The 57,671-nt window shown below is 50.4% G+C and carries 46 protein-coding genes, 1 riboswitch and 1 other annotated feature (1 of these 48 running past the window's edge); of the genes, 36 read left to right on the forward strand and 10 right to left on the reverse strand.

Features of this window, described 5'->3' with window-relative positions; genetic code table 11:
- Nucleotides 1-299: 299 nt before the first annotated feature.
- From cobT to QZT18_RS08515, 9 genes are all read left to right on the forward strand, one after another.
- Nucleotides 300-1,472, forward strand: a complete 1,173-nt coding sequence (gene cobT / locus QZT18_RS08475; protein ID WP_294146741.1) for a nicotinate-nucleotide--dimethylbenzimidazole phosphoribosyltransferase — start codon at nucleotides 300-302, stop codon at nucleotides 1,470-1,472.
- Nucleotides 1,473-1,571: 99 nt separating this feature from the next.
- Nucleotides 1,572-2,147 carry a bifunctional adenosylcobinamide kinase/adenosylcobinamide-phosphate guanylyltransferase gene (locus tag QZT18_RS08480; protein WP_294146598.1) on the forward strand — a complete coding sequence of 192 codons (576 nt, stop codon included), beginning with the start codon at nucleotides 1,572-1,574 and terminating at the stop codon, nucleotides 2,145-2,147.
- A gap of 29 nt (nucleotides 2,148-2,176) precedes the next feature.
- Complete coding sequence (locus tag QZT18_RS08485; RefSeq protein ID WP_294146600.1) at nucleotides 2,177-2,947, forward strand: adenosylcobinamide-GDP ribazoletransferase; 771 nt, start codon at nucleotides 2,177-2,179, stop codon at nucleotides 2,945-2,947.
- A 22-nt stretch (nucleotides 2,948-2,969) separates the two neighbouring features.
- A complete protein-coding gene (locus QZT18_RS08490; RefSeq protein WP_294146602.1) occupies nucleotides 2,970-3,353 on the forward strand; it encodes a VOC family protein in 384 nt (127 codons plus the stop codon).
- 30 nt (nucleotides 3,354-3,383) lie between these two features.
- On the forward strand, nucleotides 3,384-3,833 hold the full coding sequence (locus QZT18_RS08495) for a bifunctional adenosylcobinamide kinase/adenosylcobinamide-phosphate guanylyltransferase (protein WP_294146604.1): 450 nt from the start codon (nucleotides 3,384-3,386) through the stop codon (nucleotides 3,831-3,833).
- A 53-nt stretch (nucleotides 3,834-3,886) separates the two neighbouring features.
- The gene (gene cbiB / locus QZT18_RS08500; protein ID WP_294146606.1) at nucleotides 3,887-4,861 is read left to right on the forward strand and encodes an adenosylcobinamide-phosphate synthase CbiB; all 975 of its coding nucleotides are present in this window, start codon (nucleotides 3,887-3,889) and stop codon (nucleotides 4,859-4,861) included.
- Between the two features lie 46 nt (nucleotides 4,862-4,907).
- Nucleotides 4,908-6,038 carry a histidinol-phosphate transaminase gene (locus QZT18_RS08505; protein WP_294146608.1) on the forward strand — a complete coding sequence of 377 codons (1,131 nt, stop codon included), beginning with the start codon at nucleotides 4,908-4,910 and terminating at the stop codon, nucleotides 6,036-6,038.
- Nucleotides 6,020-7,561, forward strand: a complete 1,542-nt coding sequence (locus QZT18_RS08510) for a cobyric acid synthase (protein ID WP_294146610.1) — start codon at nucleotides 6,020-6,022, stop codon at nucleotides 7,559-7,561. Before QZT18_RS08505 ends, QZT18_RS08510 begins: the two co-directional genes overlap by 19 nt.
- Nucleotides 7,558-8,199 (forward strand): precorrin-8X methylmutase, encoded by a 642-nt coding sequence (locus tag QZT18_RS08515; RefSeq protein ID WP_227032219.1) that lies wholly within the window; start codon nucleotides 7,558-7,560, stop codon nucleotides 8,197-8,199. Before QZT18_RS08510 ends, QZT18_RS08515 begins: the two co-directional genes overlap by 4 nt.
- A gap of 244 nt (nucleotides 8,200-8,443) precedes the next feature.
- On the opposite strand, the gene QZT18_RS08520 is transcribed toward QZT18_RS08515, so the two are convergent.
- Nucleotides 8,444-8,728: a hypothetical protein gene (locus QZT18_RS08520; RefSeq protein WP_294146620.1), complete on the reverse strand. Its 285-nt coding sequence runs from the start codon at nucleotides 8,726-8,728 to the stop codon at nucleotides 8,444-8,446.
- A gap of 163 nt (nucleotides 8,729-8,891) precedes the next feature.
- On the opposite strand from QZT18_RS08520, the gene QZT18_RS08525 reads away from it, so the two are divergent.
- From QZT18_RS08525 to QZT18_RS08535, 3 genes are all read left to right on the forward strand, one after another.
- A complete protein-coding gene (locus QZT18_RS08525; protein WP_294146622.1) occupies nucleotides 8,892-10,046 on the forward strand; it encodes an alanyl-tRNA editing protein in 1,155 nt (384 codons plus the stop codon).
- Between the two features lie 12 nt (nucleotides 10,047-10,058).
- On the forward strand, nucleotides 10,059-11,180 hold the full coding sequence (locus tag QZT18_RS08530) for an AI-2E family transporter (RefSeq protein ID WP_294146624.1): 1,122 nt from the start codon (nucleotides 10,059-10,061) through the stop codon (nucleotides 11,178-11,180).
- A 270-nt stretch (nucleotides 11,181-11,450) separates the two neighbouring features.
- Entirely contained in the window at nucleotides 11,451-12,809 is a 1,359-nt protein-coding gene (locus tag QZT18_RS08535) for a sensor domain-containing diguanylate cyclase (RefSeq protein WP_294146626.1), read from the forward strand.
- A 22-nt stretch (nucleotides 12,810-12,831) separates the two neighbouring features.
- Here QZT18_RS08535 and QZT18_RS08540 read toward each other — a convergent pair whose 3' ends face one another.
- Together QZT18_RS08540 and QZT18_RS08545 are read right to left on the reverse strand one after the other, a co-directional pair.
- On the reverse strand, nucleotides 12,832-13,068 hold the full coding sequence (locus tag QZT18_RS08540) for a polya polymerase (protein ID WP_125140211.1): 237 nt from the start codon (nucleotides 13,066-13,068) through the stop codon (nucleotides 12,832-12,834).
- 212 nt (nucleotides 13,069-13,280) lie between these two features.
- Complete coding sequence (locus QZT18_RS08545) at nucleotides 13,281-13,538, reverse strand: hypothetical protein (RefSeq protein WP_227032230.1); 258 nt, start codon at nucleotides 13,536-13,538, stop codon at nucleotides 13,281-13,283.
- A 389-nt stretch (nucleotides 13,539-13,927) separates the two neighbouring features.
- Here QZT18_RS08545 and QZT18_RS08550 point away from each other — a divergent pair, with 389 nt between their 5' ends.
- From QZT18_RS08550 to cobA, 3 genes are read left to right on the forward strand one after another with little or no spacing between them, the layout of a single operon-like run.
- On the forward strand, nucleotides 13,928-14,449 hold the full coding sequence (locus QZT18_RS08550) for a bifunctional precorrin-2 dehydrogenase/sirohydrochlorin ferrochelatase (RefSeq protein WP_294146641.1): 522 nt from the start codon (nucleotides 13,928-13,930) through the stop codon (nucleotides 14,447-14,449).
- A complete protein-coding gene (hemC, locus tag QZT18_RS08555) occupies nucleotides 14,449-15,354 on the forward strand; it encodes a hydroxymethylbilane synthase (protein ID WP_294146643.1) in 906 nt (301 codons plus the stop codon). The genes QZT18_RS08550 and hemC overlap by 1 nt, the downstream gene beginning before the upstream one ends.
- 52 nt (nucleotides 15,355-15,406) lie before the next feature.
- Nucleotides 15,407-16,945: a uroporphyrinogen-III C-methyltransferase gene (gene cobA / locus QZT18_RS08560; RefSeq protein WP_294146645.1), complete on the forward strand. Its 1,539-nt coding sequence runs from the start codon at nucleotides 15,407-15,409 to the stop codon at nucleotides 16,943-16,945.
- A gap of 86 nt (nucleotides 16,946-17,031) precedes the next feature.
- Here cobA and QZT18_RS08565 read toward each other — a convergent pair whose 3' ends face one another.
- Complete coding sequence (locus QZT18_RS08565) at nucleotides 17,032-17,874, reverse strand: PHP domain-containing protein (RefSeq protein ID WP_294146648.1); 843 nt, start codon at nucleotides 17,872-17,874, stop codon at nucleotides 17,032-17,034.
- Between the two features lie 204 nt (nucleotides 17,875-18,078).
- Here QZT18_RS08565 and QZT18_RS08570 point away from each other — a divergent pair, with 204 nt between their 5' ends.
- The 9 genes from QZT18_RS08570 to codY all read left to right on the forward strand — a co-directional run bounded on the left by QZT18_RS08570 (nucleotide 18,079) and on the right by codY (nucleotide 33,584).
- On the forward strand, nucleotides 18,079-19,875 hold the full coding sequence (locus tag QZT18_RS08570; protein WP_294146649.1) for a VanW family protein: 1,797 nt from the start codon (nucleotides 18,079-18,081) through the stop codon (nucleotides 19,873-19,875).
- A 315-nt stretch (nucleotides 19,876-20,190) separates the two neighbouring features.
- The gene (gene nifJ, locus QZT18_RS08575) at nucleotides 20,191-23,724 is read left to right on the forward strand and encodes a pyruvate:ferredoxin (flavodoxin) oxidoreductase (RefSeq protein ID WP_294146651.1); all 3,534 of its coding nucleotides are present in this window, start codon (nucleotides 20,191-20,193) and stop codon (nucleotides 23,722-23,724) included.
- Nucleotides 23,725-23,847: 123 nt separating this feature from the next.
- Nucleotides 23,848-25,140: a Wadjet anti-phage system protein JetD domain-containing protein gene (locus QZT18_RS08580; RefSeq protein WP_294146653.1), complete on the forward strand. Its 1,293-nt coding sequence runs from the start codon at nucleotides 23,848-23,850 to the stop codon at nucleotides 25,138-25,140.
- Between the two features lie 32 nt (nucleotides 25,141-25,172).
- Entirely contained in the window at nucleotides 25,173-26,507 is a 1,335-nt protein-coding gene (locus tag QZT18_RS08585; RefSeq protein WP_294146655.1) for an MATE family efflux transporter, read from the forward strand.
- A 79-nt stretch (nucleotides 26,508-26,586) separates the two neighbouring features.
- Nucleotides 26,587-27,513 (forward strand): alpha/beta fold hydrolase, encoded by a 927-nt coding sequence (locus tag QZT18_RS08590; protein WP_294146656.1) that lies wholly within the window; start codon nucleotides 26,587-26,589, stop codon nucleotides 27,511-27,513.
- A 347-nt stretch (nucleotides 27,514-27,860) separates the two neighbouring features.
- Nucleotides 27,861-29,402, forward strand: a complete 1,542-nt coding sequence (locus QZT18_RS08595; RefSeq protein WP_294146658.1) for a YifB family Mg chelatase-like AAA ATPase — start codon at nucleotides 27,861-27,863, stop codon at nucleotides 29,400-29,402.
- 90 nt (nucleotides 29,403-29,492) lie between these two features.
- Complete coding sequence (dprA, locus tag QZT18_RS08600) at nucleotides 29,493-30,590, forward strand: DNA-processing protein DprA (protein WP_294146660.1); 1,098 nt, start codon at nucleotides 29,493-29,495, stop codon at nucleotides 30,588-30,590.
- A gap of 10 nt (nucleotides 30,591-30,600) precedes the next feature.
- On the forward strand, nucleotides 30,601-32,682 hold the full coding sequence (gene topA, locus QZT18_RS08605) for a type I DNA topoisomerase (RefSeq protein ID WP_294146662.1): 2,082 nt from the start codon (nucleotides 30,601-30,603) through the stop codon (nucleotides 32,680-32,682).
- A gap of 122 nt (nucleotides 32,683-32,804) precedes the next feature.
- Nucleotides 32,805-33,584 carry a GTP-sensing pleiotropic transcriptional regulator CodY gene (gene codY / locus QZT18_RS08610; protein WP_125140227.1) on the forward strand — a complete coding sequence of 260 codons (780 nt, stop codon included), beginning with the start codon at nucleotides 32,805-32,807 and terminating at the stop codon, nucleotides 33,582-33,584.
- 196 nt (nucleotides 33,585-33,780) lie between these two features.
- Here the strand turns inward: codY and purF are convergent, their stop codons facing one another.
- The 3 genes from purF to glmS form a co-directional block, all read right to left on the reverse strand.
- Nucleotides 33,781-35,202: an amidophosphoribosyltransferase gene (purF, locus tag QZT18_RS08615; RefSeq protein WP_294146663.1), complete on the reverse strand. Its 1,422-nt coding sequence runs from the start codon at nucleotides 35,200-35,202 to the stop codon at nucleotides 33,781-33,783.
- Nucleotides 35,203-35,231: 29 nt separating this feature from the next.
- Nucleotides 35,232-37,331 carry a glutamine synthetase III gene (locus QZT18_RS08620; RefSeq protein ID WP_294146665.1) on the reverse strand — a complete coding sequence of 700 codons (2,100 nt, stop codon included), beginning with the start codon at nucleotides 37,329-37,331 and terminating at the stop codon, nucleotides 35,232-35,234.
- A gap of 209 nt (nucleotides 37,332-37,540) precedes the next feature.
- Nucleotides 37,541-39,373, reverse strand: coding sequence for a glutamine--fructose-6-phosphate transaminase (isomerizing) (glmS, locus tag QZT18_RS08625; protein WP_294146666.1), 1,833 nt, complete (start codon nucleotides 39,371-39,373; stop codon nucleotides 37,541-37,543).
- Nucleotides 39,374-39,985: 612 nt separating this feature from the next.
- Between glmS and aspS the strand changes: the two genes are divergently transcribed.
- The 5 genes from aspS (at nucleotide 39,986) to rbr (ending at nucleotide 45,433) form a co-directional block, all read left to right on the forward strand.
- Entirely contained in the window at nucleotides 39,986-41,317 is a 1,332-nt protein-coding gene (gene aspS / locus QZT18_RS08630; RefSeq protein ID WP_294146668.1) for an aspartate--tRNA(Asn) ligase, read from the forward strand.
- 45 nt (nucleotides 41,318-41,362) lie between these two features.
- On the forward strand, nucleotides 41,363-41,656 hold the full coding sequence (gatC, locus tag QZT18_RS08635; protein WP_294146670.1) for an Asp-tRNA(Asn)/Glu-tRNA(Gln) amidotransferase subunit GatC: 294 nt from the start codon (nucleotides 41,363-41,365) through the stop codon (nucleotides 41,654-41,656).
- A gap of 45 nt (nucleotides 41,657-41,701) precedes the next feature.
- Nucleotides 41,702-43,189, forward strand: a complete 1,488-nt coding sequence (gatA, locus tag QZT18_RS08640; protein WP_294146743.1) for an Asp-tRNA(Asn)/Glu-tRNA(Gln) amidotransferase subunit GatA — start codon at nucleotides 41,702-41,704, stop codon at nucleotides 43,187-43,189.
- The gene (gene gatB, locus QZT18_RS08645) at nucleotides 43,186-44,622 is read left to right on the forward strand and encodes an Asp-tRNA(Asn)/Glu-tRNA(Gln) amidotransferase subunit GatB (protein WP_294146672.1); all 1,437 of its coding nucleotides are present in this window, start codon (nucleotides 43,186-43,188) and stop codon (nucleotides 44,620-44,622) included. Before gatA ends, gatB begins: the two co-directional genes overlap by 4 nt.
- 277 nt (nucleotides 44,623-44,899) lie before the next feature.
- Nucleotides 44,900-45,433, forward strand: a complete 534-nt coding sequence (rbr, locus tag QZT18_RS08650; RefSeq protein WP_125140235.1) for a rubrerythrin — start codon at nucleotides 44,900-44,902, stop codon at nucleotides 45,431-45,433.
- A gap of 229 nt (nucleotides 45,434-45,662) precedes the next feature.
- Here rbr and QZT18_RS08655 read toward each other — a convergent pair whose 3' ends face one another.
- Complete coding sequence (locus tag QZT18_RS08655) at nucleotides 45,663-47,003, reverse strand: replication-associated recombination protein A (RefSeq protein ID WP_366925829.1); 1,341 nt, start codon at nucleotides 47,001-47,003, stop codon at nucleotides 45,663-45,665.
- A 462-nt stretch (nucleotides 47,004-47,465) separates the two neighbouring features.
- Between QZT18_RS08655 and QZT18_RS08660 the strand changes: the two genes are divergently transcribed.
- From QZT18_RS08660 to QZT18_RS08690, 7 genes are all read left to right on the forward strand, one after another.
- A complete protein-coding gene (locus QZT18_RS08660; RefSeq protein WP_294146674.1) occupies nucleotides 47,466-48,314 on the forward strand; it encodes a Fic family protein in 849 nt (282 codons plus the stop codon).
- Between the two features lie 124 nt (nucleotides 48,315-48,438).
- Nucleotides 48,439-48,713 (forward strand) — a binding site (T-box leader).
- Between the two features lie 90 nt (nucleotides 48,714-48,803).
- Nucleotides 48,804-49,823, forward strand: a complete 1,020-nt coding sequence (locus QZT18_RS08665) for a methionine ABC transporter ATP-binding protein (protein WP_294146676.1) — start codon at nucleotides 48,804-48,806, stop codon at nucleotides 49,821-49,823.
- Complete coding sequence (locus tag QZT18_RS08670) at nucleotides 49,820-50,497, forward strand: methionine ABC transporter permease (RefSeq protein WP_125140238.1); 678 nt, start codon at nucleotides 49,820-49,822, stop codon at nucleotides 50,495-50,497. Before QZT18_RS08665 ends, QZT18_RS08670 begins: the two co-directional genes overlap by 4 nt.
- 115 nt (nucleotides 50,498-50,612) lie before the next feature.
- Nucleotides 50,613-51,545, forward strand: a complete 933-nt coding sequence (locus QZT18_RS08675; RefSeq protein WP_294146679.1) for a MetQ/NlpA family ABC transporter substrate-binding protein — start codon at nucleotides 50,613-50,615, stop codon at nucleotides 51,543-51,545.
- 45 nt (nucleotides 51,546-51,590) lie between these two features.
- On the forward strand, nucleotides 51,591-52,766 hold the full coding sequence (locus QZT18_RS08680; RefSeq protein ID WP_294146681.1) for an amidohydrolase: 1,176 nt from the start codon (nucleotides 51,591-51,593) through the stop codon (nucleotides 52,764-52,766).
- Between the two features lie 205 nt (nucleotides 52,767-52,971).
- On the forward strand, nucleotides 52,972-55,317 hold the full coding sequence (locus tag QZT18_RS08685; protein WP_294146683.1) for a hypothetical protein: 2,346 nt from the start codon (nucleotides 52,972-52,974) through the stop codon (nucleotides 55,315-55,317).
- A 144-nt stretch (nucleotides 55,318-55,461) separates the two neighbouring features.
- Nucleotides 55,462-55,544: riboswitch (cyclic di-GMP riboswitch) on the forward strand.
- Nucleotides 55,545-55,796: 252 nt separating this feature from the next.
- The gene (locus QZT18_RS08690; protein ID WP_294146686.1) at nucleotides 55,797-56,744 is read left to right on the forward strand and encodes a hypothetical protein; all 948 of its coding nucleotides are present in this window, start codon (nucleotides 55,797-55,799) and stop codon (nucleotides 56,742-56,744) included.
- Here the strand turns inward: QZT18_RS08690 and QZT18_RS23515 are convergent.
- Complete coding sequence (locus tag QZT18_RS23515) at nucleotides 56,674-56,907, reverse strand: DUF6783 domain-containing protein (protein ID WP_366925832.1); 234 nt, start codon at nucleotides 56,905-56,907, stop codon at nucleotides 56,674-56,676. The two genes, QZT18_RS08690 and QZT18_RS23515, sit on opposite strands and share 71 nt — an antisense overlap.
- 30 nt (nucleotides 56,908-56,937) lie before the next feature.
- A protein-coding gene (locus QZT18_RS08695; protein ID WP_366925830.1) for a PfkB family carbohydrate kinase crosses the window boundary here: on the reverse strand, nucleotides 56,938-57,671 show its 3' portion. Its footprint extends 238 nt past the window's final position; the window shows 734 of its 972 coding nt (coding positions 239-972); its start codon lies beyond the right edge, outside the window; the stop codon is at nucleotides 56,938-56,940.

The raw sequence follows: 57,671 nt of genomic DNA on the forward strand, positions 1-57,671 counted from the left end.
CTTAGCATCCGCTGTGCGCTTCACAAGCGGGAGCGAGTCCCCGCAGGAATTTTTTCTCCTTCCTTCCCCCTCACCACACCCTGAAAGCCGGGACTGAAGACTCATCCACACCCTCCCACTCCCCCGTCCGCCATCTTCCAGAGGCGTCCTCACATCTCAACTAATTCCCTGAAGAATGATTGCAGTATGGTAAAAAAGCAGATCTTTTGTTATAATAAATCTGTTTTACGGATAACGGCGTGACGATTGACGAAAGATGACGGCCGACAGGCGGCAGAGCGGAACAGAGAGTGAATAAAATGACAACGGTTAAGGAAACAGTGAAAAATTTAAATATAGAACCGGCGAAACAGGTAGAAACAGGCTGGGAAATGTTCAGGGAGTGGCCGGAAGACAGGCTGGCGGCCCTGTTTGAGGAAAGATGCAGGGAGATTATCCCAACGGATCGGATCGCGGCGGAAAAGGCGGCGTTTCGGTGGAGCAAGGTGGCCAAGCCGCTGGGGAGTCTGGGAGTACTGGAGGATGATATTACCCGGATAGCCGGAATGACCGGTTCTCCGGCGATTCGGATTGATAAGAAGGCCCTGGTGATTTTCTGCTCCGATAACGGCGTGGTGGAGGAGGGGGTCACCCAGGCGGGACAGGATGTGACGGCGGCTGTCACGGCCAATTTTACCCGGGGAGACAGTTGTGCCTGCCTGATGGCGGAAAAGGCCGGAGCGGACGTATTTCCCGTGGATATCGGCGTTGCCTGCGAAATTGGCGAAACGGGAGAGGCCCATCCCCTGACCGACCGCAAGATCAGGAGGGGAACATCAAATTTTGTTAAGGAACCTGCTATGACGGGAAGGGAGGTTCTCCTGGCTGTTCTTGCGGGGATTGAAATGGTAAGGGAATTAAAAGACAAAGGTTATCAGATTATTGCAACGGGCGAGATGGGGATCGGAAACACGACGACGAGCAGCGCGGTGGCCTCCGTCCTTTTAGGGGCGGATCCTGCGGAGGTGACGGGAAGAGGAGCCGGGCTAAGCACTGAAGGCCTGGAACGGAAAATTCTGGCAATCCGGGAGGGGATCAGGCTTCACAGGCCGGATCCGGATAACGGACTGGATGTCCTGGCTAAAGTAGGCGGTTTTGATTTGGCCGGGCTTGCCGGTGTATTTCTGGGCGGGGCCATTTACCATATCCCGGTCGTAATCGACGGATTTATATCGGCGGCTGCAGCCGCTGCAGCCGTTGCCATCCGGAAGACGGCGGCGGATTATATGCTGGCTGCCCATGTTTCGGCGGAACCGGCGGGCAGGAGGATGCTGGGATTTCTCGGCAAAAAACCTGCTATAGAGGCCGGAATGTGCCTTGGAGAGGGAACGGGAGCGGTGGCCTTATTCCCGCTTCTCGATATGACTCTGGCCGTCTACGAAAAAATGTGTACCTTTTCCGATATGGAAATTGAAGAATATAAGCCGCTGTAAGGGCGGCTTCAGACTGTAGACAAACTATATTTTCCGTATATCGGGAGTTTGAGGGTGTAGCCCTCAGTTCTTTCTTATGGATGGAAAGGCGGGAATAAGATGATGCATGTTGTGACGGGAGGCAGCGGAAGCGGTAAATCGGAATATGCGGAGCGTCTGATCACGGAGAATGCATCAGGGCCTCTGATTTACGTGGCGACGATGATGGTATGGGATCAGGAGGGCGAGGAGAGAGTCAGACGGCACCGGAGTATGAGGGCCGACAGGGGATTTATTACGGTGGAACGGTACACGGAGCTTAAATCCCTCGATCTTTCTGAGGCCTGTGCGGAGACGGTTTCCACAGACTGTCCCGGTTCTTTATCTTCGGATAGGACGGTCTGCCGCAGAGATGCGTCCGTTCTTTTGGAATGTATGTCAAACCTGGTTTCCAACGAATTCTACCGGGATGAGGAAAATGCCCTGTCCCGCATTTTGGAAGGAATTGAATCTCTGCGCTCCGGCTGCCGGGAGCTTGTAATTGTAACGAATGAGGTATTCAGCGACGGGACGGAGTACTCCGATGAGACGATGCGGTATATCGCGCTTTTAGGCGAAGTAAACCGTCTGCTGGGCGGAATGGCCGATACGGTGACGGAAGTCGTATATGGGATTCCCGTCAGGATAAAAGGTTAGAAATACCGGGAGAAGGAGAACATGAGAGTATGAATTTGCTTGGAAGCTTTGTGATTGCGCTGTCCATGTATTCCAGGATACCGATGCCCCAGGTGGAATGGACAAAGGAACGCATGAGATATGCCATGTGCTTTTTTCCGATAATCGGGCTTATTTCGGGAGGCGTTTTGATTCTGTTTACCTGGGCGGCGTCTGCCGCAGGGGCGGGAACCGTTTTTAAGACGCTTGGGGGAGTGGCGGTGCCGCTTCTTGTCACGGGAGGTATCCATATGGACGGCTTTCTGGATGTGACGGATGCCAGGCGTTCCTATGGTTCCAGGGAGAAAAAACTGGAGATATTAAAGGATCCCCACACGGGAGCCTTTGCAATCATCGGCCTCGGTGTATATCTGCTCCTCTACGGAGCCGCGTTTTCGGAACTGGAATTTGAGGACATCTGTCTTTTAACATTTATTTTTATGGGGGAACGGGCTCTCAGCGGACTGTCCGTGGTCAGTTTTCCCAAGGCAAAGAAAGATGGACTGGCGGCAGAATTTTCCGGCGCCGCAGTAAAAAGAACGGTACAGGCGGTGATGGCGCTTTATCTGTGCGCTTCTTCCGCCGGGCTGCTATCCGTCGGAGGCGCCGTCACGGGATTGGCCTGCGCTGCGGCGGGCGGAGCCGTGTTTTACTATTACTACAGAATGTGCATGGAGGAGTTCGGTGGAATGACGGGAGATCTGGCCGGGTATTTTCTGCAGAGCGCGGAGCTTACGCTTGTCATGGTTCTGGCCGTATGCCGGATGACAGGGCTTCATTGAAGGAAGTTTGAGGGAGGATTCTATGTTTTGTTTCGATAAAATACACCATGTTGCAATTATTGTTTCGGATTACAAAAGATCCAGGGAGTTCTATGTGGATAAGCTGGGCTTTGAGATTATCAGGGAAAATTACAGGGAGCAGAGGGGCGATTATAAACTGGATCTGAGACTGGGCGACTGTGAACTGGAGATCTTCGGCATCCCGGGCAGTCCGGAGCGGCTTAATTATCCGGAGGCCTGCGGTCTGCGCCATCTGGCCTTTAAGGTGGACTCCATGGAGGAGGCCGTCAGGGCGTTACATGAGCTGGGAATTGAGACCGAACCGATCCGCATCGATGAGTTTACAGACAGGAAAATGACATTTTTCAAGGATCCCGACGGCCTTCCCTTGGAGCTGCACGAATAAAAGACGGTCTGGGAAGGAGCGGAAAGAAGGATGATTTTTATTATTGGAGGGCAGTCCCAGGGGAAAATGAAATTTGCCTTGGAAGTCTGCGGAAGAAGAAAAAGGATGGAAATGGGCGGCGTCTCAGAACCCGGTAAAGCGTCGGCAGACAGCGGTTTTTCCATATCGGATGAAGCCGTGGCGGACGGCCGCACATCGGAATATGAAGAGGCAATGACGGCTCCATTTATCATTCATCTGGAATGCTATATCAGGCGGCTGATGGAAGAAGGAAAGGATCCGGCCGGATTTGCGGACCGTCTAATGTCCGAAAACGGCAGGGCAGTAGTAACGGCCGATGAAATCGGATATGGAATCGTTCCGGCCGATGCGTTTTTGCGGGAATACCGTGAGACGGACGGCCGCATCTGTCAGAAAATAGCCGCGTTTTCCGACGAGGTCTACCGGGTCGTCTGCGGCCTCGGAACAAGGATTAAATAATTGGATAGAACGGTTCGGTCTGGACTCCGAACCGTGACGATTGGAGAAATAGGATGGTGACACATATCGCATCGATTTTGGCGGGATTTATTCTGGATGCTGTTTTCGGCGACCCACATTTTTTTCCGCACCCGGTCCGGGCTATCGGGTGGCTGATTAACCGGCTGGAACATGGAATACGAACCCTGTTTCCCAGGACGGAAAAAGGAGAGCTGGCCGGAGGCGCCGTATTTGCGGTTCTGGTCCCGGCGGTTACGGCCCTGGCGGCGGTGCTTCTGCTGACGGCGGCAAAGGCGGCGGGGGATGCGGTTCTCTTCCTTGCGGAATCGGTTCTGGTTTATTTTCTTCTGGCGGCCCGTTCCCTGAGAGACGAGAGCATGAAGGTCTACCACTCTCTGAAAAAGGGCGACGTGGAGGAGGCGCGGCACAATGTTTCGATGATTGTGGGCCGTGACACCAGTGTGCTGGACGCTGCGGGAATTGCCAGGGCGGCGGTGGAGACGGTTGCCGAGAATACTTCGGATGGGGTAATCGCCCCTCTTTTTTTTCTGGCTCTGGGCGGGCCTGTCCTGGGCTGGGCTTACAAGGCGGTAAACACGATGGATTCCATGGTTGGATATAAAAATGAGAAATATCTCTTCTTTGGAAGAGCGGCGGCAAGGTTTGATGATCTGGTGAATTTCATCCCGGCCCGTCTCTCGGCCGTTCTTATGATGGGGGCGGCTTTGGTATGGAGGATGGATTTTCAGAATGCCGTCCGGATTTTCAGACGGGACCGGTTTAACCACAAAAGTCCGAATTCGGCACAGACGGAATCGGTCTGCGCCGGTGCGCTCCGCATCCGCCTGGCAGGTGATGCCTGGTATTTCGGAGAGCTCTGTAAAAAGCCGTTTATCGGCAACGATATCCGTCCGGTGGAACAGGAAGACATAAAAAGGGCCAACCGGCTGATGTATACGGCCTCGGGGCTGGCGCTTTTTCTGGCTTTTGCCTGGCAGGGAGCCATGTTGCTGCTCGCTTCCCATTAAAAAGACAAGTAAAAAGAAACGTAAAAGGAAATGAGGTAATTAAGGCATGGAATATCTGCATGGAGGAGACATTTATTCGGACGGGAAAATCAGGCTGGATTTCTCGGTGAATACAAGCCCGCTCGGTATGCCGGAGTCCATCCGGCAGGCGGTCATAAATTCCTCCGGGAGCTGGGAACGGTATCCGGACAGCCGCAGCCGCAGCCTGAAAAGCGCTCTGGCAGACTATTACGGCGGCCGTATCCCCAAAGACGCCTTTATCTGCGGAAACGGATCGGCCGATTTAATGTATACCCTTATTTTCGCCCTGCGTCCGGAGAGGGCGCTCGTTCCGGTTCCGGCGTTTGCGGAATATCAGATGGCCCTGGGGGCGGGAGGCTGCCTTGCAAAACCCATTCTTCTGGAGGAAAGCACCGGCTTTTCCCTGGAGAAGAATAAGGAAAAGCTGATGGAACATATCCGTAAAAGCAGCGGCATCGACATGATGATGCTTGGCAACCCGGTCAATCCCTGCGGTTCGGCCGCGGGACGTGAGTGGATTGAGGAGATGGCCGGGCTGTGCAGGGAAAAAGAGATTTTTCTGGTCATTGACGAGTGCTTCAACTGGTTCTTAAAGGAACGGCAGCACTTTTCCGCAATTCCCCTGATAACGGAGGAGCCGGAAAAATACCGTCATGTGATGGTAATCAATGCGTTTACGAAAATCTATGCAATGGCCGGGCTGCGGTTTGGATATGCGGTCTGTACCGACAGGGAAGTCATAAGGCGGATGGAACGGTGCCGCCAGCCCTGGAGCGTTTCGGCCCCGGCGGAGGCGGCCGCGATGGCGGCTCTCACGGTGAGGGGAGAGGCGGAGAAGACGGCGGAACTGGTGGAAACGGAACGCTGTTTTCTTACGGAAAATCTTGCCGGACTCGGGTTTACCGTTTATCCGTCCATGGTCAATTATCTTCTATTCAGGGCCGATACGGACTTTGACTACAGAGCTTTCTGCAGGGAAAGAGGTATCCTGATCCGTTCCTGCGGCAATTTTGAGGGACTGGACGGCCGGTATTACAGAGTGACGGTAAAACAGCGCAAAGAGAACAGGGAACTGCTGAAGTGCCTGAAAGAGGCATCGGCACATGAACGAAAACAGAGTCAGGGGAATGGGGAATTATGGCAAAAGCAATTATGATACAGGGAACCATGTCAAATGCGGGGAAAAGCCTTCTGGCGGCCGGATTGTGCCGGATATTCAGGCAGGACGGATATAGGGTGGCCCCTTTTAAATCGCAGAATATGGCGCTCAATTCCTTCATTACGCGCGAGGGACTGGAAATGGGGCGCGCCCAGGTGGTGCAGGCGCAAGCGGCGGGGATTGAACCGTCGGCCGATATGAATCCGATTCTTTTAAAGCCGTCCAGTGACACCGGATCCCAGGTGATTGTAAATGGGGTGCCTGTGGCCACGATGGCGGCAAGGGATTATTTCCGCTACAAGAAAAGCCTGATACCGGCCATCATGGAGGCGTATGGGAGACTAGATCGGGAATACGACATCATTGTGATCGAGGGAGCCGGAAGTCCGGCGGAGATTAACCTGAAAAACGACGATATTGTCAATATGGGGATGGCAAAGATGGCAAAGGCGCCGGTTCTGCTGGCCGGTGATATTGACCGCGGAGGCGTGTTTGCCCAGCTTTATGGGACCGTGATGCTCCTTGAACCGGATGAGAAAGCCATGATCCGGGGCCTGATTATCAATAAGTTCCGGGGGGACAAGACGATCCTTTTACCGGGCGTGGATATGATAGAGGAACTCTGCGGCATCCCGGTGGTCGGCGTCGCCCCATATATGAATGTGGATATAGAGGATGAGGACAGCTTAAGCAGCAGGCTGACAAGCCGGGATGCGGGAACCGCCCTGGTGGACATTGCTGTAATCCGCTTCCCGCGCCTTTCCAACTTTACCGATTTTAATATTTTTTCGGCCATGAAGGAGGCATCGGTGCGGTATGTCGGCAGGCTTGGCGAGCTTGGCAGGCCGGATATGATCATTCTGCCCGGAACGAAAAATACGATGGGAGATCTGCTGTGGATGCGCCAGAACGGTCTGGAGGCGGCTGTGCTTAAGGCTGCGGCCCAGGGAACGCCGGTATTTGGAATCTGCGGAGGTTATCAGATGATGGGGGAGACCCTGATCGACGAGGCAGGCACGGAGAACGGCATACCGGGACAGCAGACGACAGGAATGGGGCTTTTAAAAGCGTCCACCGTCTTCCACGAGGAGAAGGCCAGAACAAGGGTGACGGGCCGGTTTGAGGCGGTGGAGGGGATTTTTAAGTCTCTTTCCGGGAAATGCCTGGAGGGATATGAAATCCATATGGGAAGAACCGATTTAAAAGCCACCGGGACCACGTTTTTGCGCCTTCAGGAGTACCAGAGCGATTCGGAGGCCAGAAAGCCGGACGGATTGGCCTGCAAAAACCTTTACGGCACGTACGTGCACGGCATTTTCGACGGGCCGGGCATTGCAGAGGCAGTAGTGTCTGCGCTCATGGAGGCAAAGGGACTGACGGCGCTTAAGACGGAGGACGGAGGTTTCGACTATGGCGCATACCAGGAACAGCAGTATGATAAGCTGGCGGAGGGACTGCGCAGAAATCTTGATATGGAAAAGATATACAGAATACTGGAGGAAGGGCTGGAAGAATCATGATAACAGAACTGGAACGTGTGCTGCCGGCGGAGATCGAGAAGAGGAGCCTGGAAATCATAACGGAGGAACTGGGAGGGAGAACCTTCCCGGAAGGCCGGTCGCAGGTGATAAAAAGGGTGATTCACACGACGGCGGATTTTGAATATGCGGACAGCCTTGTCTTTTCGGAGGGGGCGGTGGAGAAAGCCCTTGAGGCCCTCAGGGAGGGCTGCACGATTGTGACGGACACCAATATGGGAAAGGCCGGAGTAAATAAAAAATCCCTGGAAAAGACGGGAGGGGAGGTCCTGTGCTTTATGGCCGACGAGGACGTGGCCCTGAAGGCAAAAGAAGAGGGCACGACGAGGGCTGCCGCAAGTATGGATAAGGCGGCGGGGCTTGGCCGGGACTGCATCTTTGCCGTTGGAAATGCGCCGACGGCCCTTGTCAGGCTGTATGAACTGATTCAGGAGGGGAAAATCCATCCGAAGCTGATTATCGGCGTGCCGGTCGGCTTTGTCAATGTGGTACAGTCCAAGGAAATGATCCTGACCTTAAAAGACACTCCTTATATTGTCGCCAGGGGAAGAAAAGGGGGCAGCAACGTGGCGGCCGCCATCTGCAACGCCCTGATTTACCAGGTGAAGAGGGAAATGTAATGATAAGATTTCCTATGATATAAAAAGAAGCTGCCGGGAGGCTCCCCAGAACGGGAGCCGGAAATCCCGGCAGTTTTGCATTGACTCTTAATGAAAAGTCTGTGAAGCGTGCTTTTCGTTGTTGATGGCTATAAAAAGAATTTGCCGCCGGTCCGGAATACAGGGCAGAACCTGCCCTGATTCCTTATGACCGGCTTAGAATGCGTGTTGAAGACGGTATAAGGTCCGTAAGACGGTGCCTTAATTAGCAGCAGAATCCGCCGCCGCCATTACCGCCACCGCAACAGCAGCAGAGCAGGATAATCCAGATCAGGCAGTCACAACCGCCTCCACCGAATCCACCGCCGCATCCGCATCCGCCGCCGCAGTTATGTTCGAAGCATCCACCACCGCCGCCGCCACCGCAACAGCACAGTAAGATGAGAATCAGGAAGATCATGTTTCCTCCACCGCCGCATCCACATCCACATCCGCCGCCACAGCTATTCTCACATCCACATCCGCAGTTTGTTGCTGCTAAATCACTCATATTTAGTTCCTCCGAGATTTTCTTTACACTCCATCATATGCCCGGCGGCTTGCCACAGTTTCCTGATTTTTAAAATTAATTTTAACAGGAACATGATTGAACATGGTGGAAACTTGTGTATAATAGGAGTATCGCGTAACTTTTGAAGGAAAGGATTGTAAAAATGGAAAAGTTATATTACCAGCTTCCCTATGTAAAACAGTTTGAAGCGAAAGTGCTCTCATGTGAAAAAGGGAAAAAGGGATTTGAAGTGATACTCGATCGGACAGGTTTTTATCCGGAAGGGGGCGGACAGCCGTCCGATACCGGAATGCTGGGAGAGGCCAGAGTACTGGAAGTCCATGAAAAGGGAGAAGAGATTATCCACTATACGGACCGGGAGGTTCAGGCGGGACAGACTGTTTCCGGTACAATCGACTGGGACGGCCGTTTTTCCAATATGCAGCAGCACTCGGGCGAACATATCGTGTCGGGGCTCATCCACGGCCGGTACGGCTATGACAACGTCGGTTTCCATATGGGGCATGAGGAGATGACGATTGATTTAAGCGGTTCACTGACCTGGGCCCAGCTTATGGAAATCGAGAAAGAGGCCAATGAAGTCGTATATTCCAATCAGTATATAGAAGTTACATATCCGACGGAGGAAGAACTTGCAGAACTGGATTACAGAAGTAAGAAGGAACTGACCGGACAGGTCAGAATCGTGGAAATTCCCGGTTCCGACTGCTGTGCCTGCTGCGGAACCCATGTGGAACGCACCGGGGAGATTGGCGCGATCAAGTTTCTTTCCATGATTCACTATAAAGGCGGAGTGCGCATTTCCATGATTTGCGGAGCGAAGGCCATGGAGGATTATGACAGAAAAACGGATCAGGCTATTATCATTTCCAATCTGCTTTCCGCCAAACCGGACAGGCTTGCGGAGGCGGTAGAGCGGCTTAAGAACGAAGCGGCGGAGAAGGACGCGCGTATCGGCGCACTGACCAGGGAACTGTTCGCTTTAAAAGCAGAGAGATATGAAGAGGGGCAGAAGCTTTTACTTGTATTTGAAGATGGGCTTTTGCCGGTGCAGGTACGGCAGTTCTGTAATCTCTTGCTGGAGGAGGGAAAGGCAGATACGGCGGCCGTCTTTTCACCGGACGGCAGGGGCGGTTACAATTACTGTGCGGGCAGCCGCGTCATCGATATGAAGGAAGCCGGAAAGACGCTGAATGCAAAGTTAAACGGGCGGGGAGGCGGCAGTCCCCAGATGATCCAGGGCTCTTTTGCGGCTTCGGAGGAAGAGATAAAAGAAGTATTTGAAGAGTTTTTATAGAGAGGAAATTATATGGATATAAACCGAGAAACAATGAAAAAGATTATGCTGCTTATCCTGTACACGATCGTGATACTGGCCCTGGCTCTGCAGTTTGAAAGGGTGCTGGTGTTCGTGGGATGGGCCATACGCCTTGTATTCCCGTTCCTCTGCGGATCGGCCATCGCATTTATCCTGAACGTGCCGATGCGTTTTATCGAGACAAGGCTCCCGGAGAAGAGTGTGAGAAAACACAGGAGAGTACTGAGCCTAACGCTTGCCCTGCTCTTTGTGGCGCTGATTCTGGGAATCGTATTTTTCCTGGTGGTGCCCCAGATTACGGAAACGCTCGTCAGCCTGAAGGATTTGATTCCGGAATTTTTCGGCAACATGCAGGCTCTGCTGGAAAAGAAATTCGGCGAATATCCCGATATAGTGGAGTATATCAATAACATTAATCTCCAGATAGACTGGAAAGACACATTTGAAAAAATAGCCGGTTTTGTCACGACGGGAGCCGGTACCGTTCTGTCTTCCACACTTACGGCGGCCGTATCCATCGCAAGCGGTATCGCCACATTCGGCATTGCCTTTATATTTGCCATCTACATCCTTCTCCAGAAGGAGAATCTGGCCAGACAGTTTAAAAAACTCTTTTACGCCTATTTTCCCGAGAAAGCGGTAAATGAGTTCATCCGTATCTGCCGGATGGCGGAACAGACCTTCTCAAAGTTCCTTGCCGGCCAGTGCACCGAAGCCGTGATTCTCGGAACCATGTTCTTTATCACGCTCAGTCTGTTCAGGCTGCCGTACGCCCTTTTGATCGGCGTGCTGATTGCCTTTACCGCGCTGATTCCAATCTTCGGGGCATTTATCGGATGCGCAATCGGCATCTTTCTGACACTGGTCGTAAATCCGGTGCAGGCCGTTTGGTTTACCATCATATTCTTTGTGCTCCAGCAGGTGGAAGGGAACCTCATTTATCCCCACGTGGTGGGAAATTCGGTCGGCCTCCCTTCAATCTGGGTGCTGGCGGCCGTATCCATCGGCGGAAGCATGATGGGCGTCGTAGGAATGCTGATTTTCATTCCTCTCTGCTCCGTTGTCTATGCCCTGGTGCGTGAGGATGTGAACAGGAGACTTAAAAGGAGATAGCGGCAGGAAAAAAGGGTACCTGTAGTCTCTATATAAGTAGCAGTATAAGTATTATGGGAAGCAGTACGAAAGCCGGACCTTACCAGTCCGGCTTTTAGATTGCCTGTAAATGGGCATGCCGATCACCCGGCGCAAAGCTTTTTTTAGAACCAGCGAATATGCAGATAAACTTAGAACAGGGATTTCCAGAACTTGCCAGAAGTTCAAAACTATTTTATAATAGGACACATACTAACGATAAGAGGGGAAGAAAACGGGCAGATGTTTAAAATGAAAAAGAATATGCCGTTTGCAGGCTCTGTTATTACGTTCATAACTGTATTAGCTGTATCTGTTCTATTTGTTTGTTCCCATGCAAAAGAAAAACGTAATATTGCGGTTGAAAAAGCACAATATCTCTCGGCGGTGAACGTCAGTGAACTGGAACGTTCCCTGTCTTCTTATATGCAGGTTACCGACACGCTGCGTATTCTGCTGGTGGACAGTAATGGGAAGATTAATGATTTTAACAAAGTGGCAAAGGAATTATATAACGGCGATAAAGCGTTTCGAAGCATCCAGCTGGCTCCGGGCGGAGACGTGAAATATGTTTATCCGCTGGAGGGAAACGAGGAGGCGTTCGGCGACTTATTTGAAGATCCGGACAGGAGGACCGAGGCGGAATATGCCAGGGATACCGGTGAGACGACTTTGGCCGGACCGTTTGAATTATACCAGTCGGGTCTCGGAATTGTAATCAGGCAGCCGATTTATCTGGAGCAGGACGGAGTGAAGGACTTCTGGGGATTTTCCATCGTTGTGTTAAATATACCGGAGATCTTTGATTCGGTTTCTTTGAATTCATTGGATCCGCTTGGATATGTCTATCAGCTTTGGAGAATCAATCCCGATACGAAAGAAAAACAGATTATAGCGGGCGCCCGGGATGGGGAACTCACCGATCCGGTCGAAACGAGTTTTGAAGTGCCGGGAAGCACCTGGACGCTCAGTCTCGCACGGAAGGGCGGATGGAACAGTTTTGATGAACTGATCTTCATTATTGCCGGAATGATATGTATCAGTTTTCTGTTTCCCACACTCTGCTATGCACTTTTAAAGAACTATGAACAGAGGATGGCAATGGTGGAGCTGTCGAACCGCGATTACCTGACCGAGCTTTACAACAGCAGAAAACTTTCGGATGTGCTGCAGGAACTTTATACGGATAAAAAACCGTTTTATCTTGTATATCTCGATGTGGATCGGTTTAAGGAAGTGAACGATACCTACGGCCATGCCGCCGGGGACAGTCTTTTAAGAACCATTGCGAAGCGGATTTCGGACTGCAAGAGCGAGAAGGATTATGCATTCCGTATCGGCGGTGATGAATTTGTCATGCTGATCCAGGGCAGCAGCATCGGGCAGACAATCGAAAAACTGAAAAATGCATTATCTGAGGAGGTGCTTTTTAACGGCGGAATACCGTATTTCCCGCAGCTCAGCATCGGATATGCCAATTATCCCGAGGATGCCTGTACAATGGAGGAGCTTATGAGTCTTGCGGACAACAGGATGTATCATATGAAATTCAGCCAGGAGGGCAGGACAGCCGGAGACTTAAAAAAGTATAATAAAAAAGCCGGACAATGAAGTCCGGCTTTTTTAATCAGAATTATTCGCCCTGATACATGAATTTGATGAGACGATCGATATCGTCCTTATCATAGGCAACCAGTTCCAGCTCTTTAATATATCCGTTTGAAAAGATAGTGGCCATGGAAAGGTACTGGGACAGTTTGGACTTTAAGTTGATGCGGTCGCCCTCCGGTGATACCAGCTCCACGGTTCCCTTGCACTGATCAATTACGGTAAAAAATTTTTCTACGTCTGAAATGTTCTGAATCTTCATGATAAACCCTCCTTTTGAATGAAGACGTTGAAAGGTCCGGAAAAACACCGAATCCGGGATTCTTTCGTCGTTTGAAATTGGGTTAATGTTTTAACAAGCATATTATAGCAAATATGCCTGCTTAAAACAAGGAGGATATTTCCCAAAATTTTACAGGAAAAAGAGAAGCCGTCTGTGAAAATAGCAGGCGGCTTCCCTAGTCCTTTTGTGAATTATATGTCAAAATCGACATGGAACGTGCCCGATTCTGCCGTGATATGAACATAGGAGAGATTGAAGTTATCATCCATCACATCAACTTTATACTCGAAAACGCTGCCGTCCTCCTTCTTTGACAGAAAGAGATAGGAACCGTTTTCCTTTTCTTCAATATCGTCACAGATTTCATTGTAAATGCCTTCCCCGTCCACCGGTCCGGCGTAGCCGGAAGCCTTAATTCTATCCTCTATTGCCCTGAAAAATTCTTCCATTGTAAACCTCCTGAATCAATATTATTTAAATTCGTATTTAAGAATACGAACTGCTTTTTATGATACCGATTCAAGTATACAGTGAAACGGGGCGGGATGCAAGTGGGTTTAGGTGAGATAGGAGAACGCCGCCGGGACGGAATGGCAAGAGGGGGAGATTGCCGTGGCCACCGCCCCGTCCGCCATCTTTCAGAGGCATCCCTGCGCCTCAATATAAATCCCGTTTGAATATCGGGCCCTTTTTGTGTATAATAGGAAAAGCTGAAAATACAGTACATCCCCGCAGTATGAGATGTTTGCGGGAGGTACCGGATGCCGCCGTTCACCGCAGGGTATTTTGACTGGGAACGGGCAGAGAAAAGAATGGTTCAGAGGAAAGGATGGGAAGAATGTCGTATTTTCCTTTGTTTTTTGATATGGAGGGCCGCAGGGTGCTGGTGACCGGTGCCGGTAAGGTGGCGGTGAGGCGCATCAGGGTTCTGCTGGAGGCCGGGGCGTCCGTGACAGTGGTTGCCGGGGAGCTTTCCGAAGAAGCGGAGGCGCTTATTACAATGTTTCACGGAGCGCATGACATTGCGCTCTATAAGATGGATTACAGAGAGTTCAGGAAATGCGGGATGCAGGGGCAGAAAGAGCCGGGACAGGATGACGGAGCCTATTTCCTTGTTCTGGCGGCCACGGGCGATGAGGAGGCGGACAGACTGGCGGCGGATGACGGCAGGAAAGCCGGAGCTTTTGTGAACGTGGCGGGAAAAAAAGAGGAGTCGGATTTCTATTTCCCGGGCATCGCAAAACAGGGAGACGTGGTGGCGGGCATTACTGCGGGAGGCAGGGATCACCGTCTGGCGAAATATATGACACAGGCCGTACAGGAGTGCCTGAAAGAAGAACTGACAGGGAGAGAGAATTGATGAAAAACAGGATAATCCGCATTGGCAGCAGGGAGAGTGTTCTGGCTGTGATCCAGTCGGAGCTGGTGATAAAAGAGATAAAAAGGGTCTGTCCGGATGTGGAGACGGAACTTGTGACAATGAAGACAACGGGAGATATGATCCTGGACCGTTCCCTGGAACAGATCGGAGGTAAAGGCCTGTTTGTAAAGGAACTGGACCGGGCGTTACTGGAGGGAAGGTGTGACCTGACGGTTCACAGCCTGAAGGATATGCCGATGGAGGTGCCGGAGGAGCTGCCAATCCTGGCCTACTCGGAGCGGGAGGATAAAAGAGATGTCCTGGTACTCCGGAAGGGACTTGAAGCGCTCCCGGCGGGCCCTGTGATTGGAACCTTCAGCAGAAGAAGGCGGATGCAGGCGGCGAAACTCTATCCCGATGCGGTATTTAAGGGGATCCGCGGAAACGTGGTTACCAGGCTCAGAAAGCTGGACGACGGGGAGTATGATGCCCTGATTCTGGCGGCGGCGGGGCTTCTGCGCATGGGATATGGGGAACGTATCAGCCGGTATTTTTCTGTGGATGAGATTCTGCCTTCGGCAGGTCAGGGAATTATGGCGGTCCAGGGCAGAAAAGACGATGAGAATGTTTCATTTACAGGGCGGGTGAATTCGTCAAAGTCACAGGCAATGGCCACGGCCGAGCGGGCTTTTGTAAGAATACTGGACGGCGGCTGCAGCTCCCCGTCTGCGGCCTGCGCCGATGTGAAGGATGGCAGGATTCTGCTCAAGGGCCTCTATTATGATGAAATAACGGACCGCTATATAACGGGAACCGCGGAAGACACTCTGGGAAAGGAAGAAGAACTGGGCGTGAAGCTGGCTCTGTCCCTCAAAAAAGCCTTTGCAGAGGGGAAAAATGAATAAGAAAGCCGTAAAATAAACCGGAAATTAAAAGAGGACAGGGACAAAGACCGAGATGAAAAATAGATTATATGACAATAAAGTATATCTGGTAGGAGCGGGACCTGGCGATGCCGGGCTTTTAACCGTGAGGGGCAGGGAACTCCTTATGGAGGCCGATACGGTCATCTATGACGCCCTTGCAGGAGACGGACTCCTGGGATGGATACCGGAAGAAGCGGAACAGATTTATGTGGGAAAGAGGAGCGGATGCCATTCCAGCACCCAGGAAGAAATTAATAAAATTCTGGTGGAGGAAGGGAAAAAGGGCCGTCTGGTAGTCCGCTTGAAGGGCGGTGATCCTTTTGTATTCGGCCGCGGCGGCGAGGAGGTTCAGGCGCTTCTTGATAATCATATTCCCTTTGAAGTGGTGCCTGGAATTACCTCCGCGGTGGCGGTACCCGCATACTGTGGTATTCCCGTAACACACAGGGGAAAGGCATCTTCTTTTCACGTCATTACGGGCCATTCCGAGGCGGGAAAGGAAGGTTCTATCGATTATGAGGCTCTTGTAAAAGCCGGAGGCACTCTGATTTTTCTGATGGGAGTGGGGGCGGCGGAAGAAATCTGCAGCGGACTGATCCGTGCCGGCCTATCGGAAGAAACACCTGCCGCCTTTCTCCAGGAAGGAACAACGGCAGGACAAAGAAAGGTGATTTCCACCGTTTCGGGACTGACGCAGGACGGCAGAACCGCCGGAATTAAACCGCCTGCCATCATGGTGATAGGAGAAGTCTGCTCCCTTGGCGGCACGTGTTCCTGGGCTGAAAACAGGGCTCTTGCGGGCAGGAAAATCCTCGTTACAAGGCCGGAGAGAAGGGCGTCCGGCATGACCGGAAGGCTGCGGGCCGCCGGAGCCGAGGTGGTGGAACTTCCGTCCGTAAAGACAGAGCTGCCGGAGGATTTAAGCGGAATTTACCGGGCGCTTGATGAGATTGACAAATACGGATGGCTTGTATTTACAAGTCCCAGCGGCGTAGAGCTGTTCTTTGAAGTGTTGGCGGGACGTAAGATGGATATCCGTTTCCTTGCCGGAATTAAAATCGCGGTGATCGGAAGGGCTACGGGAGCAATCTTAGAGGAACGCGGCCTGTATCCGGCTTATATGCCGGAGCGTTACTATGCAAAAGAGCTGGGAGAAGGGCTGGCGGCGAGGGCCGGAGGCGAACGCATCCTGATTCTGCGTGCCGAGCAGGGTTCCCCGGAGCTGATACGGCCGCTCGGGGAGGCCGGTATTTCCTATAACGACACCGTCCTATACAGAACCGTCATCCCGGAGGAAAATGCCCAGGCTAAAAGGGTCAGACAAAAACTCGCCGTCCATGACTTTGACTATGTTACTTTTACAAGCGGTTCCACCGTCCGGGGATTTATGGAGATTCTGAGGCCGGAAAAAGAATGGCTTTCGGGATTTAAGGCGGTATGCATCGGGGAAGAGACTAAGAAGGCGGCCGCCGCCTGCGGGATGAACTGCATCACGGCGGAAATACCGACGATGGACAGCATGACGGAACGCATGGAAGAAGACACCGGAAGATGCACCGGAAGAAGTTAATCTCTGCGCGGCATGTGCATCCTTGCGGAGCGTTTTTATTCATAGGACGTAATTTCCTATGAATTTAGACATTAAGAAAGAGTCTGCTAAGGCAGACTCTTTCTTATGTCGTCCAACAGCAGGGAAGATACGCGGAGACCGCCTCTGCCGGAGCCGATGGAGATGTCCGGTTTGTTGGAGCCGTGAAAATCCGAACCGCCGGTGGGAAGGAGGCCGTACCGGAGGCACATCTCTCTAAGATGCATGCTGTCGTTCTGGGTGTGTGAAGAATAATAGACTTCAATTCCCTTAAGGCCCATGTCCTTAAGCGCTTCAACCATCCCGGCGGTTTTGGCCCAGCCGAGTTTATACTGGACCGGATGGGCCAGTGCGGGAAAACCGCCGGCTTCAAGAATCAGTCTGACCGCGTCGGGCGGGGCGATGGTCTGTTTCTGGGGGCAGTATTTTTTGCCGTGTTCCAGATATCTGCGGAAGGCCTGCTCCATCGTGCTTACATAGCCGGCCTGCATAAGTGCGCGGGCAAAATGCGCCCTTGTTATGACTGCACCTTCATCTCCGCCGTTTAAATCCTCTTTCGTGATCAGGAAACCGTCTTCCCTGAATCTCGCAATCATTTCCTCGTTCCGTCTGTCCCTGTCCTTCCTGAGCTGCGTCAGGGCCGCGGAAAGGGAGGGGGAGCGGTGGTTGATGTAAAGTCCGAGAATATGGATTTCCTTTCCATTATAAATGCAGGACAGTTCCGTTCCGGGAACCACTTCCAGTGATGTGCCGCGGGCCGCGGAAAGCGCTTCATCGATGCCGTCCGCCGTATCATGATCCGTCAGGGCGTAAGCGTCCAGTCCCTGTTTCAGGGCAAGGCGCGTCACGTCTGCGGGGGACAGGGTACCGTCTGAGACGCTTGAGTGTACATGAAGATCAACAAATCCCATAAAATACCTCCTTTAGATGGTGAGAACCGCTTATCGGTATAACACCGTTTTGGTAAAACAGTACAGTTTCCGACACGAAAAGTCAAGAAATAAGTATTTATTTAACGGAAAAAGAAATTTAAGAAATAAGTTATTTTCTTTTCGAATATTTGTGCTATACTGTAGCATGAACGAAACAAGATTAGTATAGACAGGTGAAAGATTATGAGCGATTTTAACAACGGTTCTTCCAGAAGAAGGACATCCAATACGGGCTCTTCAAGGAGAGCGGGCACCGGCAGCACCGGCACCAGGAAGAATACACATACGGGCCCCAGAGTTTCCAATACATCGGCCGGACACAGTTCCATGAGCGGCCACAGCAATAACCATAACAATAACCATAACAGACGACGAAAGAAGAACGATTACGATATCACACAGATTCTGATGTATGTGATCGGGGCGCTTATCATAATACTGATCCTGGCGCTTGTGGCCAGGGGATGCCAGAAGGCGAAGACGACGGGAGAGACGGTGGAGTCATCCTCCGAGATTGAGTCGTCAAGCGGAGAAGAGAATCAGATTACGGTAGACGGAGTGGCAATCTCCGGAATGACCCAGGATGAAGCCAGGGATGCGATACTGAAGCAGTACAACTGGAGCATGAAAGTAAAGTACCAGGATAAAGAAGCTTCGGTCAGCAACATCCTGCTTGAGAAAGTGAATAACCTTTTAGAGGAAATCTATGCGGGGGACATGCAGACGGCCCATGCATATGAGATAGATGCGGAAAACCTGACGGAAGCGGCCAAGGCGGAAGCGGCCCTCATCGCCGGTAACTGGAACATGGTAGCCAAGAACGGCGGTATTTCAGGATACGATAAGGATTCCGGCAAGTTTACCTTCTCAGAAGGTACAAACGGCCTTGTCATCGACCAGGAGAAGCTGGCGGAGGACATGGTTGCGGCGGTTCAGAAGAAGGAATACAGCGCCGTGATCGAAGCCAGCGTTAAAGAGGTTTCTCCGGAACTCTCCGCAGCACAGCTTAAGGATAAATACAAGACGATTGCAACTTATACGACAAAGACGACATCCAACAGCAACCGTAACGAGAACATCCGTCTGGCCTGCAATGCCCTGAACGGCACGATTGTCAATCCGGGACAGGAATTCTCATTTAACGATACTACGGGCGCGCGTACGGAGGCCAAGGGCTATAAACCGGCCACCGCATACCTGAACGGAGAGATTGTACAGGAGCCGGGCGGCGGCGTATGCCAGGTATCCTCTACCTTATATAATGCAGTTATTTTCGCCGGACTGAAGAGCACGGAGCGCCATGCGCACAGCTACGAGCCGTCCTATGTAACACCGGGCGAGGACGCTGCTGTTAGCTTTGGGGGACCCGACTTCAAGTTTGTCAATAACTCCAATTATCCGGTTGCAATCAAGACAAGCTTTGCAAACCAGGAGCTGACTATTTCCATATACGGAGTCCAGATTGTCAAGGACGGACAGAAGATCCGCATGGCATCCGAGAAGAAGGGAACCATCGATCCTCCGGCGCCGACCTATGAGGAAGATCAGACGCTTCAGCTGACGGAAGAGAAACTGGTGAAAGAGGCAGTGCCGGGCAGCAGCTGGTCCACCTATCTGGTGACCTACGAGAACGGCAATGAGATCAACCGTGAGTTCTTCCACAACAGCAGTTACAGAGGAAAAGCAGCCATCATCAAGAGAAATACATCGGGCGTTGTCATTACTACGGAAGCGCCGACCTTACCGACGGAGGAGATGCCGTCAGCAAGTGTGGGTGAGAGCGTTCCGGATCAGGGCGGTGCACAGGGACCGGCAGGTCCTGGTTCCGAGACGACGGAAGCGCCGACAGCCGTATCTCCGGGAGGACAGACACCGGGAGACAACAGCGGCGTAACACCGGGACAGGATCCGGGAGCCAATCCTCCCGAACAGCCGACGAATCCGGTTGTGGATGTTCCGGCAGGCCCCGGAGGCAATTAATGCCTGAACAGCCTGAATGGCATTTACAGGAACGGAAACTTTCCGATTTGTCAGTTTCCTATAAAAAAGCAGATAAAAAAAGGGAAAATCTTCGTGATTCGAGGGTTTCCCTTTCTTTTTTTAGGCAGATTTGCCGAAATAGGGGATTTTTTGAAAGATGATGGAGTTTATTGTTTCGAAAATAATACGCAGGAACAATTTAAATTCGTTTGCATTTTAACAAAAAGTTGTTATAATGTTATCAAGTAAGTTTCCCAAATGGGGATTAAACTTATACATTCACTTATCACTTAAATTACAGGAGGAACATTCATTATGGCAAGAAAAATGAAAACTATGGATGGTAACCACGCAGCCGCACATGCTTCATATGCATATACAGATGTGGCAGCCATCTATCCTATCACCCCGTCCTCACCTATGGCAGAGGCTACAGACGAGTGGGCAACCGATGGAAGAACAAACATTTTCGGCCAGACAGTTCAGATTACAGAGATGCAGTCTGAGGCTGGTGCTGCCGGTGCTGTTCACGGTTCCCTTGCAGCCGGTGCTTTAACAACTACCTACACTGCATCCCAGGGTCTGTTACTGATGATCCCGAACCTTTACAAAATTGCAGGCGAGCAGCTGCCGGGCGTTTTCAACGTATCTGCACGTGCACTTGCAAGCCACGCATTATCTATCTTTGGCGACCATTCCGACGTTTACGCATGTCGTCAGACCGGTTGTGCCATGCTCTGCGAATCCAGCGTACAGGAAGTTATGGACTTAACACCGGTTGCACATCTTGCATCCATCAAGGGTAAAGTTCCATTTATTAACTTCTTCGACGGCTTCCGTACTTCCCACGAGATTCAGAAGGTTGAAACATGGGATTACGAGGATCTGAAAGAGATGGCTGATATGGATGCCATCGATGCATTCCGTAAGAATGCGCTTAACCCGAACCATCCATGCCAGAGAGGTTCCGCTCAGAACCCTGATATCTTCTTCCAGGTAAGAGAGGCATGCAATCCATATTACGATGCATTACCGGCTATCGTTCAGGATTATATGGACAAGGTTAATGCAAAGATCGGTACCGATTACAAGCTGTTTAACTACTACGGCGCTCCAGACGCCGAGCATGTTATCATCGCTATGGGTTCCGTCAATGATACAATTGAAGAGACTATTGACTACCTGCTGGCACAGGGCAGAAAAGTTGGTGTTGTAAAAGTTCGTCTTTACAGACCATTCTGCGCAGACGCATTAGTTGATGCCATTCCGGATTCCGTAAAACAGATTTCCGTATTAGACAGAACAAAAGAGCCAGGTTCCTTAGGCGAGCCGTTATACCTTGATGTTGTTACAGCATTAAAGGGAACAAAATTTGACCAGACTCCAATCTTTACAGGACGTTACGGTTTAGGCTCCAAGGATACAACACCTGCACAGGTCGTTGCCGTATTCGACAACACAGTTAAGAAACAGTTCACCGTAGGTATCGTGGATGACGTTACAAACCTGTCCCTGGAACTGGGCGCTCCGCTTGTAACGACACCGGAAGGAACCGTTAACTGTAAGTTCTGGGGTCTGGGAGCCGACGGTACGGTTGGCGCCAACAAGAACTCCATCAAGATTATCGGTGACAATACGGACATGTATGCACAGGCATACTTTGACTATGACTCCAAGAAATCGGGCGGTGTTACCATGTCTCACCTCCGTTTCGGCCACAAACCGATTAAATCCACATATTTAATCCGCAAGGCCAACTTCGTTGCCTGCCATAACCCTGCTTATATCCGTAAGTACAATATGGTTCAGGAGTGCGTTGACGGCGGAACATTCCTGTTAAACTGCCCATGGGATATGGAAACTCTTGAGGAGCACTTACCGGGACAGGTTAAGAAGTTCATCGCAGATCACAATATCAAATTCTACACCATCGACGGTGTAAAACTCGGTATCGAGACCGGCATGGGCCCGACACGTATCAACACAATCCTTCAGTCCGCATTCTTTAAGCTGGCATCCATCATTCCGGAGGAGAGAGCCATCGAACTGATGAAGGCTGCTGCTCAGGCGACATACGGCCGTAAGGGTGAGGATGTTGTTAAGAAGAACTGGGCTGCTATCGATGCAGGCGCACAGAACGTTGTAGAGATTCAGGTTCCTGAGAGCTGGAAGAACGCAGCAGACGAAGGCCTTGAGATGACTCATGCAACACAGGGCAGAGAAGACGTAGTGAAGTTCGTTAACACAGTTCAGGCTGCTGTTAATGCTCAGGAAGGTAACAACCTGCCTGTATCCGCATTCGTAGACTACGTAGACGGTACAACGCCGTCCGGTTCCTCCGCATATGAGAAACGCGGTATCGCCGTCAATGTTCCTGTATGGAATCCTGACAACTGTATCCAGTGTAACTTCTGTTCCTATGTATGTCCGCACGCTGTAATCCGTCCTGTAGCTCTTACAGAGGAAGAGGCTTCCAAGGCACCGGAAGGAACAAAGACACTTGCTATGACAGGTATGCCACAGTACAAGTTTGCCATCACCGTATCCGCACTTGACTGTACAGGCTGCGGTTCCTGTGCAAACGTATGCCCGGGCAAGAAGGGTGAGAAGGCTCTCGTTATGAATAGTCTTGAGAAGAGCCTCGGAGAGCAGAAGATCTTTGATTACGGCCAGTCACTGGAAGTGAAACAGGATGTAATTGAGAAATTCAAAGAGACTACGGTTAAAGGAAGCCAGTTCAAACAGCCGTTACTTGAGTTCTCAGGCGCATGTGCAGGCTGTGGTGAGACACCATACGCTAAATTAATCACACAGTTATTCGGTGACAGAATGTATATCTCCAATGCGACGGGCTGTTCCTCCATTTGGGGTAACTCTTCACCTTCCACACCATATACGGTAAATAAAGAAGGCAAAGGACCGGCATGGGACAACTCCTTATTTGAGGATTGTGCCGAGTTTGGTTACGGTATGCTCTTAGCTCAGAACGCAATGCGTGACGGCTTAAAGAAGAAAGTAGAAGATATTTTTGCATCTGCAGAAGCTTCCGAAGAAGTTAAGGCAGCCTGCAAAGACTGGTTCGACACATTCGGTTCCGGAGCATTAAACGGTACTGCTACAGACAAGTTAGTTGCCGCATTAGACGGAATTGACTGCTCCGTATGCAAGGACATTGTAAAGAACAAAGACTTCCTCGCTAAGAAATCCCAGTGGGTATTCGGTGGTGACGGATGGGCTTACGATATCGGTTTCGGCGGCGTTGACCACATTCTTGCTTCCGGCAAGGACATCAACGTTATGGTATTCGATACGGAAGTTTACTCCAACACAGGCGGCCAGTCTTCCAAGGCTACACCAACAGGCGCTGTTGCACAGTTCGCAGCAGGCGGTAAGGATGTTAAGAAGAAAGACCTTGCTTCCATCGCTATGAGCTACGGTTATGTATACGTTGCACAGATTTCCATGGGCGCCGACTATGCACAGACTGTAAAGGCACTGGCAGAGGCAGAGGCATATCCGGGACCATCCCTGGTTATCGCTTACGCTCCATGTATCAACCATGGTATCAAGAAAGGTATGGACAAAGCCCAGACAGAGGAGAAGCTGGCTGTAGAGTGCGGTTACTGGCACAACTTCCGCTTCAATCCGGCTGCTGAGAAGAAGTTCAGCCTTGACAGCAAGGCTCCGTCAGGAGACTACCAGGCATTCTTAAACGGCGAGGTTCGTTACACATCCCTTGCACTTAAGAATCCGGAGAGAGCAAAAGAATTATTCGCTAAGAACGAGGAAGCAGCAAAAGAGAGATATCACTACCTCACAAAACTGGTTACTCTGTACGGAAACGACTAATTATTACAATAAAGGCGGACAGCATTTTGCTGTCCGTCTTTTTCAGATCATGGGAAAGCGCTCCTGTGATCTGAAAAGTCCACCGGACAGGATGCGCAATCGCGCGGGAGGAGGCGGAGAAATATGACGGGAACAGGATATGCGGTTAAAAAAATCATAGAGAAAACGGAAAAGAGCACGGTTGACTGGAAAAAAGGCGCCACAGGCAACCGTAGTTTTCCTCTCAAAGAATATAACGGAACCGATTATAAACAGATTTCCAGGAGCGATTTTGCCTCGGAGATACATTCCCTTGAACAAAGCGGACTTTTAAAATGTGACTGGTATCAACGTTACAGCGAGGTGAAGGCGGCCGTATACAGGCTGGATGATCTCCCGGAGTTTTACCGGCTGGCCGGCATCAGGGAGAAGTACAGGCGCCTGGATGCACTCATCGGGTATATTGAATACCAGGATGGACTGTTCCGGCAGGAATGGCTCAGGAAAGCGCTCGGCGATTTGAGGACAGGTCTTCGGGTGGGAAAGATTCCGCCGGAGCTTAAGGCTGCGGAAGAATATCTGAGGGATCGCAACAGTCCGGCAGACCAGTGGCCGCAGGAGGCGGAGCAGTGCGGGAAACTGGAATTGTTCTCCGTCCTCCGGGCGCTGGACCGCCTGGAGGAGCCGGTTTATAAGCGTATTTTCAGCAGCGGCTGCCTGAGGGATACGCTCATCGGCGGGAAGACAGTGAAAGCATCCAAGGTATTTGAAAAGAAATACCAGGACGCCGTCATCTCCTTAGCCGTAACCTATCACGGGAACGTGGACGACAGCATGGACGCCACGCAGATTCTGAGCCAGCTTAATATCGAAGAATACGCTCAGGAGCTGGCGGTAAAAGGGCCTTTAAGGATTGTGCTGGACGGACGGGAGATCGATCTGTCCTGTTTTACCTACGGCACCGTCTTAAACAGTCAGACGCTGAAGTACGGGCATCCGGCAACCCGTCAGCGCATCAGGCGGATTGTGACCGTGGAAAATAAGGCCAATTACGAGCGCATGGCTTATCGGGAGGATACGCTGATTATCTTCTGCCATGGCTATTTCACTCCGCGCGAGCGTGAGTTTCTGATTCGGCTTCGCGAGACGCTTCAGGGAGATGAGGCGGCATATTACCACACCGGAGATCTGGATTACGGCGGCATCTGTATTTTCAGGTATAACAGGGAACGCATATTTCCGGAGCTGCAGCCGCTGTTTATGGACGAGGAGCAGTACAGGCGCAGCTTTGACAGGGCGGAACCGCTTGAAAAGGAGAGCCTCGAAAAGTTGAAAAAAATCAGGGAACCGCTGCTGCAGCCCCTGATTGACTGCATTTTGGAGACGGGAATGGGCATTGAGCAGGAAAATTTTCAGGACAACCTTCCCAATCTTTGATATAATAGAGAAAATGAACCGGAGGAACTTAAATGAACCGTTTATTTTCTGATAAAGAACTGAAGCTGCTGATCGTGCCCCTGCTGATCGAGCAGGTTCTGGCCATTACGGTGGGAATGGCCGATACAATGATGATATCCTACGCAGGGGAGGCCGCCATATCGGGAGTCGCTCTGGTGGATCTGATCAATCTCCTTCTAATCAACGTATTCGCAGCCCTGGCGACGGGTGGGGCCGTTGTATCTTCCCAATATCTGGGGAAGGGCAGTAAGGAGATGTGCAGGGAATCGGCCGGTCAGTTACTCATTGTGACCACCTTCATCTCCCTCGCCATTATGGTAATTGTGCTGGCGGCGAAACGCCACTTTCTGGGACTTCTGTATCCGACGGTAACGGAAGATGTTATGGTCAATGCGGTCACCTACCTGCAGATATCGGCCTATTCTTACCCTTTCCTGGCAGTGTTTAACTCCTGTGCCGCGCTGTTCCGTTCCATGGGTAATTCCAAGGTTTCGATGAAGGTCTCGGTACTCATGAACTTGATTAACGTGGTGGGCAACGCAATCCTTATTTTCGGCTTTTCCATGGGAGTGGCGGGCGCCGCATGGGCAACCGCATTCGCAAGGGGAGTGGCTGCCGTTATTATGGTCCTGCTCCTTCGGAACAGGGAGAATATCATTTATCTGGAAGCAAAATCCCTCTGCCGCCTGAACGGTTCCATGATCCGAAGGATCCTGTACATAGGCATCCCGAACGGGATAGAGAACGGATTGTTCCAGTTCGGCCGCGTGCTGATTGTCAGCATTATCGCCGGATTTGGAACCGTCCAGATTGCGGCCAATGCGGTTGCCAATAACCTGGATAACATGGGGCTGATCTCGGGCATGGCGCTGAACCTGGCGATGGTGACCGTGGTAGGGCGCTGTGTCGGGGCAAAGGATTATGAACAGGCCGAGTATTATGTGAAAAAACTGATGAAAATTGCGTATATTGCAGGTCTGGTCACAAACGGCCTGGTGGTGCTCGTGATGCCGCTTGCCCTGAAGGTCTATTCCCTGACGGCGGAGACGGCGGAACTGACGCGCGTTCTGGTGTGGATCCACTGCATCGGTGCAATCATTATGTGGCCGGTTGCATTCACCCTTCCAAACGCCCTGAGAGCGGCCAACGATGTGAAAATGCCGATGGTTACCTCGGTCTTTTCCATGATCATGTTCCGGATTCTGTTCAGTGTCATTCTGGGAATCCATTTTAAGATGGGCGTGATCGGAGTCTGGATTGCAATGCTGATGGACTGGATCTTCCGGCTTACCCTGTTTATCCTGCGTTACCGGAAGGGAAAGTGGAAGAAGATGAGCCTGATTTAAGGGCGGCGACGGGGGACAGCGGCTGCCCGGAATGGTTATGTGAACAGAGAAAGAATATTACAAACGAAGAGGTGGAGAGATGAACAGCCGGTTTGACTTTTATATTCCATCCAGCGATGGGGTGTCGAGAATTCACGGCGTCCACTGGGTACCGTGCGGGGAGGCGAAAGCGTCGCTCCAGGTTAACCATGGGATGCTGGAGCATATCGGACGGTATGCCGGATTTGCCGGGGCTATGAATGAAAAAGGAATTGCCGTGATTGGCCACGATCATCTGGGCCATGGAAAGACGGCGCGTCCCGGCATGCTGGGAACATTTGCCGATGAAAACGGAGCCGGTTTTGTACTGGAGGATATCAAGCGGGTTTCGGATTATGTGGGGCGCCAATACCCGGCTCTACCCCATTTTATCCATGGACACAGTATGGGCTCTTTTTTTGTCAGGCGGTATCTGACACAGTACGGCGGCGATGTGGCCGGGGCCGTTATCATGGGCACGGGAAGCAAGCCCGGGCCTGTCCTAAAAATCGGCATGGAGGCGGTACGGCATGCCATAAGGAGAGAGGGGCGTGATTACCACAATGAGACGCTCCACAGTCTTGTGCTGGGCAGTTACAACCGGCCGTTTGAGCCGGGAGAGACAAAGCACGACTGGCTTTCCAGAGATATCGGCGAAGACCGGAAGTTCGAGGACGACCCGGACTGCCGGTTTATCTTCTCAAACGGAGCCTATGAAGACTTTTTCCACATAATGGAGGACTTGAACCGGAAAAAGCAGTTTGAACAGATCCCGAAAACACTTTCCATCCTGCTTCTGTCGGGAGAACTCGACCCCGTGGGTGACCGGGGGAAGGGCGTAAGAAAGGTTTACAGGGAATTCTGCGGCCTGGGACTGGAGGACGTCACAATGAAACTGTACCCGCAGGCCCGCCATGAGCTGATCAATGAGTTAAACCGGGACGAGGTATATGAAGATATTGCGGCCTGGATTTTGAAAAGAAGCTGAGAAACCGGCCCGCAGAGGGATTTTTCAGGGAGCGGGCCGGGCCGCTATCTTACAGAGGCCTCATTGCGTTTCAACTAAATTTTAATCTTTTTCCCTTCATAACCTTGAACCCGTAAGAGAGATATGATAAAATACGGCATACAAAGTTTTATTTCAATTCACTGGAACCGTATCAAGGTTCCCCTATTCTATGATTCAAACTATCAGAAGTTCAAATTATCTCAAATGTTTCCAATATAAATTCCAACAGAGTATTCCTAATCCTTTCTATATTTCTATCGATTTCACTATTTTTATTATTTCATTATTTCCATTATTTCTATTATTTCATTTAAGGAGGTCTTTTCGTGTTCAGTAAAATTAACAGTCTGGGAATTCACGGCGTGGAGGGGTTCCCCGTCACGGTGGAGGCTGATGTCAGCGACGGCCTTCCGGGATTTATTATGGTAGGCTATCTCTCGGAGGCCGTCAAGGAAGCGCAGGACCGGGTGAGGATGGCGCTTAAAAACTCCGGATTTTATCTGCCGCCGAAAAAGGTGATGGTCAATCTGTCGCCCGGTGATATCAGGAAAGAGGGGACGGCCTATGACTTGGCGATTGCGGCAGCGGTGCTCTGCAGTCTCGGTGAAGTGCCGCAGGAAGGGTTTGAGCAGGCGGCTTTAATCGGTGAGCTGGGGCTGGACGGCAGTATTAAACCGGTGAGAGGCGTTCTTTCACGTGTGTTCGCCGCCTCCAAGCTGGGAATCCGCCGCTTTTTTGTTCCGGAGGAGAATGTATCGGAGGGGACGGCCGTAAAGGGGATGGAGATTGTGGGGGTTGGAAATTTAAGGAAACTTGCCGGAATTCTGAGCGGTACGGAGCCGTCCTGCGGTCGCTTTTTCGATGAATCCCTGTTTCAGGAGTCAAACAGCATATCGTATCCGGTGGATTACGAGGAACTGACCGGCCTTACCACGGTCAGGCGGGCGTGTCAGGCTGCAGCCGCAGGCAGGCATAATATTCTGCTGATCGGGCCTGCAGGTACGGGAAAGACGATGGCGGCACGGAGACTTCCTACCATTATGCCTCCCATTTCAATGGAAGAGAGCATAGAGGTTTCTAAAATATACAGTATCTGCGGAATGCTGAAAAAGGAGCAGCCACTTATCAGGACAAGGCCTTTTAGAAGCCCGCACCACAGCATTACGGCCCAGGCGCTGGCCGGGGGAGGGAGGAATCCGCGGCCGGGGGAGGTTTCCCTGGCCACCCATGGAATCCTGTTTCTCGATGAACTGCCGGAGTTTACGCCTGCACTGTTGGATTTGCTCCGCCAGCCGATGGAGGAACGGAAAATCACCGTATCGAGGATGAACGGCTCGGTGGAATTCCCGGCGGATACAATGATAGCCGCTGCAATGAATCCCTGTAAATGCGGATTTTACCCCGATGTCGGCCGCTGCACCTGCACGGAACCGCAGATAAGACGTTACTTAAGCCGGATATCGGGTCCGTTTCTGGATCGGATTGACATTGGCGTGGAGGTGCCGAGGCAGCCGCAGGAATTTCCCGGCTCCAGGAAGAAGGGGGAGAGCTCTGCCGTTATGAGGGAACGGGTCATGGCGGCCAGAATGATACAGGAGGAACGTTTTAAAGGGGAGAACTGCCGCTTCAACAGTCAGATGGAAAGGCGCCAGACCGAACGGTACTGCGGTCTTAAGAAAGCGGACGAGCGTTTCCTGGGGGAGATATACAGGACATACGGCCTGAGTGCGAGAGCTTACGAAAAAATTCTTAAGACGGCCAGAACACTGGCGGATTTGGATGAGAAGAAACAGATTACCAGGGAGCATCTCAGCGAGGCGGTTTCCTTCAGGAGCTTTGAGAAAAAATACTGGGGATTTAAATTTTAGGCCAGGGTATGAAAACCGGACGACTTCGGGAAGGCAGGGATATGGACGACCGGCAGTGGAATGAATGAAGAGAGGATAAAAGAGAAGAATATGGAGAAGGAAAAGCTTTATCTCTATTGGCTCAGCCGGATAGACGGCATCGGCGCGGTCAAGACAAAAAAACTTTTGGAATATACCGGGAGTTTTGAAGCAATATATAATATGAAGAAACAGGATCTGGAACGGCTTCCGTTTTTGAGGGGAGACGATGCGAAACGGATAGAAAATGCGAAGCCGTGTCTGGCTCAGCGGCAAACTGAATATGGAGAGCTTGCCGGAAAAGAGATCCGTTTTATTATGGCCGGAGAACCGGAATATCCGCACCGTCTTGAGAGCATCTATGACAAGCCGATGTGGCTCTTTGTAAAAGGCAGGTTACCGGATGACCGTCAGCCCTCCGTGGCCGTCGTGGGAGCCAGAAGCTGTACTTCTTACGGACGCCAGGTGGCGGAATATCTGTGCAGGGTGCTGGCTGAAAACGGGATACAGACCGTCAGCGGCCTGGCGCGGGGGATCGACGGAGCGGCTCACAGAGGCACTGTAAATGTGCAGGGGGCCTCGTACGCTATTCTGGGAAGCGGAGTTGATCATTGTTACCCCAGAGAGAATCTGAGCCTTTATCATGTCATTTTGGAAACGGGAGGGGTGATTTCCGAATACGGTCCGGGAGAGAAACCGGCAGCCGGTCATTTCCCTGCGCGGAACAGGATCATAAGCGGCCTGGCGGATGCTGTGATTGTCGTGGAGGCCAGAAAAAAGAGCGGTTCCCTGATCACGGCGGATCAGGCCCTGGAACAGGGAAAGGAAGTATTTGCCGTCCCCGGGCGGGTGAACGACCTTCTGAGCGAGGGCTGCAACAGCCTTATAAAACAGGGAGCGGCGCTCTTACAATCTCCGGAAGATATCCTTGATTTTTTCAGAATAGAATGTAAAAAATCCCTAAAACTCGTGAAAAGATCAATAAAGACGCTTGCCAAGACGGAAAAAATGGTGTATAGTTGCTTAGATTCACAACCAAAACATGTAGAAGAACTGATTAGAATGAGTAAACTGCCGACAGGGGAATGCATGGCAGCGCTCTTAAAACTAGAACTGGACGGATTTATTTTGCAGCCTGTCAATCAATACTATGTAAGAAAATTGGAGTAGGAGTTTTGTTATGTCAAAGAGTCTGGTAATTGTGGAGTCACCGGCAAAGGTGAAAACAATTAAGAAGTTCCTGGGAACAAATTATGAAGTGGACGCATCGGGAGGACATGTAAGAGATCTTCCAAAGAGCACACTGGGAATAGATGTGGAGAATGATTATGAACCGAAGTATATTACCATCAGAGGTAAGGGCGATATACTGGCAAAGCTCCGCAAAGAAGTGAAAAAAGCCGATAAAATTTATCTGGCGACTGACCCTGACCGCGAGGGGGAAGCGATTTCCTGGCATCTGGTAAAGGCGCTGAAGTTAGATGAGCTGAAGGACAAGAAAGTGTACCGTATCAGCTTCAACGAGATTACAAAGAACGCGGTAAAGGCATCCCTCAAGGAACCGCGTGAGATAGATATGAATCTGGTGGATGCACAGCAGACCAGACGAGTTCTGGACCGTATGGTGGGCTATATGATCAGCCCGATTCTCTGGGCAAAGGTCAAGAGGGGACTGAGCGCCGGACGTGTCCAGTCCGTGGCACTCAGGATGATATGCGACAGGGAGGATGAGATCAACTCATTTATTCCCGAGGAATACTGGAACCTGGAAGCCGAGTTAAAGGTTCCCGGCTCCAAGAAGAAACTGACGGCCAAGTATTACGGCAGCGGCAGCGGAAAGAAGACGATCGGCAACAAGGAAGAGCTGGATCAGATTCTGGCCGAACTGGAAGGCAAACCGTATGAAGTCAGTGAAGTAAAACTGGGAGAGCGCGTGAAGAAAGCGCCGATTCCATTTACCACCAGTACCCTGCAGCAGGAGGCGTCAAAGGCGCTCAACTTTTCCACGCAGAAGACCATGCGTCTGGCACAGCAGCTCTATGAGGGCGTTGACGTCAAGGGCCACGGCACGGTAGGTCTCATCACTTACCTGCGTACCGATTCCACGCGTATTGCGGCGGAGGCGGATACGGCTGCAAGAGAATATATCAAAGCCCAGTACGGCGGCCAGTATGTGGCAGAGGAGATGACGGCGAAGAAGACGGACGTCAAGATTCAGGATGCGCACGAGGCAATCAGGCCGACCGATATTGCGATGACGCCTGTTCTTGTCAAGGAATCCCTTTCCAGGGATTTATTCCGCCTGTATCAGCTCATCTGGAAACGTTTTACCGCGAGCCGTATGAAACCGGCCGTATATGAGACGACATCGGTCAGGGTTGCGGCGGGAGATCACATCTTTACGCTGGCAGCGTCCAAAGTGAAGTTCGACGGATTCATGTCCGTTTATATACAGGAAGAGGATAAGGAAGAGAGCAACGCCCTGACGGAGAAGCTTGAGAAGGGAATGAAACTGGAACTTCTGGAACTTGACAGCAGCCAGCATTTCACCCAGCCGCCCGCGCACTATACGGAGGCATCCCTTGTCAAAGCGCTGGAAGAGCAGGGAATTGGACGTCCCAGTACCTACGCTCCGACGATTACGACAATTATTGCAAGACGCTATGTGGCAAAGGAGAACAAAAACCTGTATGTCACGGAGCTTGGCGAGGTTGTAAACGGAATGATGAAAAAGGCGTTCCCAACCATCGTGGATACCGCCTTTACGGCGAACATGGAATACCTGCTCGACAGCATCGGAGACGGAAATATGCCGTGGAAGACGGTTGTAGAGAATTTTTATCCGGATTTGGCCGAAGCTGTGAAAGAAGCGGACGTTAAACTCGATACTGTCAAAATTGCCGATGAAGTAACGGAAGAAATCTGTGAACTCTGTGGCAGGAACCTTGTTATCAAATACGGCCCTCACGGCAAATTCCTGGCCTGTCCGGGATTCCCGGACTGCAAGAACACGAAACCGTATCTTGAAAAAATCGGTGTGAAGTGTCCGAAATGCGGCAAGGAAGTTGTGATCCGAAAGACCAAGAAAGGCCGTAAATACTACGGATGTGAGGATAATCCAGACTGTGATTTCATGTCCTGGCAGAAACCGTCCATGGAAAAATGTCCGGAGTGCGGCGGCATGATGGTGGAGAAAGGAAGCAAGCTTCTCTGCACAAATGAGGCCTGTGGATTTGTCAAAACGCTTAATGAGCGTCCCTAATTATTAAAAAAATTTAAAAAACCAGAAAAACTCTTGTTATTAATCTGAAATCGTGTTAAAATTTGTACATGATAGCAATAATTTCTAACGATACAAAGATTAAGCAAAGGAGGTAACTGGTAATGAGTGTTCAGTTGTTGGACAAAACAAGAAAAATCAACAAATTATTGCATAACAATCATTCTCACAAAGTTGTCTTTAATGACATCTGTGAAGTGCTCGGCGAGATTCTGCAGTCAAACATTCTTGTAATAAGCAAGAAGGGAAAAGTGCTGGGGGTTGCGATTTGTCCCGGAATTGATGAGATAGAGGAACTGATCGAAGACCAGGTAGGCGGTTACATTGACCGCATGCTGAATGAACGTCTTCTGAGCGTTTTATCTACCAAAGAAAATGTCAATCTTGCGACGCTGGGCTTTGCAGAGGAAAATGTCAAGAAGTATCAGGCTATCATTACACCAATCGACATTTCCGGCGAGCGTCTGGGGACGCTGTTTATCTACAAAGCAGATGCAAATTATGATATTGACGACATTATTCTGAGCGAATACGGCACCGCGGTAGTAGGACTTGAGATGATGCGCTCCGTGAATGAGGAGAATGCAGAAGAGACCAGAAAGATTCAGATTGTAAAGTCTGCTATCAGCACATTATCATTTTCAGAACTGGAAGCAATCACACACATTTTCGACGAACTGGAAGGCAATGAGGGTATCCTGGTTGCCAGCAAGATTGCAGACAGAGTTGGTATCACCCGTTCTGTCATTGTCAATGCACTGCGCAAATTCGAGAGCGCCGGTGTTATTGAATCACGTTCTTCCGGCATGAAAGGCACTTACATCAAAGTATTGAATGATGTCGTATTTGATGAACTTAAGACTTTGAAAACAGAGACAAAATAATATTGACTTGAAAATTCATTTTACATGAATTGTTTATGCAAAAAAGGAACCGGCATGGGTGAGGGTGTAGCCGATTCCTTTTTTGGTGCCCTGAATTTGCAGATACAGGAATTCAAGGCATCTTTTTTCTTGTTTATTTCGGCTGTTTCTTATTCCGTAAAGTCCTTTTTGAGTATCCGTGTTCAGACTATTAAAATTATTCCAGTGCATTTTTAATATCCGTGCCCGGGACTTCCATCGGATAATGCCCCGTAAAGCAGGCCGTGCAGAGCGGAAGGCCGCCGACCATCTCCGGAAGCTGTTCTGCGGGCATGTAAGCCAGGGAGTCTGCGCCTATGGACCGTCGGATTTCCTCCGTGGAATGGCTGCTGGCAATCAACTGCCTGTTGGAGGGAACGTCGGTTCCAAAGTAGCAGGGATACAGAAACGGCGGAGAGGAGATTCTCACGTGAACCTCCAGAGCTCCTGCCTCCTTGAGCATGTGAATCAGATTTTTAATTGTGGTGCCGCGCACGATGGAATCATCCACCAGCACAATGCGTTTCCCTTTCACGGCGGGAGCCAGCACGCTGAGCTTGATCTTCACGCTGTTTTCACGTTCCTTCTGGCTGGATTTGATAAAAGTTCTTCCAACATAACTGTTTTTGTGGAAGATGAGCTCAAAAGGGATGCCTGACGCTCTGGAATACCCCATAGCCGCCGTCAGGCCGGAGTCGGGGACACCGGCTGCAAGATCGGCAGAAACAGGGCAGGAACGGGCCAGAATGGCTCCGCCCCGCAGCCGGGCTTCATATACGCTTACATGGTCCAGCCGGCTGTCCAGTCTGGCGAAGTAAATATATTCAAAGATGCAGTGGGCGTTTTCAGCCTGCCGCAGTTCCGTATCGGAGTGAAGGCCGTCCTTTGTAATGGTGACAATCTCCCCCGGTGCAATGTCGCGGATAAATTCACCTCCGGCAGCTTCTATGGCGCAGCTTTCCGAAGCAATGAGCCACGCATGGTTCATCCTGCCGAGGCAGAGCGGTTTCAGACCGTAGGGATCGCGGACTCCAATCAGTTTTCTGGGGCTGGCAATTACAAGGCCGTAGGCACCCTTTATCTTTGCGGCCGCCCGCTTGATGGCATCTTCCACAGTAGATGTATTAAGGCGTTCCCTGGCAATGTGGAGCGCGATGGCCTCAGAGTCAATAGTCGTCTGAAAAACGGCTCCCGTTTTTTCAAGTTCCCGTTTCAGTTCGGCGGCGTTGACAAGATTGCCGTTGTGTGCCAGAGTGAGAGTTCCCTTAATGTAATTTAAAACGAGCGGCTGGGCATTTTCCAAAGTAGCGGCTCCGGTTGTAGCGTAACGGACGTGGCCGATGCCGATATTTCCGGTAAGACGGGCCAGTATATCAGGCGTAAATACCTCCTGCACAAGCCCCAGGCCTTTATGGCACAGAGCCGGAGCCATTGGCCCGTTGGTGTCGCCGACTGCAATTCCGCATGATTCCTGGCCCCGGTGCTGAAGTGCACAGAGACCATAAAAAATATCTGCTGAGACATCGGAACCGCCCGTATTAAAAATTCCAAAAACACCGCATTCTTCTCTTAGTCCCGTAGTTTGTTCAGATGGCTGCATAGCCGGTTTCCTCCTTAAAAATTCATTTCTTATATTGAAAAAAGCAGTTTTTCATAGGATGGATAGGCAAGAAACTCGTCGGGGATTATGGTCTCCGCCTCATCGACATAGGAACGGAGTTCATTCATCTTGGCAAGTACGGTGTAGCGGCAGTATTTTACCTTTTCCATGCTGTCTTCCGAGCCGTCCACACCGGAAATGGAAGCTTTTAACTCATCCGACTTTTCAGAAATGACGGTATAGAGAGCGGAAAGTCCGTCCAAACGTTTCTCCATTGCGGAGACGGAAACCGACGGCAGGGCCTTTTTCATTTTCACTTCGGTTTCGGCCAGTTCTTTTATGTAGGCGAGCAGGGAGGGGAGGAAGGTTTTGTTCATCATGGAGTGCATGGTTTTGGCTTCAATCATAATTGTCTTTATATAGTTCTCCTGCATAATTTCATAGCGGGAGAAGATTTCTTCCCGGGTGAAGACATGGTGCTTTGTGAAAAGTTCGATGTTCTTTTCCGCTATAAAGCAGGGAAAAGCTTCTGCACAGGTTGGAAGATGGAAGAGTCCTCTCTTTTCCGCCTCCTTCACCCAGGCCTCCGAGTAGCCGTTTCCATTGAAAACAATACGTTTATGTCTGCGGATCACCTCTTTCAACAGAGTGTGGATTTCATCGGGCAGCTTTTCCGCGGGTACCTTCTCCAGGTGATCCGCAAATTCTCCAAGAACCTCGGCGACGGCAGTATTGAGAACCACATTTGGGCCTGATACCGGGAGAGAGGAGCCGGGCATACGGAATTCGAATTTGTTGCCGGTAAAGGCAAAGGGTGAAGTCCTGTTGCGGTCCGTCGTGTCTTTGACGAAATGAGGAAGGACTCCCGCACCCGCATTCATTGAAATCTCTTCCCGCGCCTCGGGTTCTGCGTCATTCTCAACGATGTCGAGAACGGCGGCAAGGTCGTCGCCAATAAACATGGAGACAATGGCGGGCGGCGCCTCATTGCCTCCCAGACGGTGATCATTGCCCGCCGTTGCGACCGAGACGCGAAGCAGATCGCCGTATACGTCCACCGCCTTCACGGTGGCGGCCAGAAAGAGCATGAAACGGAGATTTTTGGCAGGATCTTTATCGGGATCCAGAAGATTGAGCCCTGTGTTGGTGGAGAGTGACCAGTTGTTATGTTTTCCGCTTCCATTGATGCCTTCAAACGGTTTTTCATGGAGAAGGCAGACAAGGCCGTGCTTTTCAGCCGTGCGCTTCATCACTTCCATGGTAAGCTGGTTATTGTCCGCAGCCAGATTGTTGGTCGTGTACACAACAGCCAGTTCGTGCTGTGACGGAGCCACCTCATTATGTCTTGTCTTGGACGGAATTCCGAATTTCCAGAGTTCTTCATCCAGCTCCTTCATAAAGGCGAGAACGCGGGGGCGAAGTGCGCCGAAATAGTGATCATCCATTTCCTGACCCTTTGGCGCGGGTGCGCCAAACAGGGTTCTGCCGCAGAACTTCAGGTCGCTGCGCTTATTATACAGTTCTTTATCTACGAGAAAATATTCCTGTTCAGGACCGACTGTGGAGTAGACACGGGTGACGTCCTCATCGCCGAAGAGCTTCAGCACGCGGAGCGCTTCTTTGTTGACGGCTTCCATGGAACGCAGCAGAGGTGTTTTTTTATCGAGAGCTTCTCCGCTGTATGAGCAGAACGCTGTGGGAATGCAGAGTGTCCCGTCTTTTATAAAGGCCGGAGAGGTGGGATCCCAGGCCGTATAACCCCGGGCCTCAAAAGTGGCGCGCAGGCCGCCGGAAGGAAAACTGGAGGCATCCGGTTCCCCCTTGATCAGTTCCCTGCCTGAAAAGTCCATAATCACATCGTCATTGCCGAGTGGGCTTATAAAGCTGTCGTGTTTTTCGGCGGTAATACCGGTCATCGGCTGGAACCAGTGGGTAAAGTGGGTGGCGCCGTTTTCCACGGCCCATTCCTTCATCGCTACGGCAACGGCATTGGCAACATCAAGCTCCAGATGACGGCCGGTTTCAATTGTGTTTCGAAGGGCCCTGTAAACATCTCTCGGCAGTTTGTTTTTCATAATTTTGTCGTTAAACACAAGGCTTCCATAGAGCTCGGGGATGTTCTTTTTCATAATCATGTCTCCTTTCAGATATTGCACAGCGCGCACCTTAAGCGCAGATTTTCAAAAAGAAAAAGGCACCTCGGTTGTACCGAAGCGCCTTTGCTTTTCTTTATTCTGTAGTATACACAAAAAAATGCGAATGTCAATATTTTCCTGAAATATTTTTTCGATTGTAAAAAAACGCGAACGCCGCCGGGACTGAAGACTCAACAAAATCCTTACTCCACCGTAACAGATTTAGCCAGATTCCTCGGCTTATCTACATCTAATCCCCTTCCCAGGGAAACATAGTATGCGAAGAGCTGAAGCGGAATAATAGCAAGGGAGCCGGAGAAAAAGCGGTTAATCTTCGGGATATAAACCGTAAAATCAGACACCTTTTCGATTTCTTTATTATCCTCGTTGGTCAGCGCCATCACAAAAGCGCCTCTGGTCTTGACCTCGACAACGTTGCTGATGGTCTTTGGATAGAGAGCTTCCTGGGTTGCGAGAGCTACGACGAGCGTGCCTTCCTCAATCAGTGAGATGGTTCCGTGCTTGAGCTCACCGGCTGCATAGGCCTCCGAGTGGATATAGGAAATCTCTTTCAGTTTCAGGGAACCCTCCATTGAGATGGCATAGTCCACACCGCGGCCGATGAAGAAAATGTGCTCTGCGGCCAGGTAGCGGTTGGCAAAACGCTGAATCTGCTGGCGGTCTTTTAAGATTTCATCCATCATCTCAGGAAGCTTCTGCAGATCCTCAATCATCCGGCTGTAGTCACTGTCCGCCAGCGTAGCGCGGACCTTGCCGAATTTCAGGGCAAGCAGGTAGAAGGAGACGAGCTGTGCGCTGTATGCCTTTGTCGTTGCCACGGAGATTTCCGGCCCGGCCCAGGTATACATGACATTGTCGGCCTCACGGGCAATGGAGCTGCCTACCACATTGACAATTCCCAGAACCCTCTGGCCGTTTGCCTTCGATTCCCTGAGGGCGGCGAGAGAGTCGGCCGTCTCACCGGACTGGCTCACAATAATGACAAGCGTGTTGCGGTCGAAAATCGGATCGCGGTAACGGTACTCAGATGCCAGATCCACCTCAACCGGCACCCTGGAAATTCCTTCGAATACGTATTTGGCCATGACGCCGGTATGGTAAGCGGAACCGCAGGCCACGATCATGATTTTATTAATGCTGCGGATATCTTCATCCGTCATTCCGAGTTCTTCGATCACCACTTCACCGTCCTGGATACGCGGACTGATGGTGTCGCGGACAGCTTTTGGCTGCTCATAGATTTCTTTCAGGAAGAAATGCTCATAACCGCCCTTTTCCGCAGCGTTTACATCCCAGTCAATGCGGGTGCATGTTTTCTGAAGCGGCTCCTCGTCCACGTTGTAAAATTTGATTCCCTCGCGGGAGAGAACGGCAATCTCCTCGTTCTCCATATAGAAAACTTCCCTTGTATACTGAAGAATAGCGGGTACGTCGGAGGCGATAAAATTACCGCTTTCGCTGTGTCCTACGATCAGAGGGCTGTCTTTTCTGGCGGAGAAAACCTGGCCCGGGAAATCCTTAAAGAGGATGCCGAGGGCATACGAACCTTCCACCTTCTGCATTACCTTTGTAAGCGCTTCCAGCGGGTTATGGTTGCGGTTGTAGTAGTAATCCAGCAGATGTGCCAGAACCTCGGTGTCCGTCTCGGAGATAAATTCATATCCCTTGCCGATGAGGCGCTGTTTTAATTTGCTGTAATTTTCAATAATACCGTTGTGTACGACAATGATCGAGCGATCTTTATTGAAGTGGGGATGGGCATTGGTATCGGAAGGACTTCCATGGGTAGCCCAGCGTGTATGTCCGATTCCGACTGTTCCGGAGAGGGTGCTTCCTTCTTTTGTCAGATCCTTAAGACGCTTAAGACGTCCCGTGACCTTTTCCATCTTGATATCTGTCCCGTCATAAACTGCAATTCCGGCCGAGTCATAACCCCGGTATTCCAGCTTGCTGAGTCCGCTCAACAGGATAGGAGCCGCCTGTTCGTCTCCGATGTAGCCAACAATTCCACACATATGTTTTCCTCCGTTTTTTGGTTTCTGTCTAATAATACAGTAGTCAGTCTAGTACAGAAAGTGCTTATTTATACAGGTAAATTATATTCATAGATGACAGGATGTCAACGCATTTAAAAAAAACTTAATAAAAAAAGACAGTGAAAATTCTGGAAATGCAGAGTCGCGTCCTCATTTTTCACCCTCAAATTGCCCCTCAATTTTGAAAATATCAAAAAGAATTTTCAAAAAACCCTTTACATTCCCGAAAAAATAGTTTATAGTGAGGACCATAAAAAAGGCAGTGAAGGAGACTCTGTTTTAAAGAATCCGACAGAAAGACGTGGTCACCGGCTGAGAGCCGCGTCAGGAGGGCATAAGACAATAGGGAACACTCCGGAGCCGGACGTACGAACGGTCAGTAGGACGTCACGTGAATGCGCGTTAAGCATACAAGAGAGTGAGAAGATGAGGCGCTGCTTTACTTTTCAAATGCGGGTGGTACCGCGGGAATATCCCGTCCCGGAATGTCGAAAGATGTTCCGGGATTTTTTTGATCCATGGGAAATTACAGGCGGAATTCTTAGTCTCCCCGGAACATCGGTGCACAAAAAAAGAAAGCGAGGGAAAAAGATGGATTTTTTAACAGGAATGAAAGAAAAAGACGTTCTGGAGCTTAAGAGTCTTTTAACTGATGGGAAGACGGGACAGGAGGTGAAAGTAAACGGCGCGGTTATGAATATCAGGAATATGGGAGACATTGCCTTTATCATACTGAGAAAACGGGACGGCGTTCTGCAGACGGTATTTGAGAAGGGAGTCACGGAGGCCGATTTTTCCCGGATAAGGGAAGAAACCTTTGTGGAAGTGACCGGGATTGTGAAAGCGGAGGAGAGGGCGCCCCACGGGATTGAGCTGCGGTTAAAGAGCGTGAAAATTCTCTCTAAACCGGCGGAACCGATGCCGATTGCGGTTTCCAAATGGAAGATGGGAGCTTCTCTGGAGGCAAGGCTGGATATGAGGCCTCTCACACTCCGGAATATCAGGGAACGGGCCAGGTTCAAGATAGAAGAGGGGATTGCCAGGGCGTTCAGGGAATTTCTAAAGGATCAGGGATTTACGGAAATACATTCCCCGAAGATTGGAGCCAGAGGAGCCGAGGGAGGAGCCAACGTCTTTAAACTTGACTACTTTCACCGTCCGGCCGTGCTGGCACAGAGCCCCCAGTTTTATAAACAGATGATGGTCGGTGTATTTGACCGCGTCATGGAAATAGGTCCCGTGTTCCGGGCGGAAAAACATAATACAAAACGCCATCTTAACGAATATACGGGACTCGATTTTGAAATGGGGTATATCGACGACGTTACGGACATCATGGCAATGGAGACAGGTTTTCTGCAGCATATGGTGGAATTATTAAGAGCGGAATACAGCCGGGAGCTGGAAATCCTGAGAGTCAAGCTGCCGAAGACGGACAAAATCCCGTGCGTAACGTTTACAGGGGCCAAGGAACTGGCGGCTGAAAAATATGGAGTGCAAATCAGGAACCCATATGATTTGGAACCGGAGGAGGAACACCTGATCGGCCGTTATTTTAAAGAAGAATACAATGCCGACTTTGTTTTTGTCACACAGTACCCCTCTAAAAAACGCCCGTTCTACGCGATGGATGATCCCGAAGATATAAGATTTACAAAGAGCTTCGATTTATTATTCCGGGGGCTGGAGGTGACGACGGGAGGCCAGCGTATCCACGACTACGAAGAACTGATGGCAAAAATAGAGAGGAGAGGCATGGATGTGGAAGGAATGGACGGTTATCTGGACACCTTCAAATACGGTATGCCTCCCCACGGCGGGCTCGGAATCGGCCTGGAACGGATGACGATGCAGCTTCTGGGTGAGGAAAATGTGAGGGAGGTCTCACTTTTCCCGAGAGATATGAGCCGTCTTGTCCCATAGATAAAAGCAGAATTATATTGCAGACAGAGAGAAAGAAGGGAAACCATGGCAGTAAAAATCGATGATGAAATGATAGAGTATGTAGGAATCCTGGCGCAGCTTGAACTCTCCGGCGAGGAGAAGAAAAAAGCCGGGGAAGACATGGGACGGATGCTTGAATATATTGATATGTTAAATGGGCTGGATACCTCTGATACGGTTCCGATGTCGCATCTGTTTGATATCCGGAATGTATTCCGGGAGGATGAGGTAACAAACACGGATATGTCGCAGGAGATGATCGCCAATGCGCCTTCACGGAAAGAAAAACAGTATAAGGTACCGAGAACAGTGGAATAGCGAAGCCGGGGAGACGCTGCTTCGGGCGCAGACCAGGAGGTAATGATGGAACTTATGAAATTGACGGCTCTTGAGCTGGGAAGAAAGATAAAAGAGAAAGAAATATCGGTGGAGGAGGCGGTTAGCGCTTCCTTTGCCAGGATTCATGAATGTGAGAATACGATTCACGCCTTTGTATCCCTGAATGAGGAGAAAGCAATTGAGGATGCAAAGGCCGCACAGTCCCGAATAGACAGCGGAGAACTCACGGGACCGCTGGCCGGCGTTCCCGTTGCGGTGAAAGACAATATCTGCACCGGGGGGATGAAAACCACCTGCGGTTCCAGGATGCTCTACAATTTTGTGCCCCCGTATTCGGCAGAAGCGGTCCGGAACCTGGAACGGGCCGGAGCCGTGATACTTGGAAAAACGAATATGGATGAATTCGCCATGGGAAGCACAACGGAGACTTCATGGTTCGGTCCGACGCTGAATCCGTGGAATGAAGACCTTGTGCCGGGCGGATCGTCAGGCGGTTCCTGTGCGGCGGTTGCCGCGGGCGAGACATTTTATGCGCTGGGTTCCGATACGGGCGGTTCCATCAGGCAGCCGAGTTCCTTCTGCGGAGTGACCGGAATGAAGCCGACCTACGGGACCGTTTCACGTTATGGCCTGATAGCCTACGGATCGTCCCTGGATCAGATAGGTCCGGTTGCGAAGGATACCGCCGACTGTGCGGCAATTCTGGAAGTTCTGGCCTCCCACGACACAAAGGACAGTACCTCCGTCCCGAGGAAAGACTGCAATTTCCTGCAGGCGCTGACCGGAGAAGTGAGGGGAATGAGGATAGGAATTCCTTCGGACTATCTGGGTGAGGGGCTGGATGAAAGCGTGAAGAAGGCGGTTCTCGCCGGTGCACAGGTGTTAAAAGCCCAGGGCGCCGAGGTGGAATTTTTCAGCCTCGGCATGGTGGAGTACGCCATACCGGCTTACTATGTCATTGCATCGGCCGAAGCCAGTTCCAATCTTTCCCGGTTTGACGGGGTAAAATACGGATACAGAACAAAGGAGTACGGAGATCTTCATGAAATGTATAAGAAGAGCCGTTCCGAGGGCTTTGGTCCCGAGGTGAAGCGCCGCATTATGCTCGGCTCTTTTGTCTTAAGTTCCGGTTACTATGATGCCTATTATCTGAAAGCGCTTCGGACAAAGGCGTTAATTAAACAGGCATTTGACAGGGCATTTGAAAAATATGACATCATACTCGGACCGGCAGCGCCCTCCACGGCGCCGGCCGTCGGGGAGAGTCTGAGCGATCCGCTGAAAATGTACCTGGGAGACATTTACACCGTTTCAGTCAATCTGGCCGGTCTTCCGGCTGTCAGCGTTCCCTGCGGGTTCGATGAAAAGGGCCTTCCCATAGGCCTTCAGATGATTGCCGGCTGCTTTGAGGAGAAAAAGCTCTTTCGTGCCTCGTACGCTTATGAGCAGGCAAGGGGCCGGTGGGAGCTTCCGTTTTATGGCAGAAAATCGGACAGGGGGGAAAATAGATGAAAAAACAGTATGAAACCGTCATTGGACTGGAAGTCCACGTAGAGCTTGCCACTAAGACGAAAATTTTCTGCGGCTGTTCCACCGCATTTGGCGCGGCGCCGGGTACCCATACCTGTCCGGTCTGCACCGGAATGCCGGGTTCCCTGCCGGTTCTAAATAAGAAGGTGGTGGAACTGGCATTGTCCGTGGGTCTTGCCGCAGACTGTGAAATTAACCGATTCTGTAAATTTGACCGGAAGAATTATTTTTATCCCGATAATCCGCAGAACTACCAGATTTCACAGCTCTATCTGCCAATCTGCCACGACGGCGGCCTCACGATCGAAACGCCTTCGGGAGAAAAGCGCATCAGGATACACGAAATTCACATGGAAGAGGATGCAGGAAAGCTGATTCATGACGAATGGGAGGACTGTTCGCTGGTGGATTATAACAGAAGCGGGGTACCGCTGATTGAGATTGTCTCCGAGCCGGATATGAGAAGCGCCGGGGAGGTTATTGCATACCTGGAGCGCCTGCGTCTTTTAATCCAGTATCTGGGCGCCTCCGACTGCAAGCTCCAGGAGGGGTCCATGAGAGCCGATGTCAATCTGTCGGTACGTGAAGCGGGAAGTGAGGCGTTCGGCACGAGAACGGAAATGAAGAACTTAAACTCCTTTAAAGCGATTGCCCGCGCCATCGAGGGAGAGAAAAACCGTCAGATTGAACTTCTGGAGGAGGGGAAGAGCATATCCCAGGAGACGCGGAGATGGGATGACAACAAGGAGTATTCCTATGCAATGCGTTCCAAGGAGGATGCAAAAGACTACCGGTATTTTCCGGATCCGGATCTGCCTCCCGTCATGATAAGCGAAGAATGGCTTGAGGAGATCAGAAACTCACTTCCGGAGGTGCAGCCTGAAAAGATGAAACGCTATCAGGAAGATTACGGTTTATCGGAATATGACAGCCGGATCATTACGGAATCCAGGAAGATGGCGGAAATATTCGAGAAGACGGCGTCACTCTGCGGCCTGCCGAAGAAAGCGGCCAACTGGCTAATCGGCGAAACCAGCCGCCTGATGAAGGAAAATGCAGTTGAGGCCGATAAGCTGTCCTTTTCTCCCGGGCATCTTTCAAAGCTCATTCAGTTAACGGAGGCGGGGAGCATTAACACCACAATCGCAAAAGAGGTTTTTGAGAAAATTTTTATGGAGGACATGGAACCTGAAGCGTATATAAAAGAGAATGGCCTTATGATGGTAAATGATGACGGAGCCCTGGAACGGACGGTGGAAGAAGTCCTTGCATCAAACCCTCAGACAGTGGAGGAGTACCGAAGCGGAAAAACCAAGGTGATCGGCTTCCTGGTAGGTCAGGTCATGAAACAGATGCATGGAAAAGCGAATCCCGGTAAGGTGAATGAAATTTTAGGCAAAAAATTAGAACGGTAAAAACAGCAGATCCGCCCGCTTTTCTACGGGGCATCCACCGTCAGTAAAAAGTCCCCTGACCCGGGAGTACGCCAGATTCTTACCACCCGGGCCGGGGGATTTCATGGCCGGCATTGTCCACCGGACAGAGTATACAGGCGGCCGCCGGACGCACACATGTTTCTACAGGATACCGCATAAAATTTTTTTCAGATGCTTGACAAAAGATGGAAAAAAGTGTAATATAAAAACAGGAATAATTCCTAGAATTATAAAAGAACGTAGGAGGAATAAAAGAATGGAATTAAAAGGAAGCAGAACAGAACAGAACCTGATGACAGCATTTGCAGGAGAATCACAGGCAAGAAATAAATACACATATTTCGCAAGCGCAGCGAAAAAAGAAGGTTTTGAGCAGATTGCAGCAATCTTTGAGAACACTGCAAACAATGAAAAAGAGCATGCAAAAATGTGGTTCAAAGAGTTAAAGGGAATCGGAACAACAGCAGAGAACCTGAAAGCCGCTGCCGAGGGTGAGAACTACGAGTGGACCGATATGTATGCAGAATTTGCAAAGGTAGCTGAGGAAGAGGGCTTTAAAGAGCTGGCAGCTAAATTTGCGGCAGTTGCAGCTATTGAGAAGACACATGAAGAGAGATACTTAAAGCTCTTAAATAACGTAGAGATGCAGGCTGTATTTGAGAAAACGGAAGAGACAATGTGGGAGTGCAGAAACTGCGGCCACCTTGTAATCGGAAAGAAAGCTCCGAGCGTATGTCCTGTATGTGCACATCCACAGAGCTACTTTGAAGTTAGAAAAGAAAACTACTAATTTATGGCCGGCCAAAGGGAGTAAAATCAGGGAGAGAGATTTGATACATAGTGCTGAAAAGCGGACCTTGAAGACCCTTTGACGGAGTGAATTTAAGAAACAGGACGGTTCCCGGTAAATGACGGAGCCGTCCTGTTTTTCTGTCAGGAACTGAGGGAAGCCAACTGCTAAAAATAAGCCAATTGCTAAAAACAAGCCAACTGCAAAAGCGTGCTAACCGCAAAAAGTATTACTGCTCCTGAGAAGCAGGATGCTCTCTGCGCCATTTTTTAATCACCTCCAGACGCTCACGGACGGGGGCCTCCGCACCGGCAGTTCCGGGCTGATAATAGACTCGTCCCTTAAGCGATTCGGGGAGGCAGTCCATAGCCGCAATTTTATCTTCCGTATCATGGGCATAGACATAGCCCTCCCCATAATGCAGCTCCGCCATCAGGCCGGTGGGAGCGTTCCTGATCTGCAGGGGGACCGGTTCCGCCATCATGTTCTGGGCGTCTTCCTTAGCCGTCTCATAAGCCCGGTAGATAGAATTCGATTTGGGAGCCATCGCCATGTAAACGACGGCCTGTGTCAAGTTCAACGTGCATTCCGGCATTCCGATAAAGTGGGATGCCTGATAGGCGGCAACCACGAGCGGCAGGGCATTTGGATCCGCAATTCCGATATCTTCACTGGCAAAACGGATCAGCCTTCTTGCCACATAGAGAGGATCCTCCCCCGCCTCCAGCATCCTGGCGAGCCAGTAGACGGCGGCGTCGGGATCGCTGTTGCGCATGGATTTATGCAGGGCGGAGATCAGGTTATAGTGTTCCTCACCCTTTTTATCATAGAGCAGGGATTTCTTATTCATGCACTGTTCCAGGGCCTGGCCGGAGACGGTAATGGTGCCGGAGCGGTCAAGCTCTCCGTTGAGGACGACCATTTCCAGGGTGTTCAGCGCGGTGCGCGCGTCCCCGTTGGCAAAATTGGCAATAAGGGACAACTGGTCCTCACTGATCACGACATGCTGGTTTCCAAATCCTTTGGGAGACTTCATCACATTTGTAAGCAGTTCCAGCAAATCTTCCGATGTCAGGGCCTTCAGTACAAATACTTTGCATCTGGAAAGAAGAGCGGAGTTGATCTCAAAGGAGGGATTTTCCGTCGTGGCGCCGATCAGGATGATACTTCCCTTTTCCACATAGGGGAGGAATGCATCCTGCTGAGCCTTATTAAAACGGTGGATCTCGTCCACAAAGAGAATTGTCCTGATTCCCATGATGCGGTTTTTCTCGGCCTGTTCCATCACGGTTTTAATCTCTTTAATGCCGCTTGTAACGGCGGAAAAATCAATAAAAGACGACTGGGTCTTCCCCGCTATAATCCGGGCCAGGGTAGTCTTGCCGACACCGGGAGGCCCCCAGAAGATCATGGAAGTAACCTGATCCTTCTCGATTAAATTGCGTAGTACTTTACCGCGGCCAATCAGATGTTTCTGCCCCACGAACCCTTCCAGCGTATCGGGACGGATGCGGCTGGCAAGAGGGGATGTGGTTTCGCGGTTGTCAAAGAGTGAAAGCTGTTCCAGCATGGGAGAACCTCCTTCTCAAAAAGAATGATAATAAGGTGTATTTTAAGTTTATGGATGCTCTTGTTTTACCTGAGTATCATCATACCACATATTTGAAAGAAAAGGAACATACATTCGATGAGAAGATGGCTGTTACTGTTACTGTTCACTCCGTGCCCAGTAACACGCTGCGCGATGCACAGAAACGGCAAAAAACGCCGTTTCGCGCCGCAACCCTCGGGTTTTCTGTGACTTTCGCTACGCTCCACTCACAAAAAACACCTCGCGGAATACTACCTGTGAACAGTAACCTGTTACTGTCCACCTCCAGTATAAGATATTTTGCTTTTTTTCACGGAATATGGTAATGTAGGATATACGGTAATTGTTTGGAATCTGCATTCTGAGAGGCGCATTTCATGAAGCGGCTGCTATGGAATCTCTGAACAGTCGAGTTATATGAAAAAGGAAAGGATGAAATGCATGGCGAAACAGGAATACGAAATCTATGCTGAAACTCCTGATAAAAAGAAAAAGAAAGAGTACTGGGAGACGGCAATTGGTTTGCAGCAGGTGGATGCACTTGAACCGTCCGAATATTTAATTGACCTGGCGCAGCAAAATATTGACGGAAAACTAACTTATCAACAGGTTGAAGAACTGCTGTATACACATTATGAGGATGAGAGCGGGGCGGAAAAAGAACAGCGGCTGAAAGAAGGGGATCTGGTTGCGAGCCGGATTACACAAATTCTGGACAGCCCCGGCTATCCGTTACAATTAGCTTCTCTTAAAGCAATCCATCGTTATCTATTTAAAGACCTGTATGAGCATGCAGGTGAATTCCGGAGATATAACATATATAAAAAAGAGCCGGTTTTAAATGGAGAAAGTGTCAAATATACGAATTACGGTGCTTTGGTGGACACATTAGAGTATGATATACGTCAGGAAAAAGAGACAACTTATGCCGGTTTGAAGCAGGAACAGATTGTCAACCGTATTGCACGGTTTACTTCTGCTCTATGGCAGGCACATCCGTTTATGGAAGGAAATACAAGGACAACGGCAGTATTTATGGAATGTTATCTGAACAGCATTGGTTTCCGGGTTGATAATACCCCGTTTAAAAGACATTCCCTGTATTTCAGGAATGCGTTGGTGCGCGCAAACTATGCTGATTACAGTAAAGGAATTATTGCAGACAGCCGTTATCTGGAGCTTTTTTTCTGTAATTTGCTGACGGATAAAAAAACACCGCTGCGAAACAGGGATTTACTTCTTATAGAATTATTTGAGGGAAAGGATACAGGCGCGGGCAGGGATAAGTGAATCCGGCGTCATGAAACTGCGAATCATAACATGAAAAACCAGTCTCATGGTCTTTTCGAAAAAAAGGGTTGACAAACCGGGAAAAATGCAATAATATAGTCGCAAGTTGATAAATTGATTACCAGCAAAGACGTAGAAGAGAAGAGTAGTAAGCGGATGCTTTTACAGAGAGTTCCCGGACGCTGAGAGGGAGCAGAGATAGGCTTATGAAGATGGTCTCAGAGTTGCCTGATCGAATATTTTAGATCATGACGGGATGCGCCCGTTACAGCGATAGAGTATAAGCCGGGACACAGGCCATGGAGATGATGGATGTGCGGCCGTACTTGAAAAGGTCTGTATGTGCGAGCATCAGACGAAGTTAGGTGGTACCACGAAGCTACAGCTTTCGTCCTAATACAGGGCGGGAGCTTTTTTTGTTGCATATGAAAGTTTTTTGAACTCGCTATGCGGCCGCGCTCGGCGCAGAAAGTGAAAGGAGCAGTCAGAATGATTAAGTTGGAACAGGTGAGCAAGACATTTGATACCATCCATGCTGTAAAAAACGTGAATCTGGAGATACAGGACGGTGAGATTTTTGGTATTATAGGTTTTTCGGGGGCAGGCAAGTCTACGTTAGTCAGATGTATTAATCTGCTGGAGCGGCCGACGACGGGGCGCGTGCTGATTGACGATGTGGACTTAATGAGCCTGGACGAGAAGAGACTGAGGGAAGTCAGGAAAAAGATCGGCATGATTTTCCAGCACTTTAACCTGATGCGTTCCAGGACGGTTTACCAGAATATCGAGTTTCCTCTTAAGAAAACGAAGATGACAAAGGCGGAGAGGGAAGAAAAGATAGCGTCTCTTCTGGAACTGGTGGGGCTGACCGATAAGAGGGATGCCTATCCGTCACAGCTCTCGGGCGGACAGAAACAGAGGGTTGCCATCGCAAGGTCCCTGGCCAACGACCCGAACGTGCTTCTCTGCGATGAGGCCACCAGCGCCCTGGATCCCCAGACGACACAGTCCATCCTTAAGCTTCTCAAAAAAGTAAATGAGGAGATGGGGATTACCATTGTCCTGATTACCCACGAGATGGCGGTTGTGAAGGATATCTGCGACAGGGTTGCCATTATGGAAGAAGGAGCCGTGGTTGAGTCGGGAAATACGGTGGATGTATTCTGCCATCCGCAGGTCAGAATCACCAGGGACTTTATCGACACGGCAAGTAATATCAGAAAAATCTACGATTTGATTGAAGACAAGAATGAACTGACGGAAATCGGCGCCGGGGACAGGATGCTTCTGTTCACCTACTCGGGCGCCAACGCAGGAGAACCGCTCATTTCCTATCTGGCAAAGGCCTTCGACATCAGGGCCAACATTATTTTCGGAAATATCGATTTCCTGAAGGGTAAACCCCTCGGCAAGCTGGTGGTAACACTGAGCGGGGAGCCGGATAAAATGGCGGCTGCAATGGAATACATAAACTCACTTGGAGTGGAAGTGGAGGTAATTAAAGAATGAGTATATTATACACTTTAGCGCCGAACCTGGAACGTCTGGGCGGAGAGCTTGTAAAATGTATCGGACAGACATTTAAGATGCTCCTGATTTCAGGCACCATCGCATTTTTCTTCGGACTGTTCTTCGGAGTCCTCCTGATTGTTACAAAGAGAGGCGGAATCCTGCAGAACGTGGTAATTTATAATTTTCTCGATAAAGCGGTTGATATTATCCGTTCGATTCCTTTCATTATACTTATGGTACTGCTGATTCCGGTCAGCCGGGCCATCGTCGGAACGGGTTCCGGCGTTACCGGTTCCTATGTGGCGTTGATTGCGGGTACGGTTCCCTTCTTTGCGAGACAGATTGAATCGGTTCTTGCGGACCTGGACGGCGGACTGATTGAAGCCAGCGAGGCGATGGGATTTTCACCGGTAGAGATTATCTTTGGCGTTTATTTAAAGGAGAGTATCCCCGGCATCACCCGCGTGACGATGATTACCTTTGTCAGCCTGATCGGCATTACGGCCATGGCCGGTGCGATCGGAGCCGGAGGACTGGGAGACTTCGCCATCCGTTACGGATATCAGATGGGCTACCGCGATATGATTTGGGCTACGGTAATTATTATCCTTTTAATTATCAGTGCGATTCAGTTTATCGGCAACGTGATTATCAGGAAAACGACGCATTAAGTAATAGCGAAAGCGGCTGTTCAGGGGACAGTACTGCGCGAAGCGGCACCTGGAAAAGAACTGGATAGTTACTATATAAATGTATTTAAAAGAGAAGAAAAAGGAGAGAAAAATTATGAAAAAGACATTCAAAACATCATGGAAAAAAGCAGCAGCAGTAACCCTGGCGGCCGTGACGGCGCTCACACTTTTCGGATGCGGATCGGGAAGCGGCAGTACACCGGCCACAACGGCAGCAGCCGGGGAGACGGCAGGCGAAGCGGCAAAGGAAACAGCAAAGGAAACGGCGGAAGTGACCACGGTAAAAGTCGGCGTAGTCGGCGAATACAATGCACAGTGGGATACAATCAACGAACTTCTGAAGGATGACGGCATTCAGGTAGAACTGATGAAGTTTACCGATTATGCAGCTCCAAACCGCGCATTAAATGACGGGGAGATCGATCTGAACGCATTCCAGCATAAGGCATTCCTTGCAAATGATGTGGCTCAGAAGGGATACGACATCGTAGATATCGGAGATACCATTATTGCTCCGCTTTCCATCTATAATAATAAGAAAAAAATCTCTTCCATCGATGAGATTAAAGACGGCGATGTGATTGCCATCCCAAGCGATCTGACAAACGGAGGCCGTGCCCTCAAACTGCTGGAAGAGGCAGGTTTCATCGTATGTGATCCGGAAAAAGGATTTGTACCGACAAAAGCCGATATTACAGAGTACAAGGTAAAGATCGATATCAAAGAGGCTGAGTCCGCAACCCTGGCAAACATCCTTCCTGACTGCGCTGCGGCTGTCATCAACGGCGGAAACGCATTTACGGCAGGCCTTAACCCGATCGAAGACACAATTTACACCGAGAATGTAGATAAGACAACCAACGAGGCGGTTCCCCAGTTAATCAACGTAATCGTTGCCCGTACCGCCGACAAGGACAATGAAGTTTACAAGAAAATTGTAGACGCTTACCATACGGCAGAAGTTAAGAAGACGATTGAAGATGCATACCAGGGCGCTTTCATCTGCGCATGGGATGATGCGGAATAAGTAATAAGGAAAAGGTGCGCCAAGCCGGCACGGATGGAGGGTAAAATGGCATTAAAACAGTATGTAACAGACGAAAAAGATTACCTTGTCAGCCTGAGAAGATATTTTCATGCTCACCCTGAAGTAAGTCTGAAGGAATATAATACATGCAGGAAAATAGAGGAGGAGCTGGATAAAATCGGCCTTCCCCACGAGAGAATCGGTGAAACGGGCGTTTATGCCTGGATCGACGGAGAAAAAGGCGAAGGGAAAACCATTGCTCTCCGGGCCGACATGGACGCACTGGCCATGGACGATTTAAAAACGGCAGAGTATCACTCACAGAATGAGGGATTCTGCCATGCCTGCGGCCACGACGGCCATACGGCCACACTTCTGACCGCGGCGAAGATTCTAAATGCCAAAAAGGGAGAGTTCGGCGGCCATATCCGTCTTTTCTTCCAGCAGGCGGAGGAGATTGGACAGGGAGCCAGACAGTTTGTCGGAGCCGGACTTCTTAACGGTGTGGACCGGGTGTTTGGAACGCATGTGACGAGCGCCCTGGAGACGGGAAAGATTTCACTGACAAAGGGACCGCAGAATGCGAGCTGCGATTACTTTAAAATTACCATAACCGGCAGAGGCGCCCATGTTTCGAAACCGCACCTAGGAATCGACGCCGCCTACATCGCATCCCAGATCGTTGTGGGACTTCAGAGCATCGTAGCCAGAAACACGGATCCGCTTGAAACCGTAGTAGTCGGCGTCGGCGTAATCCGGGCGGGAACCCAGTACAATATCGTGGCGGAGCATGCCGAGATAGAGGGAACCACCAGAAGCTTCAGCCCCGAAGTCAGGAAATTCACGAATGACAAGGTGGTGCAGATTGCCAGACAGACGGCAGAGCTGTATGGAGCGGAGGCGGAAGTGGAAATCCGTGATTACGCGGCTCCCCTTGTAAACGACGCCCAGGTGGTGGAGGAAGTAACCGCCGTCACAGAAAAGATCCTTCCGGCGGACGGAATCATCAGCAACTATGAAAAGGCGCTGGGGGCCGACGATTTTGCCGATTATCTGGCGGTTGCGAAGGGAATGTACGCCTTTGTGGGAACCCATAACCCGAAGGAGCCGAATACGGGAGTGGCACATCATCACGGACTTTTTGATCTCGATGAAAACGGACTGCTGATCGCATGTAATGTGTATGTGGATTATGCGCTCTGGGTGCTCCAGGAGATGTAGCGGACAGAAAAGAAATCGATGTCCAGGTAAATAAATAACACGGCGGGGCCGTCAGGTACAGTGTGGAAAGAGAACGACACTGTACCTGGCGGCCTTTTTTGAACCGCAGCGGAGGAACACTGGATAAGCGGCTTCTTTTACGGCCGGTAGCCAAAAAAGAATTCCAATGTTACAATAGAAACAGCGGACAAGGGGGGATAATACGATGGCAGAAGACATTCTGTATGGCTTATTTGAAGACTATATAAAAGGCACGCCGGTATATGTACCGGTCCTGCTGGGAGTGGTTCTGATTGCGCTTGGAAGGTGGATTCTTAAAAAGGAGCATCACTTACCCCGTTATATGGTGCTCGTCACGGTATTGGAATTTATTTTAGCGGAAGCCGCAGGCGTGGTTTGCGCGGTTTTACCGGGCGGTAGCGTCAAAAAGGGAATTATCTTTGGGCTTTGCCTTTCAGCCATGATTTTGCTGCTCTTTTATGGTGTGGCGAATTACCTGTGGATTGAGATGCAGTTGTACCTGGTCAGGCATTTTACCGATACACTGCGTATAAACTGTGACAACATTAAGGCATGGAAAATTGTGGCTGCGTTGAGTGAGAGGAAGATGACGGTAAGGCAGAATGCAAGGTGTAAAAAACATAAGGTGTTTCTGCTGATTACACTGGGAAATTTAAGCGCGGCGGAGCCTCTGATTGAATCCATGAAAGAGGACGGAGCAAGGTATCATTTTTTAATGAATCTGCTCCGGCTTCGGCAGGGGAAGACAGAACAGGCGTCTGTCCATGCCAGAAGGGCGGAGGAGGCGTGTACGGCCGATACGGATCCGCTAATTCATGTGCAGATCCTTCATAACAGGGCCGTAAGCCTGATTGGACAGGGACATTACCGCGATGCAGACAAGGCCTTTAAGAGTACGCTGCAGTTTGTAAAAGAACGGAAAATCAGGGATAAAAGGCTGCTGCTGACAATTTACCAGAACTATGCTTTTAACCGGATTCGGATCGAGGGACGTGATGCGGACTGGAAGGTTATTATAGACGAACTGCAGGCGCATCTGGACATGGATCATACGATTGAATACCTGGCGCTGTCAAACGTCAGGTTAGAGCTGATGCGGGAAGCAGAGGAGCCGGCCGGGCATTTAAATCAAATGGTCAACTGCGGCTTTGACAGAATCCTGCGGGACAAAAAGCTGCCGGAAAGAAATAAGCTTGTCCTGGCTGCCAGTACGGCGCGGATCGTCTGGGCTTCGGGGCTGGATCCCCGCCCCTGTATCGACTATCTGTCAGCCGCGAAAGAGAAACTTCTGGAGCTTCCGATGCCCGTCAGATATGAGAGCATGAAGCAGATTAACATTCTGTTTGAAGGACTTTGCGGCTGCCGATCAAAAGAGGAGGCTGCACTCAGGGAATATGTGTTCTGGTATAGAAAGAATCAGGCGATCCCGGATTTGGAAGAGTATCTGGGCTCTTCTAAGCTGCCGCAGGTTTCTGTCGATTCCCGGATTTATCTTCTGACGGAACTGGCAGGACTGCAAAAAGAACATCCGCAGCAGTATGAGCTGAAGCATTTTATGGACCTGATGCGGGATGCCGCAGCTTTGTGCGATGAAAATTCCCTTTTGCCGGAAGGGCTTCACTGCAGGCTCAGCATCATGGATGAGCTTTGCGGTGAGCAGAACCTGGACCGGAATTTTAAGGCGGCCCACGCGGACATCATGCGGGAACAGCTTAGCTGGGTGGAGCCGCGGCTGGATGAACTGATGGAAAATCCTCAGATTGCGGAGCTTTATCTCATGCTGGGTTTTTACTGCTTTCATCTGGACGATTACGACAGATGCGTCCTGTATTATGAACGGGTCAGGAAATGTATGGACAGCATCTCACTGGAACACTTTGCACCATGGCTGCACCGGTATTACATGGTGGTGTGTTTCATAGCCCGAAGCCGGTATTTTTGCAGGGCGGTCGAGAGGATTCAAAGCAGTAAGGAGATACAAACATATGAAGCCCCGCTTCGTCTGTGGTTTGAGCGGGCGTTTATGGAAGACGGGCTGATGATGTCGGCATTGCTCGGCCGGTTTATGGGGGCCGGGAAGACAATTCCGATAAAAGTGAAGACATGGGAGGAACCGGCAGCAGGAATGGAACATTCAGGAACCGTGCTGCGCCGCCATTTCTGGCTGGTTGTTCATCCGGTCGGTCTGGAAATGGATTTCACTTATCAGCAGTTTGCACTGGAAGAAAATCCCTCCCACTGTTATTTTGCACTGGAACGCCATCCAATGCAGACTATGGAGTCGAATGTGATAAAACGGAGCGCCGCACAGACGGGCCGTCCGCCGTCCGAGGTTCTTTTGCTGGCGTTTGCACCGGACAGTCTGCCGGAACAGGAAAAACCATTTTTTGATTCGGTTTACAATGTGATTGTATCCCATGTGGAGGAGCCGTGCCCCAAAATACAGGAACTGGAACGGCTGTTTTCCCGTGTCATTCTTCCACGGCCGATTCCGTATTCGGAGAATGGATATGGACAGGAGGCATTTTAGACGGTAATTCCGGCTTTCCCGGGACGGTGCGCCGAAAAAGGGGGATTTTCCCGTTATCCACTTATTGTTAATACTTTCCAAGTCTGTTTTTAAAGAAACCAATTGCACTTCCAAACAAAATAAAGTATAATGACTACGAGCAAATATTATATATGGCAAACCCGTCGAAAGGCGGCGGCGCAAAGCTAAAGGGTCTAAGTAGAAGTATATGACAGCCAGTTGCAATCATTTTGAATGCGTGTCGAGCAGATACCCCTGTTTTTGGTGTCTGCTTTTTCAGTGTTGCGTTCATTGACCGCGGTAATCGGTGCCTACGGCATCCGGGTTACCGTTGATTGTCGATGAAAAATCTGCAAAACGCGCTTTTTCGTTGTTAGACTGCTGATATACCTTCACGAGGATGTTTGGGACAGGTGCAAGCTCCGGGGTGATATTATTGTTCGCATATGGCAGCGGAAGGGGAGAAGTATAGAACAAGTATGGAAACCATTGAGAGAATCGAAGAATTAAAGCTTGAAATTGAGAAACAGGAAAAGTTCATAGAGAGCGAAAATGAAAAGACTGAGAAAGTAAAAACGTGCTGTGACAGGGTTGCCAGATTACTCTGTACATGGAGCACAAGGATTGCAGCGGAAATTACGCAGCAGAATTTTGAACAGATGATAGAGCTCCAGCCGGATGAGATCGAGGAACAGAAAATCGAAGAGCTGGAGAAAGAGGTTCTGGAACTTTTACAGAAACAGTCGGAAAAGATGGAAACACTGGTCTTTAACAAAGAAATATGGCCGCATATTGACTGCAGAATGCGTGTGAATCTGGATGAGAGACTTCGCGACGCTCAGTTTGAGCTGAAAGGAATTGAGAACAAGATGCTGGACGGCACCAGGGCACAGCTCCGCAAACGGGCCCTGCAGATGGAGGAGGCCAAGAACCTCTGCAACCGCATGGAACAGGCGGTGCTGTCTGTGGAGTCATGGGAAAAGCTGTTTCTGATGTTTATGGAGGACATGGAGATAAGACGCCAGTCGGGAATGGACGACACATTTTATCTGATGGAACGCGAGGATATCCGCAGAAAACTTCAGACCTGCTTTGAGTTTTCGGATGTAATCTGCCAGTCATTGGGAGAAATGCTGTGTTCATCTATCAGGGATTCGGTGAGCTGCCTGGGGAACTGCCTGATCGGGCACGGATTCCATTTTTCCAGGGATCTCTGGAACAGAACAAAGACAACGGCCGTCTACACGGGCGAGATCCATTTATCGGATGAAATAACCGAAGAGATATCCAGATATGCGGCGGGAATTATGTTCATAGAAAAACATCTGCACAACATAGAGATGGCGGATGAAAAAATCAAAAAATTCCGGGCGGAGCTGGGACGTCTGACCGACCAGGTAAAGGGAACGGGGAAACTGGTAGTTTGAGGGAAAAGGCGCCTGAGTGACGGCGGAAACATTTGTATAAAAAAAGAAGAGGACTGACAGTGATGGTTATCATGTCGTGCCTCTTCTTTTTTATACTCCGGACCTTAGAGCGTGTCTTAAAAATCATTCCCGCCATCTGCACGCCCCACAAAGTGAAACGCATAGCTGGCAGAAAGCATTTTTCAGACACGCTCTAGAACAGACGGTCAAATTCTTCTTTTGTCAGTGAAGCTCCTTTTACCCCCACAACGGCCGAGGCGGCGGTGTTGGCAATGCATACTGCATCCTTAAGGCTTTTCCCCATGCTCAGGGAGGCCATGACCGCGCCGATATGGGAATCTCCGGCTCCTATGGTATCAACGACCTGAGAGGGAACCCCATCCACATAATAGGCAGCTCCTGAGCGTTCCCTGCAATAAGTCCCCTTTTCTCCCAGCGTGATGATAACGGTGTTGGAGGTGAGAGAGAAAAGCTTTTCTGCCGCGTCTTCTATAGAGAGGCACCCGCTCAGGCTTTTGGCTTCGGGCTCATTGATATGGAGTACGGGATGGAGCGCATAAAGACGTGCCGTTTTCTCGGAACCGATCCGGATTCCCCTTGGCCCCGGGGCATAGAAGAGCTCCCTCTCGGGATGGCTTTCCAGATATTCGATCAGTTCCATTCCGGTCGGCTCCTCAATCTCCAGGCCGCAGACGTAAACCATGTCATAGGCGGTATGGCTGAATGGTTCCATCCATTCCCCACGAAAGGTGTACTCCGCACCGTGATACGACATAAAGGTCCTCTCGCCGCCCGCTTCCACCAGGCAGTAGCAGCAGCCGTTTTCCCGGTCGGGGACATGGACGGCAACGGGAAAGCCGTTCTTTTCCAGTTCCCTGGCCACATAGTCTCCGTAAAAGCCGGTGCCGACGGGTGAAATCAGGGTCA

The sequence above is a fragment of the uncultured Clostridium sp. genome, assembly GCF_900547735.1.
Classification (GTDB): domain Bacteria; phylum Bacillota; class Clostridia; order Lachnospirales; family Lachnospiraceae; genus Otoolea.

Excerpts from the sequence above, each read along its gene's own strand:
- cobT (WP_294146741.1), top strand. The coding sequence starts at position 300 with ATGACAACGGTTAAGGAAACAGTGAAAAATTTAAATATAGAACCGGCG.
- QZT18_RS08480 (WP_294146598.1), top strand. The coding sequence starts at position 1,572 with ATGATGCATGTTGTGACGGGAGGCAGCGGAAGCGGTAAATCGGAATAT.
- QZT18_RS08485 (WP_294146600.1), top strand. The coding sequence starts at position 2,177 with ATGAATTTGCTTGGAAGCTTTGTGATTGCGCTGTCCATGTATTCCAGG.
- QZT18_RS08490 (WP_294146602.1), top strand. The coding sequence starts at position 2,970 with ATGTTTTGTTTCGATAAAATACACCATGTTGCAATTATTGTTTCGGAT.
- QZT18_RS08495 (WP_294146604.1), top strand. The coding sequence starts at position 3,384 with ATGATTTTTATTATTGGAGGGCAGTCCCAGGGGAAAATGAAATTTGCC.
- cbiB (WP_294146606.1), top strand. The coding sequence starts at position 3,887 with ATGGTGACACATATCGCATCGATTTTGGCGGGATTTATTCTGGATGCT.
- QZT18_RS08505 (WP_294146608.1), top strand. The coding sequence starts at position 4,908 with ATGGAATATCTGCATGGAGGAGACATTTATTCGGACGGGAAAATCAGG.
- QZT18_RS08510 (WP_294146610.1), top strand. The coding sequence starts at position 6,020 with ATGGCAAAAGCAATTATGATACAGGGAACCATGTCAAATGCGGGGAAA.
- QZT18_RS08515 (WP_227032219.1), top strand. The coding sequence starts at position 7,558 with ATGATAACAGAACTGGAACGTGTGCTGCCGGCGGAGATCGAGAAGAGG.
- QZT18_RS08520 (WP_294146620.1), bottom strand. The coding sequence starts at position 8,728 with ATGAGTGATTTAGCAGCAACAAACTGCGGATGTGGATGTGAGAATAGC.
- QZT18_RS08525 (WP_294146622.1), top strand. The coding sequence starts at position 8,892 with ATGGAAAAGTTATATTACCAGCTTCCCTATGTAAAACAGTTTGAAGCG.
- QZT18_RS08530 (WP_294146624.1), top strand. The coding sequence starts at position 10,059 with ATGGATATAAACCGAGAAACAATGAAAAAGATTATGCTGCTTATCCTG.
- QZT18_RS08535 (WP_294146626.1), top strand. The coding sequence starts at position 11,451 with ATGAAAAAGAATATGCCGTTTGCAGGCTCTGTTATTACGTTCATAACT.
- QZT18_RS08540 (WP_125140211.1), bottom strand. The coding sequence starts at position 13,068 with ATGAAGATTCAGAACATTTCAGACGTAGAAAAATTTTTTACCGTAATT.
- QZT18_RS08545 (WP_227032230.1), bottom strand. The coding sequence starts at position 13,538 with ATGGAAGAATTTTTCAGGGCAATAGAGGATAGAATTAAGGCTTCCGGC.
- QZT18_RS08550 (WP_294146641.1), top strand. The coding sequence starts at position 13,928 with ATGTCGTATTTTCCTTTGTTTTTTGATATGGAGGGCCGCAGGGTGCTG.
- hemC (WP_294146643.1), top strand. The coding sequence starts at position 14,449 with ATGAAAAACAGGATAATCCGCATTGGCAGCAGGGAGAGTGTTCTGGCT.
- cobA (WP_294146645.1), top strand. The coding sequence starts at position 15,407 with ATGAAAAATAGATTATATGACAATAAAGTATATCTGGTAGGAGCGGGA.
- QZT18_RS08565 (WP_294146648.1), bottom strand. The coding sequence starts at position 17,874 with ATGGGATTTGTTGATCTTCATGTACACTCAAGCGTCTCAGACGGTACC.
- QZT18_RS08570 (WP_294146649.1), top strand. The coding sequence starts at position 18,079 with ATGAGCGATTTTAACAACGGTTCTTCCAGAAGAAGGACATCCAATACG.
- nifJ (WP_294146651.1), top strand. The coding sequence starts at position 20,191 with ATGGCAAGAAAAATGAAAACTATGGATGGTAACCACGCAGCCGCACAT.
- QZT18_RS08580 (WP_294146653.1), top strand. The coding sequence starts at position 23,848 with ATGACGGGAACAGGATATGCGGTTAAAAAAATCATAGAGAAAACGGAA.
- QZT18_RS08585 (WP_294146655.1), top strand. The coding sequence starts at position 25,173 with ATGAACCGTTTATTTTCTGATAAAGAACTGAAGCTGCTGATCGTGCCC.
- QZT18_RS08590 (WP_294146656.1), top strand. The coding sequence starts at position 26,587 with ATGAACAGCCGGTTTGACTTTTATATTCCATCCAGCGATGGGGTGTCG.
- dprA (WP_294146660.1), top strand. The coding sequence starts at position 29,493 with ATGGAGAAGGAAAAGCTTTATCTCTATTGGCTCAGCCGGATAGACGGC.
- topA (WP_294146662.1), top strand. The coding sequence starts at position 30,601 with ATGTCAAAGAGTCTGGTAATTGTGGAGTCACCGGCAAAGGTGAAAACA.
- codY (WP_125140227.1), top strand. The coding sequence starts at position 32,805 with ATGAGTGTTCAGTTGTTGGACAAAACAAGAAAAATCAACAAATTATTG.
- purF (WP_294146663.1), bottom strand. The coding sequence starts at position 35,202 with ATGCAGCCATCTGAACAAACTACGGGACTAAGAGAAGAATGCGGTGTT.
- QZT18_RS08620 (WP_294146665.1), bottom strand. The coding sequence starts at position 37,331 with ATGAAAAAGAACATCCCCGAGCTCTATGGAAGCCTTGTGTTTAACGAC.
- glmS (WP_294146666.1), bottom strand. The coding sequence starts at position 39,373 with ATGTGTGGAATTGTTGGCTACATCGGAGACGAACAGGCGGCTCCTATC.
- aspS (WP_294146668.1), top strand. The coding sequence starts at position 39,986 with ATGGATTTTTTAACAGGAATGAAAGAAAAAGACGTTCTGGAGCTTAAG.
- gatC (WP_294146670.1), top strand. The coding sequence starts at position 41,363 with ATGGCAGTAAAAATCGATGATGAAATGATAGAGTATGTAGGAATCCTG.
- gatA (WP_294146743.1), top strand. The coding sequence starts at position 41,702 with ATGGAACTTATGAAATTGACGGCTCTTGAGCTGGGAAGAAAGATAAAA.
- gatB (WP_294146672.1), top strand. The coding sequence starts at position 43,186 with ATGAAAAAACAGTATGAAACCGTCATTGGACTGGAAGTCCACGTAGAG.
- rbr (WP_125140235.1), top strand. The coding sequence starts at position 44,900 with ATGGAATTAAAAGGAAGCAGAACAGAACAGAACCTGATGACAGCATTT.
- QZT18_RS08655 (WP_366925829.1), bottom strand. The coding sequence starts at position 47,003 with ATGCTGGAACAGCTTTCACTCTTTGACAACCGCGAAACCACATCCCCT.
- QZT18_RS08660 (WP_294146674.1), top strand. The coding sequence starts at position 47,466 with ATGGCGAAACAGGAATACGAAATCTATGCTGAAACTCCTGATAAAAAG.
- QZT18_RS08665 (WP_294146676.1), top strand. The coding sequence starts at position 48,804 with ATGATTAAGTTGGAACAGGTGAGCAAGACATTTGATACCATCCATGCT.
- QZT18_RS08670 (WP_125140238.1), top strand. The coding sequence starts at position 49,820 with ATGAGTATATTATACACTTTAGCGCCGAACCTGGAACGTCTGGGCGGA.
- QZT18_RS08675 (WP_294146679.1), top strand. The coding sequence starts at position 50,613 with ATGAAAAAGACATTCAAAACATCATGGAAAAAAGCAGCAGCAGTAACC.
- QZT18_RS08680 (WP_294146681.1), top strand. The coding sequence starts at position 51,591 with ATGGCATTAAAACAGTATGTAACAGACGAAAAAGATTACCTTGTCAGC.
- QZT18_RS08685 (WP_294146683.1), top strand. The coding sequence starts at position 52,972 with ATGGCAGAAGACATTCTGTATGGCTTATTTGAAGACTATATAAAAGGC.
- QZT18_RS08690 (WP_294146686.1), top strand. The coding sequence starts at position 55,797 with ATGGAAACCATTGAGAGAATCGAAGAATTAAAGCTTGAAATTGAGAAA.
- QZT18_RS23515 (WP_366925832.1), bottom strand. The coding sequence starts at position 56,907 with ATGCGTTTCACTTTGTGGGGCGTGCAGATGGCGGGAATGATTTTTAAG.